This is a genomic window from Marinitoga sp. 1154 (assembly GCF_013363285.1).
GTDB lineage: Bacteria > Thermotogota > Thermotogae > Petrotogales > Petrotogaceae > Marinitoga.
This window is the reverse complement of sequence record NZ_LBFB01000014.1, coordinates 1-57,671: the sequence shown is the minus strand read 5'-3', so window position 1 is coordinate 57,671 and position 57,671 is coordinate 1. Positions and strand designations below refer to the sequence as shown.

General features: G+C 27.8%; 55 protein-coding genes and 1 tRNA gene (1 of these 56 running past the window's edge). 31 read left to right on the top strand and 25 right to left on the bottom strand.

The annotated features are described in order from the left end of the window. The 4 genes in view from XO12_RS07590 to pyrE are tightly spaced (at most 4 nt apart) and all read left to right on the top strand, a layout consistent with a single transcriptional unit that may run on beyond the window. Nucleotides 1-296, top strand: partial view of an FAD-binding oxidoreductase gene (locus tag XO12_RS07590; RefSeq protein ID WP_047266498.1) — the end only. Its footprint begins 409 nt before the window's first position; 296 of the gene's 705 nt are visible here — the last part of the coding sequence; the start codon falls outside the window, past its left edge; its stop codon occupies nucleotides 294-296. Further along, nucleotides 290-1,189, top strand: coding sequence for a dihydroorotate dehydrogenase (locus XO12_RS07585; protein WP_047266497.1), 900 nt, complete (start codon nucleotides 290-292; stop codon nucleotides 1,187-1,189). Before XO12_RS07590 ends, XO12_RS07585 begins: the two co-directional genes overlap by 7 nt. Continuing rightward, nucleotides 1,182-1,934: an orotidine-5'-phosphate decarboxylase gene (pyrF, locus tag XO12_RS07580; RefSeq protein WP_047266496.1), complete on the top strand. Its 753-nt coding sequence runs from the start codon at nucleotides 1,182-1,184 to the stop codon at nucleotides 1,932-1,934. The genes XO12_RS07585 and pyrF overlap by 8 nt, the downstream gene beginning before the upstream one ends. A 4-nt stretch (nucleotides 1,935-1,938) precedes the next feature. Further along, nucleotides 1,939-2,499 carry an orotate phosphoribosyltransferase gene (gene pyrE, locus XO12_RS07575; protein WP_047266495.1) on the top strand — a complete coding sequence of 187 codons (561 nt, stop codon included), beginning with the start codon at nucleotides 1,939-1,941 and terminating at the stop codon, nucleotides 2,497-2,499. 33 nt (nucleotides 2,500-2,532) lie between these two features. Here the strand turns inward: pyrE and groL are convergent, their stop codons facing one another. From groL to XO12_RS07525, 10 genes are all read right to left on the bottom strand, one after another. Beyond that, entirely contained in the window at nucleotides 2,533-4,152 is a 1,620-nt protein-coding gene (gene groL / locus XO12_RS07570) for a chaperonin GroEL (RefSeq protein ID WP_175420037.1), read from the bottom strand. A gap of 14 nt (nucleotides 4,153-4,166) precedes the next feature. Continuing rightward, nucleotides 4,167-4,436: a co-chaperone GroES gene (gene groES, locus XO12_RS07565; RefSeq protein ID WP_047267209.1), complete on the bottom strand. Its 270-nt coding sequence runs from the start codon at nucleotides 4,434-4,436 to the stop codon at nucleotides 4,167-4,169. A 176-nt stretch (nucleotides 4,437-4,612) separates the two neighbouring features. Continuing rightward, nucleotides 4,613-4,882, bottom strand: coding sequence for a hypothetical protein (locus XO12_RS07560; protein ID WP_047267210.1), 270 nt, complete (start codon nucleotides 4,880-4,882; stop codon nucleotides 4,613-4,615). A gap of 84 nt (nucleotides 4,883-4,966) precedes the next feature. Continuing rightward, entirely contained in the window at nucleotides 4,967-7,510 is a 2,544-nt protein-coding gene (locus tag XO12_RS07555) for an RND family transporter (RefSeq protein ID WP_175420036.1), read from the bottom strand. A gap of 175 nt (nucleotides 7,511-7,685) precedes the next feature. Continuing rightward, nucleotides 7,686-8,660, bottom strand: a complete 975-nt coding sequence (locus XO12_RS07550; RefSeq protein ID WP_047266490.1) for a LacI family DNA-binding transcriptional regulator — start codon at nucleotides 8,658-8,660, stop codon at nucleotides 7,686-7,688. Nucleotides 8,661-8,671: 11 nt separating this feature from the next. Next, nucleotides 8,672-9,976: a mannosylglucosylglycerate synthase gene (gene mggS / locus XO12_RS07545; RefSeq protein WP_047266489.1), complete on the bottom strand. Its 1,305-nt coding sequence runs from the start codon at nucleotides 9,974-9,976 to the stop codon at nucleotides 8,672-8,674. A gap of 4 nt (nucleotides 9,977-9,980) precedes the next feature. Then, nucleotides 9,981-11,075, bottom strand: coding sequence for an ABC transporter ATP-binding protein (locus XO12_RS07540; RefSeq protein WP_175420035.1), 1,095 nt, complete (start codon nucleotides 11,073-11,075; stop codon nucleotides 9,981-9,983). 20 nt (nucleotides 11,076-11,095) lie between these two features. Then, nucleotides 11,096-12,409, bottom strand: a complete 1,314-nt coding sequence (locus XO12_RS07535; protein ID WP_047266487.1) for a carbohydrate ABC transporter permease — start codon at nucleotides 12,407-12,409, stop codon at nucleotides 11,096-11,098. After that, a complete protein-coding gene (locus tag XO12_RS07530; protein ID WP_047266486.1) occupies nucleotides 12,410-13,279 on the bottom strand; it encodes a carbohydrate ABC transporter permease in 870 nt (289 codons plus the stop codon). 58 nt (nucleotides 13,280-13,337) lie between these two features. Further along, the gene (locus tag XO12_RS07525; RefSeq protein ID WP_047266485.1) at nucleotides 13,338-14,549 is read right to left on the bottom strand and encodes an ABC transporter substrate-binding protein; all 1,212 of its coding nucleotides are present in this window, start codon (nucleotides 14,547-14,549) and stop codon (nucleotides 13,338-13,340) included. A gap of 199 nt (nucleotides 14,550-14,748) precedes the next feature. Here XO12_RS07525 and XO12_RS07520 point away from each other — a divergent pair, with 199 nt between their 5' ends. Continuing rightward, on the top strand, nucleotides 14,749-15,462 hold the full coding sequence (locus tag XO12_RS07520; RefSeq protein WP_047266484.1) for a hypothetical protein: 714 nt from the start codon (nucleotides 14,749-14,751) through the stop codon (nucleotides 15,460-15,462). A gap of 387 nt (nucleotides 15,463-15,849) precedes the next feature. Here the strand turns inward: XO12_RS07520 and XO12_RS07515 are convergent, their stop codons facing one another. Then, entirely contained in the window at nucleotides 15,850-16,596 is a 747-nt protein-coding gene (locus XO12_RS07515) for a hypothetical protein (RefSeq protein ID WP_047266483.1), read from the bottom strand. A 48-nt stretch (nucleotides 16,597-16,644) separates the two neighbouring features. Here XO12_RS07515 and XO12_RS07510 point away from each other — a divergent pair, with 48 nt between their 5' ends. Together XO12_RS07510 and XO12_RS07505 are read left to right on the top strand one after the other, a co-directional pair. After that, entirely contained in the window at nucleotides 16,645-17,238 is a 594-nt protein-coding gene (locus tag XO12_RS07510) for a class I SAM-dependent methyltransferase (protein WP_047266482.1), read from the top strand. Nucleotides 17,239-17,241: 3 nt separating this feature from the next. Beyond that, nucleotides 17,242-17,922: a YjjG family noncanonical pyrimidine nucleotidase gene (locus XO12_RS07505; protein WP_175420034.1), complete on the top strand. Its 681-nt coding sequence runs from the start codon at nucleotides 17,242-17,244 to the stop codon at nucleotides 17,920-17,922. Between the two features lie 109 nt (nucleotides 17,923-18,031). On the opposite strand, the gene XO12_RS07500 is transcribed toward XO12_RS07505, so the two are convergent. From XO12_RS07500 to XO12_RS07490, 3 genes are all read right to left on the bottom strand, one after another. After that, nucleotides 18,032-20,014, bottom strand: a complete 1,983-nt coding sequence (locus tag XO12_RS07500) for a methyl-accepting chemotaxis protein (RefSeq protein ID WP_175420033.1) — start codon at nucleotides 20,012-20,014, stop codon at nucleotides 18,032-18,034. A gap of 292 nt (nucleotides 20,015-20,306) precedes the next feature. After that, nucleotides 20,307-20,939: a class II aldolase/adducin family protein gene (locus tag XO12_RS07495; protein WP_175420032.1), complete on the bottom strand. Its 633-nt coding sequence runs from the start codon at nucleotides 20,937-20,939 to the stop codon at nucleotides 20,307-20,309. 8 nt (nucleotides 20,940-20,947) lie between these two features. Then, nucleotides 20,948-22,138, bottom strand: a complete 1,191-nt coding sequence (locus tag XO12_RS07490; protein ID WP_175420031.1) for a pyridoxal phosphate-dependent aminotransferase — start codon at nucleotides 22,136-22,138, stop codon at nucleotides 20,948-20,950. A 169-nt stretch (nucleotides 22,139-22,307) separates the two neighbouring features. Here XO12_RS07490 and XO12_RS07485 point away from each other — a divergent pair, with 169 nt between their 5' ends. Genes XO12_RS07485 through XO12_RS07465 form a run of 5 tightly spaced genes read left to right on the top strand, consistent with a single transcriptional unit; the run spans nucleotide 22,308 to nucleotide 25,809 of the window. Then, entirely contained in the window at nucleotides 22,308-22,970 is a 663-nt protein-coding gene (locus tag XO12_RS07485; protein ID WP_047266477.1) for a ribonuclease HII, read from the top strand. 11 nt (nucleotides 22,971-22,981) lie between these two features. Further along, nucleotides 22,982-23,674: a MazG family protein gene (locus tag XO12_RS07480; RefSeq protein WP_175420030.1), complete on the top strand. Its 693-nt coding sequence runs from the start codon at nucleotides 22,982-22,984 to the stop codon at nucleotides 23,672-23,674. Continuing rightward, nucleotides 23,671-24,702 carry a peptidylprolyl isomerase gene (locus XO12_RS07475; protein WP_175420029.1) on the top strand — a complete coding sequence of 344 codons (1,032 nt, stop codon included), beginning with the start codon at nucleotides 23,671-23,673 and terminating at the stop codon, nucleotides 24,700-24,702. Before XO12_RS07480 ends, XO12_RS07475 begins: the two co-directional genes overlap by 4 nt. Continuing rightward, nucleotides 24,683-24,991: a metal-sulfur cluster assembly factor gene (locus XO12_RS07470; protein WP_047266475.1), complete on the top strand. Its 309-nt coding sequence runs from the start codon at nucleotides 24,683-24,685 to the stop codon at nucleotides 24,989-24,991. The genes XO12_RS07475 and XO12_RS07470 overlap by 20 nt, the downstream gene beginning before the upstream one ends. Further along, complete coding sequence (locus tag XO12_RS07465; protein WP_175420028.1) at nucleotides 24,988-25,809, top strand: HemK/PrmC family methyltransferase; 822 nt, start codon at nucleotides 24,988-24,990, stop codon at nucleotides 25,807-25,809. The genes XO12_RS07470 and XO12_RS07465 overlap by 4 nt, the downstream gene beginning before the upstream one ends. 98 nt (nucleotides 25,810-25,907) lie before the next feature. On the opposite strand, the gene ileS is transcribed toward XO12_RS07465, so the two are convergent. Genes ileS through XO12_RS07445 form a run of 4 tightly spaced genes read right to left on the bottom strand, consistent with a single transcriptional unit; the run spans nucleotide 25,908 to nucleotide 32,291 of the window. Then, nucleotides 25,908-28,655, bottom strand: a complete 2,748-nt coding sequence (gene ileS / locus XO12_RS07460; RefSeq protein ID WP_175420027.1) for an isoleucine--tRNA ligase — start codon at nucleotides 28,653-28,655, stop codon at nucleotides 25,908-25,910. A gap of 15 nt (nucleotides 28,656-28,670) precedes the next feature. After that, on the bottom strand, nucleotides 28,671-29,027 hold the full coding sequence (locus XO12_RS07455; protein ID WP_047266390.1) for a response regulator: 357 nt from the start codon (nucleotides 29,025-29,027) through the stop codon (nucleotides 28,671-28,673). Nucleotides 29,028-29,046: 19 nt separating this feature from the next. Next, nucleotides 29,047-31,800, bottom strand: coding sequence for an ATP-binding protein (locus XO12_RS07450; protein ID WP_175420026.1), 2,754 nt, complete (start codon nucleotides 31,798-31,800; stop codon nucleotides 29,047-29,049). 23 nt (nucleotides 31,801-31,823) lie between these two features. Continuing rightward, on the bottom strand, nucleotides 31,824-32,291 hold the full coding sequence (locus XO12_RS07445; protein WP_175420025.1) for a Mut7-C RNAse domain-containing protein: 468 nt from the start codon (nucleotides 32,289-32,291) through the stop codon (nucleotides 31,824-31,826). A 104-nt stretch (nucleotides 32,292-32,395) separates the two neighbouring features. Between XO12_RS07445 and XO12_RS07440 the strand changes: the two genes are divergently transcribed. From XO12_RS07440 to XO12_RS07410, 7 genes are all read left to right on the top strand, one after another. Then, the gene (locus tag XO12_RS07440; RefSeq protein ID WP_156166180.1) at nucleotides 32,396-33,244 is read left to right on the top strand and encodes a YitT family protein; all 849 of its coding nucleotides are present in this window, start codon (nucleotides 32,396-32,398) and stop codon (nucleotides 33,242-33,244) included. Nucleotides 33,245-33,312: 68 nt separating this feature from the next. Then, on the top strand, nucleotides 33,313-34,539 hold the full coding sequence (thiI, locus tag XO12_RS07435; protein WP_175420024.1) for a tRNA uracil 4-sulfurtransferase ThiI: 1,227 nt from the start codon (nucleotides 33,313-33,315) through the stop codon (nucleotides 34,537-34,539). Beyond that, entirely contained in the window at nucleotides 34,532-35,278 is a 747-nt protein-coding gene (locus tag XO12_RS07430) for a 1-acyl-sn-glycerol-3-phosphate acyltransferase (protein ID WP_175420023.1), read from the top strand. Before thiI ends, XO12_RS07430 begins: the two co-directional genes overlap by 8 nt. 32 nt (nucleotides 35,279-35,310) lie before the next feature. Next, the gene (locus XO12_RS07425) at nucleotides 35,311-35,853 is read left to right on the top strand and encodes a bifunctional nuclease family protein (protein WP_047266394.1); all 543 of its coding nucleotides are present in this window, start codon (nucleotides 35,311-35,313) and stop codon (nucleotides 35,851-35,853) included. Continuing rightward, entirely contained in the window at nucleotides 35,831-36,688 is an 858-nt protein-coding gene (locus XO12_RS07420) for a polyprenyl synthetase family protein (protein ID WP_175420022.1), read from the top strand. The genes XO12_RS07425 and XO12_RS07420 overlap by 23 nt, the downstream gene beginning before the upstream one ends. Nucleotides 36,689-36,690: 2 nt before the next feature. Further along, complete coding sequence (locus tag XO12_RS07415; RefSeq protein ID WP_175420021.1) at nucleotides 36,691-39,219, top strand: hypothetical protein; 2,529 nt, start codon at nucleotides 36,691-36,693, stop codon at nucleotides 39,217-39,219. After that, on the top strand, nucleotides 39,201-40,454 hold the full coding sequence (locus XO12_RS07410) for a hypothetical protein (RefSeq protein ID WP_047266396.1): 1,254 nt from the start codon (nucleotides 39,201-39,203) through the stop codon (nucleotides 40,452-40,454). Before XO12_RS07415 ends, XO12_RS07410 begins: the two co-directional genes overlap by 19 nt. Here XO12_RS07410 and XO12_RS07405 read toward each other — a convergent pair. Continuing rightward, a tRNA-Gly gene (locus XO12_RS07405) sits at nucleotides 40,455-40,530 on the bottom strand. A 54-nt stretch (nucleotides 40,531-40,584) separates the two neighbouring features. On the opposite strand from XO12_RS07405, the gene lgt reads away from it, so the two are divergent. The 12 genes from lgt (at nucleotide 40,585) to XO12_RS07345 (ending at nucleotide 50,517) form a co-directional block, all read left to right on the top strand. Further along, nucleotides 40,585-41,490, top strand: coding sequence for a prolipoprotein diacylglyceryl transferase (gene lgt, locus XO12_RS07400; RefSeq protein WP_047266397.1), 906 nt, complete (start codon nucleotides 40,585-40,587; stop codon nucleotides 41,488-41,490). 39 nt (nucleotides 41,491-41,529) lie between these two features. Continuing rightward, nucleotides 41,530-41,889, top strand: coding sequence for a cupin domain-containing protein (locus XO12_RS07395; RefSeq protein WP_047266398.1), 360 nt, complete (start codon nucleotides 41,530-41,532; stop codon nucleotides 41,887-41,889). Nucleotides 41,890-41,892: 3 nt separating this feature from the next. Beyond that, on the top strand, nucleotides 41,893-42,660 hold the full coding sequence (locus tag XO12_RS07390) for a TatD family hydrolase (RefSeq protein ID WP_047266399.1): 768 nt from the start codon (nucleotides 41,893-41,895) through the stop codon (nucleotides 42,658-42,660). Nucleotides 42,661-42,995: 335 nt separating this feature from the next. Further along, nucleotides 42,996-43,304 (top strand): STAS domain-containing protein, encoded by a 309-nt coding sequence (locus XO12_RS07385; RefSeq protein WP_052913263.1) that lies wholly within the window; start codon nucleotides 42,996-42,998, stop codon nucleotides 43,302-43,304. 15 nt (nucleotides 43,305-43,319) lie between these two features. After that, a complete protein-coding gene (locus tag XO12_RS07380; protein WP_047266400.1) occupies nucleotides 43,320-43,544 on the top strand; it encodes a hypothetical protein in 225 nt (74 codons plus the stop codon). A gap of 19 nt (nucleotides 43,545-43,563) precedes the next feature. Then, entirely contained in the window at nucleotides 43,564-44,190 is a 627-nt protein-coding gene (locus tag XO12_RS07375) for a hypothetical protein (RefSeq protein ID WP_047266401.1), read from the top strand. Between the two features lie 4 nt (nucleotides 44,191-44,194). Continuing rightward, nucleotides 44,195-44,983, top strand: coding sequence for an ABC transporter ATP-binding protein (locus XO12_RS07370; RefSeq protein WP_052913264.1), 789 nt, complete (start codon nucleotides 44,195-44,197; stop codon nucleotides 44,981-44,983). A gap of 145 nt (nucleotides 44,984-45,128) precedes the next feature. Beyond that, nucleotides 45,129-46,628 carry an ABC transporter substrate-binding protein gene (locus XO12_RS07365; protein ID WP_047266403.1) on the top strand — a complete coding sequence of 500 codons (1,500 nt, stop codon included), beginning with the start codon at nucleotides 45,129-45,131 and terminating at the stop codon, nucleotides 46,626-46,628. Between the two features lie 45 nt (nucleotides 46,629-46,673). Then, nucleotides 46,674-47,681: an ABC transporter permease gene (locus XO12_RS07360; protein ID WP_047266404.1), complete on the top strand. Its 1,008-nt coding sequence runs from the start codon at nucleotides 46,674-46,676 to the stop codon at nucleotides 47,679-47,681. Between the two features lie 9 nt (nucleotides 47,682-47,690). Beyond that, nucleotides 47,691-48,563, top strand: coding sequence for an ABC transporter permease (locus XO12_RS07355; RefSeq protein WP_047266405.1), 873 nt, complete (start codon nucleotides 47,691-47,693; stop codon nucleotides 48,561-48,563). A 2-nt stretch (nucleotides 48,564-48,565) separates the two neighbouring features. After that, nucleotides 48,566-49,528, top strand: a complete 963-nt coding sequence (locus tag XO12_RS07350) for an ABC transporter ATP-binding protein (RefSeq protein WP_175420042.1) — start codon at nucleotides 48,566-48,568, stop codon at nucleotides 49,526-49,528. Further along, complete coding sequence (locus XO12_RS07345) at nucleotides 49,525-50,517, top strand: ABC transporter ATP-binding protein (RefSeq protein ID WP_047266406.1); 993 nt, start codon at nucleotides 49,525-49,527, stop codon at nucleotides 50,515-50,517. Before XO12_RS07350 ends, XO12_RS07345 begins: the two co-directional genes overlap by 4 nt. 70 nt (nucleotides 50,518-50,587) lie before the next feature. On the opposite strand, the gene XO12_RS07340 is transcribed toward XO12_RS07345, so the two are convergent. From XO12_RS07340 to XO12_RS07315, 6 genes are all read right to left on the bottom strand, one after another. Continuing rightward, nucleotides 50,588-51,799 carry a U32 family peptidase gene (locus XO12_RS07340; RefSeq protein ID WP_175420020.1) on the bottom strand — a complete coding sequence of 404 codons (1,212 nt, stop codon included), beginning with the start codon at nucleotides 51,797-51,799 and terminating at the stop codon, nucleotides 50,588-50,590. A 21-nt stretch (nucleotides 51,800-51,820) separates the two neighbouring features. Further along, entirely contained in the window at nucleotides 51,821-52,246 is a 426-nt protein-coding gene (locus tag XO12_RS07335) for a peptidylprolyl isomerase (RefSeq protein WP_175420019.1), read from the bottom strand. Nucleotides 52,247-52,248: 2 nt separating this feature from the next. Then, complete coding sequence (locus tag XO12_RS07330; protein WP_175420018.1) at nucleotides 52,249-53,841, bottom strand: DEAD/DEAH box helicase; 1,593 nt, start codon at nucleotides 53,839-53,841, stop codon at nucleotides 52,249-52,251. Then, nucleotides 53,819-54,274, bottom strand: a complete 456-nt coding sequence (gene aroQ / locus XO12_RS07325; protein ID WP_047266410.1) for a type II 3-dehydroquinate dehydratase — start codon at nucleotides 54,272-54,274, stop codon at nucleotides 53,819-53,821. Before aroQ ends, XO12_RS07330 begins: the two co-directional genes overlap by 23 nt. Nucleotides 54,275-54,339: 65 nt before the next feature. Continuing rightward, on the bottom strand, nucleotides 54,340-55,794 hold the full coding sequence (locus XO12_RS07320) for a shikimate kinase (RefSeq protein WP_175420017.1): 1,455 nt from the start codon (nucleotides 55,792-55,794) through the stop codon (nucleotides 54,340-54,342). Then, nucleotides 55,742-56,812 (bottom strand): chorismate synthase, encoded by a 1,071-nt coding sequence (locus tag XO12_RS07315; RefSeq protein ID WP_052913265.1) that lies wholly within the window; start codon nucleotides 56,810-56,812, stop codon nucleotides 55,742-55,744. The genes XO12_RS07320 and XO12_RS07315 overlap by 53 nt, the downstream gene beginning before the upstream one ends. Nucleotides 56,813-57,671: the final 859 nt, after the last annotated feature.

Here is a 57,671-nt window from a genome sequence, read left to right as displayed (position 1 = left end):
TAATTGATTTAGAAGGGTTGCACATAGATGAAGAGAAAAATATAAATATGCTTGAATATGCTAAGCAGTTGAATATTACAAATAAAGATTATTTATTGATTTGTGGTGGTTTAGATATGATTAAAGCTACACAAAATGAATTTAAAAATAATAGAATATACGCATCTTTAGAAGCGAGAATGGCATGTGGAATTGGTATGTGTAAGGGCTGTCCAATAAGAACGAAAAATGGAATAAAGATGATATGTAAAGATGGGCCGATTTTTGATTTAAGTGAGGTGCAACTTGAATGGTAAAAATATGTGGTGTTAATTTCAAAAATCCAATTATTATTGCCTCTGGACCAGGAGGTAACGGAAAAGAATTATCGGAATATATAAATTTAAATAAGTTAGGAGGATTTACCGCGAAAACGGTAACGCCTGAAAAGAGAGAAGGTAACCCACCACCAAGAATTGTAAATGTTAAATCTGGAATAATAAATTCAATAGGACTTCAGAACCCTGGAATAGAAGATTTCATGAAATATGATTTGCCATTTTTAAACAAATTAAATACAAATATAATACTCAGTATTGGCGGAAATAACAAAAAGGATTATCTTGAATTAATAGAAAAATTAAATAATTCAAAGGCAGCATTTTTTGAGTTAAATTTATCCTGTCCAAATGTTGGAAAAAGTGGAATCCCATTAGGAACAGATGAAATAGCGATTTTTGATCTCTTAAAAGAAGCAAAAAAAATATCAAAAAAACCGTTGTTTGTAAAATTTGGTGTGGAAACATTTTTGGAAGAATTAGTATATTCTGCAATAAAAGGTGGAGCTGATGGTGTAACATTGATAAACTCACCAAAGGGAATGAAAATATCAATAGAAAACAAAAAACCAGTATTAAAGAGAGGGGTTGGAGGATTTAGTGGCCCAGCTATAAAACCAATAGCTCTTGCGACTATATTTAGAATAAAAAGAAAGTTTAAAAATTTGCCAATTATTGGAATGGGAGGAGTATTTGATTATAAAGATGCGATAGAATTTATTATGGCAGGTGCTAATTTGGTTGGAATAGGTTCTGGAGTAATGAGCAATCCAGAAATACCTACAAAGATAATTGATAAATTAGAAGAGTATTTTAAAGAAAAAAAATATGAGGAAATATTATCTTGCGCTCTGGAGGGATATTATGTATAAAAAATATATAGAAAGAAGAAAAAAAATAAATTCTGTATTATTTGTTGGATTGGATAGCGATGAAAAAAGGATAAAAGGAGACATTTTAGAATTTAATAAAAAAATTATTGATCAAACGCATGATTTAATATGTGGATATAAAATAAATATAGCGTTTTATGAAAAATTAGGTCCAATTGGAATGGAAATTCTGGAAAAAACAATAAATTATATAAAAAATGATCCAGAAATACCAATTATATTGGATGCTAAAAGAGGGGATATTGGGAATACAGCAAAAGCATATGCAGAATATTACTTTAAAAGATTAAAAGTTGATTCATTAACAATAAACCCGTTAATGGGAATAGATACATTAGAACCATATTTGGAATATGAAAATTCACATATTTTTTCACTTGCGTTAACTTCAAATAAAGGGGCATATGATTTTGAAATTTCAGATGAATTATATTTGAAAATAACAAAAAAAATGAATGAATTAAATAAAGAATATTTAAATAGAATAGGTATAGTTGTTGGCGCAACTAATTCAGAATATATAAAAAATATTATTTCAATATCAGAAAATATGTTATTTTTAATTCCGGGAATAGGTACTCAAGGTGGCAATATCAAAGAATTATTTGAAAATTTAAACGGATATGAGAATATAGTAATTAACATATCAAGAGCTATAATTTTTGATGAAAACCCCAAAGTTAAAACAATAGAATTTAATGAAAAAATTAATAAATGGAGGTAAAGGAATGGATATATTAAAACTTTTAAAAGAAACAAATGCTATTTTAAATGGGCATTTTTTGTTATCCTCAGGTCTTCATTCGGATATATATATACAATGTGCTCAGATATTAAAATTTCCAGAATATGCTGAAATTCTTGGTATAGAATTATCAAAAAAATTTATGGAAAAACCAGATTATATTGTTTCGCCTGCTCTTGGTGGCATTATAATAGGATATGAAGTTGCCAGAGCGTTTAATATACCTTTTTTATTCACAGAAAGAAATAAAGATGGAAAAATGGAATTAAGAAGAAATTTTTATATAGAAAAAAATAAAAAAATTATTATAATTGAAGATGTAATAACTACCGGAAAATCTACATTTGAAGTTATTGAGTCATTAAAAAAATACGAACCAAATATTATTGGAATTGGATGTATAGTCAATAGAAGTGAAAAAAATAAATTAAATGATCACACATTAGAAACATTAGTAAATGTAAAAGCTAAAACTTATAATGAGAATGAATGTCCAATGTGTAAAGAGGGTATAGAATTGTATAAGCCAGGTAGTAGAAAATAAAAGCCGCCATAAGGCGGCTTTTATTGATTAGTATTAATATGCTGGCATATCTGGCATTTCAGGTGCTTTTTCTTCTTTTGGCTCATCTACTACCAATACTTCTGTTGTTAATAACATTGAAGCGATTGAAGAAGCATTTTGTACAGCACTTCTTGTAACTTTAGCTGGATCAATAATACCTTTTTCAAACATATCAACATATTCATTATTTAATGCATCATATCCATATGAAACTTCGTCTTTTGCCAATACTCTATCAATTATTATTGCACCATCAACACCAGCATTTAATGCTATCTGTCTGATAGGAGCTTCTAATGCGTTATATACAACTTTTGCTCCGATTAATTCGTCTCCTTCTAACTCATTTAATAATGGTTCAACAGCTTTTTTTGCTCTTAATAAAGTTACTCCACCACCAGGAACTATACCTTCATCAACTGCTGCTCTTGTTGCTGATAATGCATCTTCGATTCTATGTTTCTTTTCTTTTAATTCTGTCTCTGTTGCTGCACCAACTTTAATTACAGCAACACCGCCAGCCATTTTTGCTAATCTTTCCTGTAATGTTTCTTTTTCATATTCTGATGTTGTATTTTCAATTTGTGCTTTTATTTGTTTTATCCTTTCTTTAATCTTTTCTTCGTCACCTTTTCCGCTAACTATAATTGTGTCATCTTTTCTTACTTTAACAACATCTGCTCTACCTAAGTCGTTTAAAGTCACGTTTTCTAATGTTAATCCAACTTCTTCGCTAATTACAACTCCACCTGTTAAAATAGCTATATCTTGTAACATAGCTTTTCTTCTATCTCCAAAACCTGGAGCTTTTACTGCAACTGATTCTAAAGTTCCTCTTAATTTATTTAATACTAATGTTGATAATGCTTCACCTTCTACGTCTTCTGCAATAATTACTAATGGTTTTCCAGCTTGAGCCACTTTTTCTAATACAGGAATTAATGGTTTAACTGTTGAAATCTTTTTATCTGTAATTAAAATGTATGGTTCTTTCATTATTGCTTCCATTTTTTCTGTATCTGTTACAAAGTATGGTGAAATATAACCTCTGTCAAATTGCATACCTTCTGTGAAGTCAACAAATGTTTCCATTGTTTTTGAATCTTCAACTGTAATAACACCATCTTCTCCAACTTTATCCATTGCATCAGCAATTATTTTACCAATTTCTTCATTATTAGCAGAAATTGATGCTACATGAGCGATGTCATCCTTGCTTGATAACTTTTTGCTCATTTTACCAATTTCTTCAACAGCCTTTTTAGCAGCTTTTTGAATACCATTTTTCATTAACATTGGATTAGCGCCAGCTGCAACATTTTTTAATCCTTCTTTTATCATTGCTTGTGCTAAAACTGTAGCTGTTGTTGTACCGTCACCAGCAACATCATTTGTTTTTGAAGCTACTTCTTTTACTAATTGTGCGCCTAAATTTTCAAATTTATCTTTTAATTCTATTTCTTTAGCTATTGAAACACCATCGTTTGTAATTGTAGGAGAACCCCAGCTTTTTTCTAAAACTACATTTCTTCCTTTAGGTCCTAAGGTTATTTTAACAGCATTTGCTACTTTATCAACACCTCTTTCAAGAGCTCTTCTTGCTTCTTCTGAAAACATCATCATCTTTGCCATTTCACAACACCTCCTTAGTCTTCATATTTTGCTAAAATATCATCCACATCAATTAAGATAAAATCTTCGTCATCTATCTTTATTTCTGTTCCAGAATATTTTGCAAAAATCACATGATCACCTACGTTTATTTCTACATCATCATCTATGTTTCCAACTGCAACAACTTCTGCTCTCATAGGTTTTTCTTTTGCGGTATCTGGTAATACTATTCCACCTTCTGTTTTCTTTTCTTCTATAACAGGTTTTATCAATAATCTGTTACCTAATGGTTTTACTTTCATTCATATCACCCTCCTTACTCAATTTTTATTTTTAGCAGTCAAAGTATCCGAGTGCTAATTTCCGATTAATATGATACCCTTTCTTGAAAAAATATTCAAGTCTGAATATTTTATATTATAAGTAATTAAACACAATTATTACTAATTACATGTTTTTTACTCATTTTTTCTTTGAGTTATGATTTTTTCCATATAATTTCATTATGTCTATCATCTATTATTTCGTTTATATCTTCTGGAACTGTTAAATCTGATGAATATTTTTTTATTACTTCAATTATCAAATCCTTTGGCAATGATGATATTACCCATAAATCACTCAATAATACTTTGTTATTTTTCACCGGAGATTTTATTATAGAACTTTCAACAGCTTTTAAAAATGTAGATAATCCTTCTTCTTTATAAAAACCTTTGCCGGTATCTGAACCATAATTTATTGGCATTTTATCCCTCCTTAAAATATTGTTGTCAAATATATTATATCATTGATAAATTACGTTTAAATTGAAATTTTCACATCGTTTTGATTATTTTGATTCATCATTTTTATCTATATAACTTATTATCGATGTTACTACAAAAACAGTTATAAGATAACTAAAGATAACTCCTAACAATAAGAGAAGACCAAATCCAATAAAACCTCTATATTTAGCCAGCATAAATGTTCCAAAAGCGGCTCCGGTCGTTAATGTTGTCATTGTTATAGCTTTACCAGTACTTTTTAATGCCAATCTTAAATTTTTTTCCCTTCTATATCTATGAATCAAATGTATTCCATCATCTACACCTATTCCAATAATAAGAGGTAAAGCTACTATATTAACCACATTTAATTTAATATTAAACCAACCCATTACACCAAGTATTAATATTATCGACAAAATCATTGGTAATAATGCCATCGTAGCGTATTTAAAACTTTTCATATCGAATAATAATACAATATATATAAATATAATTGTTAATAATAAAATCTTTTTTCCTTCTCTTGCAGATATTTGAATAACGCGTAAAAATATTAATGCAGTACCACTTATATTTTTTAATTCCAATTTTTCCAATTGTTTGAAATATTCCTTTTGATATTCAACGTTCCATATATCTCCGTTTGAATATGCTGTTGTTAAAATCTTACCATCATTACCAAGATAATTACTTTTTATTTCATCTGGAATATCATTAAGAGTAATTAATTTATCCGAATTTAGATTTTTTCTTAATTCAGTTATTACAGAAATTATTGTATTTTCTATGTTTACTAAATCGTTTATATTTTTATTTGATATTTTTATTAAAACACCACTTTTTATAATATCTCTCAATTGTTTTGCTAAATCTTTATATCCCATAAGATTTAAAGATATTGCTGCTTTTGCCATATTGAAATTAAGTGAGCTGAGTACTTTTTTTAATTCTGTTGTGTTTAATTCAAATTTTTGAATTGGTGCGTTCTTTGTTTCATATGCATTTCTTAGACGTTTAACCTGCAATTCTGTATCAGGCAAAAAAGGAGAAATACTATCTACTTGTGAGAAAATTTTTAAATCTTTTAGTTTGTTATATAATTCCTGTGCTTCAATTAAGTTGTTGCTGATAAATATTGTATTGTCTGGAGAAAATTCAAAATTTTTTAAAATTTTTTCATTTAATTCGATACTTTCCAGGCCTTTTGCTTCTATATTCATCATGTTTTTATCAAATTCAACATTATTTATTTTGATGAATGACAAAATTATTAAAGTTATCATTAAAAATATGTTTATATTTCTATACTTTTTTATGTCATAGTCTATAACAAAAATGGTCCCTGGATTTTTATATTTATTTCCAAATGTTTTTAATAATATTGTTAGTATAAAAATTGCTGCTAATAATGTAAAAATTATTCCTGAGGATAATACTATACCAAATTCCTTAAATCCAGGAAATGAACTTATTGAAAAAATTCCCATTCCAATTGCCGTTGTTACTGCTCCAGCTATTATACCCCTGACATTCTTTTCAAATATCCCTTTTATTGATTCTACTATAGATAAACCTTCATTTCTTAATTCTATAAATAAAGATATTATATGTATGGAATAATCAATTCCCAGACCAGCTAAAATTGCTCCCATCATTATTGTCATAATATTTAATGACCCAATAGTAATTTTTGTAAATCCCATACCCCATATAATTCCTAAAATTAGAGGAATAACAGATAATAACATATATCTTATGCTTCTAAATCCCAATAAAAAAATTGTTATTATTAATATTAATGATACAGATGTTGCTACTGCCATATCTCTTTCTGTTACAATCATTTCGTCTCTTGCAATAACCAGAGTTCCTGTTAATCCAGCTTTTACGTTAAATTTTTTAGCTTCTTTTTTAACATTTTTTTCTATGGAATTCACAAGAGTAACAACCTTTTTTATATCATTAGAACTAATTGAGGGCCGTATAATAATCAAACCAAAAGTTCCATCTTTTGTTATTAAATATTTTTCACCAAACAGCATATTAAAAAATTTTTCTCGTATTTTTTCTTCATTACTATTCTCTATTTCATTAAAGAAATCATACATTGATTTTAACAGATATTCAAATTGTTTTCTATCCTGCTCTGTTATTTTATAACCATTTTCTGGTTCTTTGAACATAACATTTAGAGCTTCAAAAAAACTCGTAAGGTCATATGATGTATATAACTTTTTTAAAAAATCCTGCTCTTCATCTGGGGATAATAAAAAAATATTTTTTGAAATGAAATCAACTGGATTTTTATAATAAATAGCATCAATATGATCCATGCCTTTTAATTTTTCCGATATATCTTCAACATAAGAAATTATATTTTCTCTTTTTCCTTCAATTCCAATTATTACGCTATCTACACTTTTGAAACTCTTTGTAGCGTCTTTGTATACTTTTACATATGGATCATTATCCGGAAGCAAATCCAGAAATCCTGGTCTTATCTGAAGTGTAACTGCCAATGCAAGAAATATTATTGTTAATATGGAAAAAAATATAAATATGCTTTTTGAGTGCTTAATAATAAAATTACCCAGAGTTTTCATGCCATCACCTCTCAATTAAAAGTATTCTGAATATATTATACCTTAAAATTGCTTAAATATTGATAATTAATAATTTTATATTGGATATTTTGATATCAAAGATTTGTATTTGCTAACATATTTACCCAATAGTTTTTGAAAAGAGTAAAAAAATAACCAGAAACGTAGTTTCTGGTTATTTGCTACTTTTTCTTTTTATGAATTCTGTAAATAACGACATTCTTATAGGATGTGTATTTTCTCCGAGCATTAATTCATATAAACGTTTAAAAGCAACATTTCCCATTTCCTGTTTATATACTTTAACAGTTGTAAGTTTATATTTTTTTGCTTTTGGTATGTCATCAAACCCTACAACAGAGATATCTTCTGGAATTTTTATATTATATTTTTTTAATTCTTCAATTACTCTAATAGCTGTAATATCGTTTGATGCAAATATAGCCTGAGGCATATCATTATTTTTTATTAATAGTTTTATAACTTCATCCATATTATTCCTTACATCATCATATTTGTAATATATAGGTTTTAATTTAGAAAGCATCATAGCTTCTGTATAACCATTATAACGATTTCTGAAACCGTACGAGTTTAAGGGGCCATGTATATGAACAATTTTTTTCATCCCTTTTTTTATCAAATAATTTACTGCATAAAAGGCTCCACTAAAACTATCAGGTAATATGCTGTCAATTTTTTCACCTGGTATATAATGATCTAATAATATTAATGGTTTTTTGAAATTTTTATATAATTCTAAAATATTTTTTGTTACATCACCACCAACAAGTATATATCCATCAAAATTTTCTTCAGGATTTTCCAGAATTATTTCTTTAACATTAATGCCATAAAATGTTGCCATTCCTTTTATTTCTTTCAATATAATTCCATAAAATTGCCCTATTTCATCTGTTGAATCCTTGATTAATTCCATTCTTTTTCCCAGGCAAATTGCAATATTAAATTGTTTTTTACTTTTAGCCAGAGCTTTAGCAGAAAATTTTGGTTTAAACTTTAATTTTTCTATGGCAGATAAAACCTTTGCTCTTGTTTCTTCATTAACATTTGCACTATTGTTAATAACTCTTGATACGGTTGCTTTAGATACACCAGCTAATTTGGCAACCTCATCTATTGTTGCCATATTTTCACCTTCTATATTGTAGATAATAGTTCTTTTATTATTTTTTCTAATGTTTTAAAGCTATAATTTTTCTTTCCAATTTCAAAATTCTTATTTATTAAATTATAATATTCATTTTTATTAAATAGAATTTTTATTGTTCTGTCAACAGCTTGATTTAAAGTGTTTTCTTCAATTTCTACTAAATTACCATTTTTCATAAATTTACTACCCAAATTTATGTATTCTAAACCAGAAGATTTTATATCTTTTAAGAATATTTCGTATTCAAATAATACAACAGGTTTTTTTGAAATTATAGCTTCTAAGAGTTGATTTCCCCACCCTTCTAGTATTGAAGGATATGTTATTATATCAGAAACACTATATAAATCCCAAAAACTTAAAATACCTTTTTCAACAGAAGAATACATATCTATTATATTAATATTTGATTTAATGGCTTTTTCGAGTAATTCATTTTTATAATTGTCATCTTCACTCATTCCAGAAAAAGCTAAATATACATTACCATCAAAACTTTCACCGTTATATAAAGTTTTACCAATATAATTTTTAGCTTTATATTTAAATTTTTCGATAAGATCAATTGCAAGTTCAATGGCTTTTCTTCTTGTAATTCTTGTTGCCTGTAAGAAAACTATACTTCCAGATGATATATTAAATTGCTTTCTTATTTTTTTATTTAATTCTATACTTACTTCAAACGGAGATTCAAAGTCCATAACATTTGGAACTATTGTTGAATCTACATTTTTTCTTAGATTTAATTCTTTTTGGGCCAGACTGTTAATAACCATATGCTTTATATTTTTTCCTACAGGGGGACAATATTCAATTAACATATTCTTTATTTCTTTTAAGGTAGTTTTTAAAAAATATTCTCTTTCCCACCAGAAGTCATGATGATGCGATATAAAAATTTTTTCGGGATGTATTTCTGCATAATTTTTTAATGCTATTGCAACAGGTAAATATGCACCCAGTGACCATATATTATTCGGCATTATAACATCATATTTGTCCAGTTTTTCATTAAAGATTTTCAAAATTTTTTCGCTATTATTTTCTATTTTAGATATTAATTCTTCTTTAGAAAAATCTTCCAATTTTTCAAAGGCGTTTTTGTTTATTAGTTTATAATCTGATGTTTCAAACCCTATTTCCTTTATAGTAATATCCACACCTTCGTTTTCATTCCCTGCTACAATATCAACTTTATGACCAAGGTTTTCCAGAACTGCTTTCCACTTTTCCATTTCAAGTGAAACACCATCCATTAATCCACCACGATAATGTAATAATGCTATATTCATTTTTTCATCTCCTTATCCTTTTTTCTGTTTCAATATCAAAAAGCATTATTCTGTCTTCATCAAAACTAATATTTATTATTTCGCTAGCTTTGTATTTTGGAAAGGCTGGAGCTATGATTTTTATTATTTGATCTCCTATTTCAAGTGCTATAATCTGATGTGATCCTTGTGGTTCCACAACTAAAATTTTTTCCGTAAAATGTGCTTTATTTTTATTTTCTTCTATTTTAAAACTTTCCGGTCTAATACCCAATATAATTTTGCTTTTATTATAATTTTTTAACAAATCTTTTATTTTTTCTGATAAGGTAAATTTAAGATTTTCATTAAAAAATATAGTTTTTCCATTTTCTATTTTTATTTCCATTTTAAAAAAATTTGTTGGTGGTGTTCCAATAAAGCCAGCTACAAAAGTATTTTCGCTATCAAAATATACGTCGTCTGGATTTCCAACCTGTTCTATATGACCATTTCTCATTACAACAATTCTATCAGCCATAGATAAAGCTTCTGATTGGTCGTGAGTTACAAAGATAGTTGTAGCTCCTGTTTTGTTATGAATAGCTTTGAGCTCTGTTCTCATTTTTACTCTTAATTTAGCATCTAGATTAGATAAAGGTTCATCCATTAGAAAGATTTTAGGCTTTACTGCTAACGCACGAGCCAATGCCACTCTTTGCCTTTGCCCACCCGATAATTGTCTTGGATATCTTTTTAAATATTCTTTTATTTTAACCATTTCAGCGACTTCATTTACAATTGAATCTATTTTTTCTTTAGATTCTTTTTTTAATTTTAAAGGAAAAGCTATATTTTCATATACTGTCATATGAGGCCATACAGCATAACTTTGAAATACCATACTGACTTCTCTTTTGCGAGGTTCCAAAAAAGTTACATCTTTATCATCTATTAAAATCATTCCTTCTGTAACTTCTTCTAAGCCTGCAATCATACGTAGTGTAGTGGTTTTACCACAACCAGAAGGTCCTAAAAATACAACAAATTCTCCATGATTGACTTCTAAATTTACATTTTTTGCACCCCAAACACTTTTTCCATATCTTTTGGATAAATTTATAAGTTTTAATGTAGCCATATTCATCTCCCCTTATATTTTTATACTCTAACTCCGCCCCACATTTGAAGTATATATTTTCTAATAATCAATGTAAAGATGATTGCTGGTAAAGCTAACGATACTCCACCTGCGGCGCTTAAATTTATTAATCCTTTTGCTCCGACAAGTGTTTGATAAACAACTACCGGAAATGTAGGATTAAATTGGGTTAAAACGATGGCCTGAGCAGTTTCCGCCCAACTGCCAATAAAAGCATACATAGCGCTTGCTGCCAATCCTGGTAAAGCCAGAGGTAAGGTTATTTTCATAAATGCTCCAAATCGTGATGTCCCAAATACCATAGCTGCTTCTTCCAATTCGACAGAAATTCCCATAAATATACTTGCTGTAATCCATATTGTCATTCCTATTTGTCCAACTGAATATACTAATGATAATCCAATAGGTTTATCATAAAATCCCATGTTTATTAAAATAATTACCATAGGCATTGCTATAGAAATTCCTGGAAACATTCTGACAAATAGTACGCTTAATTTCAATAAATTTTTTCCTTTAAAATAGTATCTTGCAAAAGCATATCCAGCCATTCCACCAATAGTTAAAGAAATTAAAACTGTAAGGAAGGCCACTTCTATACTTCTTATTAAAGCAGGAATAGCATCGCTTGTAACTCTAAAAAATGTAATATAATTATCCAATAATTTTTTTGATATTGTAAAATGTACAGTTCCTAATTTGTCAAAAATTTTTTCATTTTCTTTCAGTAATTTTTCCGTTTTATTTATTTCATTATTTTTAATTTCAATCTCATTTTTTAACTGCTTAATTAATTCATCCATTCCACCGATTTTTTCTGCCATATCAATTTTTTCCATTAATCTTCCAATTTCTACATTTAAAATGTTCAGCTTTTTATTTAAATTAATTCTTTCAGATAAAACTTTTTCTAGCTTTTCAGGATTTTTTTCTGAGAGATCTTTTAATTTTTTTAATTGTTTATCAAAATTTTCTTTTTTTATCAGGCTGTTCGTTTTTCTTCTTATAAATGTTTGTAATTTGGCAAAATCATTTGTTTCAAGTAGTGTAATATATTTCTTTTTTACCGGGCTGTATATACTTATAATATACTTATCATTTTCTGATAATTTAGGTTTTGATAATTCAAGTCGAAAATAATTAAAAAAAGAAGGAACCAGTCTTGTAGGCCAATCATACGCTTCCTGGTCTGACATAAGTGAGATTGTAAATAAAAAATATATTGGGGTTATTATAATCATTATAATTCCTGCAATAATTATATAAAATATAGTAGTTGAAAGGATCTTTTTATATGATTGTTTTGAATTCATTTAAATTCCCTCCTTCTCGAAGGCACCTGAAACTTTCAAATAAATTATTGAAACAGCAGAAACTACAACTGATACTATGACAGAATAGGCAAGAGCTACCCTGTAAAACCCCAGCACTTGCTCTTTATAAAAAACAACTTCTTCCAGAAGTACAGGAATTCTTCTGTAACCATATATCATTACTATTATTAACCATACTTGAATTGCAGATATTATTCTTAATATTAATGCGGTTTGAATACTTGATTTTAACATTGGCATAGTAATTTTTCTTAAAACAGTGAATTTTGTACCTCCAAAAATATATCCTGCTTCAATCGATTCTTTAGGAATATTTTGTAATCCAGCTAAAAGTATAACCATCATAAATGGTATAACCTGCCATGCATCAATTAAAATAATTAACATTAAAGATTGAAAATCACTTCCAGCTAAAAAAACTATTTTTTGGTTTGCATCTATAATACCAAGATGATATAAAATACTGTTTACCCATCCATATGATGCAAAACCACTTGACCACATTGCGCCTACGGCTACTGCTGGTAAAGCCATAGGAATAAGTGCTATTGATAATAAAACCTGGGAACCAAAAAATTTTTTGTTTATTATTAAAGCTAATAAAAAGGCAACTATGAATTCTAAAGTTACCGAAATCAAAACAAAAATGCTTGTATTTGTTATAGCCTGATTAAAAAATGGATCTTTAAAAATAGTAATATAATTATTTAGAGTAAATATATTATTTTCGTCAAAAAAACTATATATTATTGCAGTTAAAACAGGTCTTACCCAGAAAACAATATAAAATATGATAGTTGGAGCAATCAAAATATAGGGAATCCATTTTTTTTCTAAAGCTTTTTTCAAAAGAATCACCCCTTTATTAAAGGGGCGCTCTTAGAACGCCCCACTAAAAAATTATTAATTATTTTCTCATAGCATCAATTTTAAATTGGTATATTTCCATTAAATCCGGCTCAAATTTTTTGTCTTCTAAAATCATTTTTTTGAATAAATCATCATAAACTAATTTTACCTGTCCCCAATCTTTCCATATAGGTTCGATATAAGCTAATACGCCTTCATTTAAAACTTTAACTGCATTTTTTATTATAAGATCTTCCGGGTTATTTCCCAGATATTCAATAGCTTCGTCAACTGGCGGTATAAATCCACCCGTACCTTTACTTGCTTTTAACATTACATCAGGTCTTGTCATATATTCTAAAAATTTTAATGCTAAATCAAAATGTTTTGTACCTTTTACAATTGCAAATCCACTTGTTCCTGCAACTGAACCTCTTCCTGCTGGTCCTTTAGGAACTGGGGCTACGATAAATTGGGTTGGATTACTTTTAAATACCTCTCCTACACGAGCTGAATGAGCAACTGTCATCCAGGTTTCTTCCCTTTTCATAGGTGGTCTTGTATCATCATAAGTTTTTATTGCTGGTGAAAATGCATCTTTCATTTTGTACAATAAATACCATGCAGCCATTGAACCTGGTGTATCCAAATTTGGCCAATCAGCACCATAAGATAATGCTATTGCTCCTATTTGATATATAAGAGATTTCATTGGAACACCAGTAACTGCAAATTTCCCTTCGCCTTCTGCTCTTGCCACTAAATTTGCCCATTCTGCTAATTGTTCCCAGGTTATATTTTCTACATCTATATATTCTGGTTTATATTTTAAAGCTTTTTTGTTAATTAAAGTTAAATATACATCAGCACCAACTGGTAGAAAATACCTGTGACCATTAAATACTGTCATTGAGTCGAAACCTTTTGAGAATGTTCTATCATTCCATTTTTTAATAAAAGGTGTTAAATCATAAACGTAATCTCTATCTACAGCTTTTGGCATATTTGATGCATATAAAATTATTACATCTGTTGTAACATTATTTGTTTTTCTTTGAACATCAATTTGATCCAAAATACTTTGATCATCCATAGTTTGGAATTTTACTTTTACACCATACATATCTTCAAAAGGTTTAATAATTTCGTTAATTATAAACTCTTTCTCTGTTGGCGGAGTCCACAATCTTGAAGATACTACCAACGTTTCAACACTAAAACCTATAATCATAAGAGAAACTATCAATAATGTTACTAAAATCTTTTTCATACCTTTCCCCCCTTTATAAAATTCAGGCATTTAGCCTCTATTGTATACTACCATTTTATGAAACCGCTTTCAAATAGTATTATAACCATTTACAATCAATAACAACTTTTTATAGTTTGATATTAACAATTTATTCATGTTTTTAGAGGTGTACATAATTCTTAAAATATGTTAAAATCCTTACAAAGGAGGATTGCTTATGGACTATACAGAATATATTAAATATCAGGAAAGCATTAATAAAATATTATTGGATAAATTAATAAAAAACTGGCAAATTATAGATGGGATTAAATTGAAGGTAAATTCAGAGGGTAAATATATTAGATTTATAGGAAATACTATTTTGATATTTATAGAACAAAATGATATTAAAATTATAAAGGAAATTCAGAAAATTTTATATTCAAAGGTTGGAGAAATATTAGCTTCACCTTTGAATGCTGATACATTTCATATAACTATTCATGATTTATGTAATTCTTTTACGTATAAAAATGTTGTAAAGTGTATGAAAGAAACAGAAAAAAATATAAAAAAAATATTTATTGAAAACTTTTGCGTTTTGAAAAACGAAATTATATCTTTTAAATCTATCGGTTTATTTCATGGAGGTTCTGCTATAGGTATTCAATTTATTCCAGCGAATAAAAAAGATTATTTATTATTAATGAATATATATAATAAAATTGAAAATATTTTTCCTTTAAATAAAATTTTAATCCCACATATTACTTTAGGGTATTATAAACCTGTTGATTATTCTATTGAAGAACTTAAGAAAATAAAAAGTGCTATAGAAACAATAAAATTCAACATAAAAATAAATTTGAAAATTAAAAACTTATCATTTGAAAAATTCTACACAATGAACGATTATTCCACAATTTTTTCACTTAAAAGTTTATGTTAAGGGCATAGTATATAAATTACGATGTCTAAAAAGTCGAATTCACTCAGGCAGCGATTATCCTTAAAATTATTCATTCTCAACCGTCGCATCGATTTTTCATCCATGAAAAAGCTTCACTCAAAAAAACATCCTGTTTTTTTGACGGCTTCCATTCATAATTTTAAGGGCAATCTTCGAGCCTTCGTTTCATTTGAGACTTTTTAGACCGCCTATAATAAAACTTATTTTTTCCAATTACCTGCTGTAAGGGAGCGATAGCTCAAAGGTTGTTTTTATTAAAATCCAATTTTTTAAACCAGTAACCCACCGTAGGTGAGCGGTAGCTCAAAAGTTTTTTTAATTAAAATCTAATTTTTAATCCTATAACCCGCTGTAAGCGTGTAACATCTAAGGTGTGCTTTTGAAAAAAATATGATTAATCTTGTTATAAGGACCGGGAATATCAAGCACTTTTTCGGTCTTTTTAATAGAATTTATTATTGCTTTTTCATATGATTTAGTTTCAAAAAGATAATGAATGAAAAATGCATCAAAAATATCTCCTAAACCTGTACTATACATAGCTTTTTTGCCATTACTTTTATATTTTTTATTATTATAAAGTATGCCTTTCATGCCCAATTTTATTAAATTACATTTTTTGAATCTGCACTCTTGTTCATTTCCGATGATAAATGCATTATTAAATATAGAGATGGCTTGTTTTAATATAAAAGGTCTTGGTCCTATATCGAGAAATATATGCTGATAATTTAATTTGTTTATTTTTTCTAAAGTTTTTAAAGATAATTCTGTAGTTATAATAGCTATATCAGCTTCTTTTTTTAATTCTTTAAACTTACAATCATTTATTGATCTTTCTATGGCAACTGGTATTTCGTTTTTGCTTATAAACAATGCTGTATTTTTCTTTTTTTCCTCTAAATTTTTAAATGGGATAATACTTCTTAAATGCTTGCCTCTTCTATCATAACCTATAAAGGAATTGAATTTCACATTATGCCCTAATTTATATAATGTATATGCAATATTAAAACCTGACCCTCCTGGCATTTCGAATATTTTAACTTCATGTGCTTTTTCTCCGAATATATATATATCATAAAATAAAGCTCCATATATATCTATTTTCATTCTATCCCTCCATAGAAAAATATGTTATAATTGTCTTGAGGTGATTATATGACAAGATATGATTTCTTTGCAAAATATTATGATAAGTTGCTTGAACCATTAGAAAAGAATACCATTGATAAATTCAGGCAAAGATTTGTTCCGTTAATAAATGGGTATACTCTGGATCTTGCAGTTGGAACTGGTAATAATATAAAATATTATCCAGAAGGCTCTCATGTTGTACTTATAGATAAAAGCGAAAAGATGCTGGAAATAGCAAAGGAAAAAGCAAAAAAAAGAAAAGATTTAACTTTAGACTTTGTAAAGTCTGGTGTTGAAAACCTTCCATTTGATGATAACACATTTGATACGGTATTATCAATAGATGTTTTTTGTTCTGTAAAAAATCCATATAAATCTATGGAAAAAGTGAAAAAAATTTTAAAAACCGGTGGAAAGGGTATATTTGTAGAACATGGGTTAACAGGTAATATCTTAAAAGATTTTTTGCTTTATTTAACAAATATATTAACTTATCCAATTGTCGGTTCTTCAATGATTAGAAAACCACTTGAATATATTCAATATGCTAAATTTAATCTTTTAGAATATGGACATTTAAAAAATTCATTTTATTATTTTATTATAAGAAAGGAGTAAAATATGAAATACGAAATTGTTTATTTTGATCTAGACCATACTATATTGGATTTTGAAAAATCAGAGAAAATAGCTTTGTTTAATACGTTAAAGTATTTCTCCATTGAACCATGTGAAGAATACCTGGAAATTTACAAACCTATTAATGAAAAATGGTGGAAGTTGTTTTCTGAAAAAAAATATCCTAAAGAAATTATTGTTATTGAAAGATTTAAAGAATTTTTCCATAATATAGGTTATAATTCAACTATAGAATTCAAAAAAGCTTCAGAAATTTATTTAGAAAACTTATCAAATTTAGGATTTTTTTTACCAAGAGCAAAAGATTTGTTAGAAGAATTAAAAAGTTTCAATCAACGAATGGCTGCAATAACCAATGGTGTTGAAAAGGTACAGAAGGGTAGAAGCAAAGCATTAAATTTAGAAAAATATTTTGAGTTTATATTAACTTCGGAAAAAGTTGGAAAGCCAAAACCTGATCCATTGATTTTTTATGAAGCTGAAAAATTATCAGGCGTTTCGATAAAAAGTTCAGTATATATTGGAGATAATCCTGATTCTGATTATATTGGAGCTAAAAATGCTGGTATGGATTTTATTCTTTATGATCCTCACAACAATCATTCTGAACTAAACTGTAAAAAGGTTTCTAATTACATAGAATTACTAAAATTGCTAACATAAAAAAGAGGAGCTAAGCTTCTCTTTTTTATGTTAATTTAATTTTTTTGAATGAATGTTTATTATTATTATATTTAATTAAAAAAGAGCAGCTTTGCCGCTCTTTTTTATGTTATATTTTAAATTGTTTTATTAAACTCTCTAATTCTTCACTTAATTTTGATAATTCTTTAGCTGCTGTTGATACTTTAACAAAATCCTTTTTTTGTTCGGATATTTCATCTCTAAAATTAGTTACATCTTCAGAAACACTTAAAACAGCTTTATTTGCTGTATCAACTGCAGCAGCTATTTCTTCTGTTGAAGCCGTCTGTTCTTCTGCAGATGCTGCAGTATTATCAATCATCATAGAAATTTGTTCAATTTTTCCTGTAATACTTTCAAATTGATTAGCAATTTCAAATACCATTTCATTTGTTTCTGTTATGCTTTTGACGACATTTTCGGTTTCAAGATCAACTTCTTTTGCACTTTCTTGAATTTTGCCTAATATTATGGCAATTTCTTCTGTTGCTTTTTTAGATTCTTCAGCCAATTTTCTTATTTCATCAGCAACAACAGCAAAACCTTTTCCAGCTTCTCCAGCTCTTGCGGCTTCAATAGCAGCATTTAATGCCAATAAATTTGTTTGTTCGGTTATTGAATTGATTGTTTCAACAATTTCCTGAATATTTGCTGTTTCATTTGCTAAAGATTTTACTGTTTTGGCATTTTCCTTTGCTTTTTCATTTACATTATTTATCTTTTCTTTTACCTCTTCTATATTTTTAGTTCCATTTTTAGCTAATCCTAATACTTCAGAGGAACTTTCCATGACTTCTTGTGTGGATTTTGAAACACTTTGAGCTGCAGCAGCTATTTCTTCTACTCCGGCAGTTGTTTCTTCCAATGAAGAAGAAGCATCTTGTATTTTGGAATTAATTTCGTCTATTTCTAAATAAATGCTTTCATTTAATTTTACATTTTTCTCTATAGAACTGGATACATCTTCTGATGTTTCAATCAATAATTCTGATGATTTTTTCACCTTTTCTACTAATAATCTTAAAGAAGAAATAGTTTTATTCATTATATTTGCTAAATCTCCTAATTCATTAGAAGATTTAAGATCTACAGAAACGTTTAAATCTCCTTCTCCAACTTTTTTCATATCATCAGACATTATTAAAATAGGTTTTACAACAACGTTGTTTACAAACATTATACCTATTACAAATGCTGCTATTATTATAATACCAAATATTATTATATAAATGTATGTTTGCTTCCATACCTGATTTTGAATTACCGATTTTGGTATTGCATCGTAAACTGTCCAACCTAATTCAGTTATTTTATAGTAAAAAGCGAGCTTAGTGACATCATTATAAGTATATTCTACTACACCATTTTGGGCAGTTGCATTGGTGAAAAATTCCATAGAGCTAACGTCTACTCCCCATTTATCAGAATCTTCATGAATCAAAGTTATACCTTTTTCATTGATTATATATGGAGTTTCTTCTTCAAACAATTGATCTCCCAAAAATGCATCTACTAAATTCTTAATAGATAAATCTATACCTAAGACCCCTATTATTTCTCCAGAATCATTTTTAACTGTTTTAGATACTGTTATTAATATATCCCCGCTCGCTGCATCTGCATATGGTTCAGAAACAACAACTTCTCCAGGTTTATTCATTGCAGCTTTATACCATGGTCTTTGTGTTGGATCATAACCTGCTGGTAATTCGGCATCGGGTTTCATCAACATTGATTTATCTTTTAATCCTATGTATACCGCACTAAAATTCTTGTACTTTTTTACAATATTATCAAAATTTTTTAACATCCATGTTCGTTCATCAAATTTATTTTCATATGCGCCTTTTACATTAGCATCATCAGACAACATATTAGCCATATCAAAAATAGGTTTAAAGTAGGTTTTTAAAACTTCTGACCGATTTTTTGTAGCAGACTTTAAATATCCTGTAATATTATTGTAAGTTTTGTTATAATTTTGATATGTACTTATAACTGTAAATATAAACATAGGAAGCAACGATATCAAAATTATTATCCATATCATTTGTGTTTTTAAACTTCTCATACAACTACCCCCTTTTTTTTATAATAATAGGTTGTCTAAAAAGTCTTAAATGAAACGAAGGCTCGAAGATTGCCCTTAAAATTATGAATGTAAGCCGTCAAAAAAACAGGACGTTTTTTTGAGTGAAGCTTTTTCATGGATGAAAAATCGATGCGACGGCTGAGAATGAATAATTTTAAGGATAAGCAATCGAGCTGCCTGAGTGAATTTGACTTTTTAGACATCGTAATAATAAAATTATACCATATATTTTATTCTTTTGCAAAAAAATATTTACTTTAAATTCAAACTTTTATATATTTTTACTGTAAGATGCTATATATAAGTTTCTCATCCATTTAATATCTTCTTCAGATAGCGGATGCCCTTTTCCCATTAATTCAACATGATATGCTATATTAGCACTTTTTTCAATTATTTCAGCAGCAATTAAAGCTTCTTTTAAACTTCTGCCAATCGAAACAATTCCGTGATTTGCAAGTAAAATTCCATATACACCTAATTTGAATTTTCGAACAGCTTCAATTGCCAAATCCAGAGTTCCAGGAAGTTTGTAATTTGCTACTGGAATTTCTCCACCTATTATTTGCGCTTGGTCTTCAATATAGCATGGAACTGTTTTACGAAGTGCTGAATATATTGAAGCATATAAACTATGAGTATGTACTACGGCTTTTATTTCAGGAAAATTTTTGTATATTTCTATATGTAAGGCTTTTTCACTTGATGGTTTTAATCCTTCTATATGCTTTTCCGTTTTAAAATCTAAAACCGATATATCCTCTTCTTTAAGAATATCGTATGGGACACCAGATGGTGTGATAAATATTTTATTATCTACTTTTACACTCAAATTTCCCCATGTTCCTTTTATAAGTCCTTTTTTTTCTAAATAGTCAATTGCTTTTATTATTTCATTTTTCAAAATATCACCTACTTTTTGTTATTATAAGCTTTTACAGCTTCGGCCAATATGTGTGTTGCAAATTTTAATTTTTCACTATCCAATACATAAGCTATTCTGATTTCTTGGGTTCCGGAGCCTTCCGTAGCATAAAAGCCTGATAGTGGCGCTACCATTACTGTTGTATTATCAATACTGAAATCTGTAAGCATCCATTTAACAAATTTTTCGCTATTGTCTATAGGTAGTTTTACAGATACATAAAATGCTCCTTTTGGTTTTTCAAATATAGCTCCGTCTATTTTTAATAATTCATTATAAACAGACAATCTTCTTTTATCATATTCTTTATATACTTTTTCTATATATGATTTATCCATTTCAAGTAATCCAATTGTTCCAAGTTGTGCAATCATAGGAGGGCATAGTCTCGATTGAGCCATTTTTATTACATGATTATATAAATCTTTATTTTTTGTTGCAAAAACACCAACTCTTGCTCCACATGCGCTGTATCTTTTTGAAATGCTATCTACAACTATTGTTCTATCATATTCTCCGAATGCCATTGTAGAAATGTGTTTTGTTCCATCAAATGTAAATTCTCTATATACTTCATCTGAAATGATATATAAATCATATTTTTTAGCGAAATCCACAATTCTTTTTAACTCTTCTTTGGAATATACAGCGCCAGTTGGATTTGAAGGATTTGAAAAAATTATAGCTTTAGTTTTTGATGATACAACTTTTTCAAACTCTTCAGTTGAAGGCACAGCATAGCCTGTTTCAGGCAAAGCTCTAACGGGTACCAACTTTACGTTTATCATTTCAGCAAAACCTCTATAGTTTGCATAAAAAGGTTCAATTACAATAACTTCATCACCAGGATCAGCAATGGCAGCTAATGCAAATATAATAGCTTCACTTCCTCCATTTGTTATTATAATATCTTCAGGAGAAAAAGGAATATTGTTTTCATTATAATATTTTGAAAAAGCTTCTCTTAATTCATATAATCCAGCTGAATGTGTATAGGCAACAATTTCCGGTTTGTGTTTTTCAATATAGTTAAAAAAAGCTTTTGGTGTTTCTAAATCTGGTTGTCCTATATTGAGATGTAATACTTTTTTCCCTGATTTTTTTGCTGCTTCAGCATATGGAATTAATTTTCTGATAGGTGATGCTTGCATATTTAGAATTCTTTTTGAAAAATCCATTTTGTTCCCTCCTGTGAAATAATTTTCCTGATATTTAATTTTATCATAAATGGTAGGATTTTTTTCATATTTTTTTGTAATAATAATATGTGATAATATTTAAGATTTAGATTTTTTATGAATAAAAATTAGATTTTTTGGACGGGCTATATAAATAAGGAGTGAAAGAATGGATTTAGAATATTTAAAAAAATATGGTAAAATTATTGGAGTGGATGAAGCAGGAAGAGGACCGCTGGCAGGTCCGGTGGTGGTTGGTGCAATATTAGTTGAAAATGAAGATCAATTGAATTTGCTGAATAAAATTTCAAATGATTCTAAAAAAATGTCTGAAAAGAAAAGAGAAGAAGCGTTTAAAATAATTATAGATAATTTCAAATATTCTATAAAATTAGCCACTCCAGAGGAGATAGACTTATATAATATATTTTCTGCGACCACTCTTGGCATTAAAAGAGTTTTAAAGGATTTTGAGTTATATGATAAGCATATTATTATAGATGGAAAAAATTTTAAGCTTGATATAAAAAATTATGAATGTATAGTGAAAGGGGATTTAAAATCAAAAATAATTGGTGCAGCATCTATTTTAGCGAAGGTTTATAGAGATAGATTAATGTTTGAATTGGACAAAGAGTTTCCTGAATATAATTTTCAAAAGCATAAGGGATATCCAACAAAAGAACATATTGAAAAGATAAAAAAATATGGTATAAAAGATTTTTATAGAATTACATTTAAGCCAATAAGAACTTTGTTAATAGATAATGAAATATCTTTTGATAAAAACGAATTTAATTATATGAGATTAATGAAAATAGGAATATTGTGAAAGGGGATAGTATGAAAGATAATAAATTAGCAAAAGATTATTTTGAAAAATTACTTGAAATTATGGAAACATTGAGATCTGAGGATGGGTGTCCATGGGATAGAAAACAAACTCATGAAAGTTTAAAACCTTATGTAATAGAGGAAGCATATGAATTGATTCATGCAATTGATAGTAATGATAAAAAACATTTTGTAGAGGAATTAGGAGATGTTTTATTGCAGGTTGTTTTTCATTCTCAAATAGCAAAGGAAAATGGGAATTTTGATATAAGTGACGTTTTAAATAATTTAAATGAAAAATTAGTTAGAAGACATCCGCATGTTTTTGAAAATACTGGGGAATATTCGTATGAACAATGGGAAAAATTAAAAGCAAAAGAAAAGGGAAAGAAAAACTTTTCAAAGATAGGTGAATATAATCCAGGAATGCCACCTTTGATGAATTTAAGAAGATTAATAGAAAATTCGTTAGCTGTATATTTTGATCCTTTTGAAAAACAGGATATTTTTAAGTTAATAAAAGAAGATTTAAATAATCTGGAAAATGAAATAAGTAATGAAAAATATCATATTCAATTTTTAACCCATTTGATATATTTTTATGTTAAAAATAATTTGAATATAAATTCATTGCTTTTTATGGCATCAAAAGAATTTATACAAAATTATAAAAATAAGGGAAATAGGGAGGAGAAAAAATGAAAAAAAATATTTTGTTTTTTCTGATTTTAGTATCAGCTTTTATATCTTTTGGTATTGTAAAATATAAGGAACTTAATGCTCCAACTATAGCGATAATTAATACAGAAAATATTGATTATAATTATTTTCACTCTCAGTCAAAAACTGTTGAAATTTTAAGAAATTTAAATAATATAAACAATAATTTTTATAAAATTTTAGTTGGAACAACAGAAGGGAATATGGTTATTCAAAAATATGAAAAATCGGTACTGGATAAATTAGCTGGAGAAATCCTATTTATTCAATTTACAGAGAAGGTTAAAGGGTTAAATTTAAATAAAGATCAGCTTTTTAATGATGTAAAAAATCAAATAAATGAAATTTTTTTGTCATCAAACTTATCTGAAAATGATATATTGTTATATTTAATATCAAAGGGTTTTGAAAACAAAGAGCAATATATATATAATATTTATCATAAGAAACTTTATCAGAAAGCTATTTCGGAAATATATAAATATTTGTTAAGTAATGTAGATGTTTCAGAAAAAGAAATAGAAACAGAATATTCTAAAAATAAAAATAGATATTATACTCCACAATCTGCAGATTTAAAACTTGTGTTTTTTAAAACATCAGATGATGCATCCTTAGCGTATCAAAAAATAATTGATGGATATTATATGTTTGATGATATTTATAATAAAAAAATATCTTCAAATGAAGCAACAGAAATTAAAATAGATATTGAAAATAATAACAATGATTTAGTAAATACCATAAGGACTTCATTTCCAGGAGCTATTTTGAAGCCGATGAAATACAATGAAAATTATTTTTCATTAATAAAAATAGAAAAAAAATATCCTAAAAAACAAATGACTCTTGAAGAAGCAAAACAAAAAATTATTGAAAATATTAAAGATGAAAAGGCAAAGCAATTGTTTAATAAATTAATAACCACAGAATTTGAGAAATTTAAAAATAATTCTGAAATTATTATAAACTCTAAATTTTTTAAAGGAGATGAAAAAAGTGGTAACTAAAGAAGATGTTATGAATGCTTTAAAAAATGTATATGATATGGAGATTGGTTTTGATGTTGTTTCTTTAGGGCTTATTTATGATGTTAATATAGATGAAGAAAATAATGTACATGTATTAATGACATTAACCACACCAATGTGCCCATTGGCAGGATTTATTACAGAAGATGCAAAAAATAAGGTTGGATCTATCGAAGGAGTTAAGAGCGTTAAGGTTGAGTTAACTTTTGATCCTCCATGGGATCCATCAAAGGCATCTGATGAAGTTAGAACTATTCTGGGAATATGACATTAAAAGAGTTTATAAAAAGGTATAAAAATATATTTATTAAAAAGGGGATTAATAATCCCCTCTTTTTTGTTGCTAAAATAATTTCAAAAATTGAAAATATAAATATATCAAATATTTTGATTGAAAAAGATTTCGTTATTTCTAGAGAATTACTGAAAAAAATAAGTAAAATAATATTTGAAGATTATCCAATAGAATATATTACCAATAATGTAATTTTTTATGGATATGATTTTTATGTTGATGAGAGAGTTTTAATACCAAGGATTGAAACTGAAGATTTGGTTAAAATTGCGATAAATATAATAAAAAAAAATAATTACAAATATATTCTTGATATTGGAACTGGAAGTGGGATAATCCCTATTGTTTTAAAGAAGGAATTACCTCATATAGAAATTTATGCATGTGATATATCTGAAGATGCTTTAGACGTAGCGAAAATAAATGCTAAAAAACATAATACTAATATCATTTTTATTAAAAGTGATATTTTTGAAAGTGTGGAATATGATATAATTAATAAGGTGGATTTTATAATATCAAATCCACCTTATGTTGAAAGCGAGTTTTATTACCAAAATAAAGCTTTACATTTTGAGCCAAAAATAGCTTTAGAAGCTGGTAATGACGGCCAGGATTTTTTTTATAATTTACTAACCCTTTATCCGAATATTCTAAAATCAAAACATTTTTTATTTGAAACTACCGAATTTAATATTGATAAAACAAAATTATTATTATCTAAATTTGGAAAAGTTAAAGTTTACACGGATTCTTTTGAGATAAATAGATTTATTGAAAAATTACCATAGAGGGATTAGAAATGTCTTTTGAAAATTCTAATTTATACCCAGAATTTTCAAATACATATATATATAATATAAAACTCCCCGTAAAGGGGAGTTTTATATTATAATTGTTCTAACACATTTACACATCTAGGACATGCATCTGGATATTTTTCGTTTTTACCAACTTCTGGATGTATTTTCCAACATCTCTCACATTTTTTTCCTTCTGCCTTTACAACTTTCACTTTTGAATATTCCCCTTCAAATCCTTCATCAACAGTTCCTAATTCAAATTGAGATGTAATAAATAAATCAGCTATAAAATATGGGTCATATTCATTTAAGATTTCCTTTAATTCTGGGGATTTTGGTTCAACTATTATTTTAGCATCTAAGGGATGACCAATAAATTTTTCTCTTCTTTTTTCTTCTAAAGCTTTTGTAACGTCTTCTCTTAACTGGAATATTTTGTTCCATTTTTCTTCAAGTTTTTTGTCTATATAATTCATGTTTACTTCAGGCCATTTTTCAAGTTGTACAGTTTCATATTTTTTTGTTGGTAAATAAGAGTATATTTCTTCGGTTGTAAATGCAAGTAATGGAACCATCAATTTTGTCAATACAACTAATGCTTCATACATAACTGTTTGTGCGGATCTTCTTAATTTTGATTTTGGCAATTCCGTATATATTCTATCTTTTATAATGTCAAGATAAATTGAACTCATCTCAACTGTACAGAATTTATTAATCAAATGATGTACCCTGAAGAATTCATAATTTTCATAAGCTTCTGTAACTTTTTCAATAAGTTGGTGAATCTTCATCATAGCCCATTTATCAAGTTCTTCCATTTTTTCATATGGAACAGAATCGCTTTGTGGATCAAAATCCGATGTATTTCCTAATAAGAATCTTATAGTATTTCTATATTTTCTATATACTTCGGTTTGTTGTTTTAATATATCAAATGATACCCTTATATCTCCTCTATAATCACTTGAAGCAACCCATAATCTTAATATATCAGCGCCATATTTTTCAATTACGTCAAATGGGCTTATTACATTTCCTAATGATTTAGACATTTTCCTTCCATCTTTATCTTTAATAAATCCATGTGTTAATACTGTTTCATATGGTGCTATTCCGTTTTTAGCAACAGATAAAAATAAGGAACTCTGGAACCAACCTCTGTGTTGATCTGTGCCTTCTAAATATAAATCTACAGGATATTTATTTAAATCCTTTCGTACATTAACAACAGCATCCCACGAGGAACCTGAATCTATCCATACATCCAGAATATCTTCTTCTTTTTTAAAGTGAGTTCCACCACATTTTTTACATTTATAACCTTCTGGCAAAAAGTCTTTGACATTTCTTTCATACCAAGTATTTGTACCCTCTTTTTCAACTATTTCAATAACTTTATCCATAACAATAGGATCTATATAGGTTTCACCACAATCCTCACAGTATAATGCAGGGATAGGAATTCCCCAGGCTCTTTGCCTTGAGATACACCAATCTGGTCTGTCCTGTACCATTGCTGTTATTCTATTTTCACCCCAGTCAGGAATCCATTTGACTTTTTTAATTTCATCTAAAGCTTTTTCTCTCAAATTATTTTTATCAACAGAAATAAACCATTGCTCTGTTGCCCTAAATATAACTGGATTTTTACATCTCCAGCAATGAGGATAAGAATGCCTTATGTCTGTTTGAGCTATTAGATGTCCGGATTCCCTTAAATCATTTATTATAATTTTATTTGCTTTCCATATATGTAATCCTTTATATTTTCCTGCTTCATCTGTAAATATTCCTTTGTGATTTACAGGAGACAATACAGGTAATTTATATTTTAACCCTGTTTGATAGTCTTCTGCACCATGACCTGGGGCAGTATGAACACAACCAGTACCATCTTCAAGTGTTACGTAATCAGCTAATACTATTAGTGATTCTCTATTCATGAATGGATGTTTCGCTTTTTTGTATTCTAAATCTTTTCCTTTAAATTCCTCTAAGATTTCATAATCTTTAACACCTGCAATATTCAGTAGATTTTCCATAAGACCTTTTGCTAAAATCCATTTTTCATTTCCTACCTGTACTTTTACATAATCAAAATCTGGATGCAATGCTATTGCTACATTTGCAGGCAATGTCCATGGAGTTGTTGTCCATATAACAACATATGTATTTGGTTCATCTTCTAACTCGAATTTAACATATATAGAGTGTGATGTGTGATCATGATATTCTATTTCAGCTTCAGCTAATGCTGTTTCACAACTCGGGCACCAATATATAGGTTTTTTATTTCTAAAAACATTACCGTCTTCTACCATTTTTTTGAGGATTTCCAAAACTTTTGCTTCATATTCAGGTTTTAATGTAACATAAGGGTTTTCCCAATCTCCTCTTATACCAAGTCTTTTAAATTCTTCCTTTTGTATATTTACAAAATTTAAAGCATAATCTTCACATAATTTCCTTATTTCGAGTTTTGACATTGTTTTTGCTTTTTCACCTAAATCGGTTGTAACTTTATGTTCTATTGGCAATCCATGTGTATCCCATCCTGGAACATATGGTGCATTATATCCTTTCATAGTTTTATACTTTATTATAATATCTTTTAAAACCTTATTTAAAGCGTGCCCAATATGAATATGGCCATTCGCATATGGAGGACCATCATGCAAAATATATGTAGGAGCATTTTCTCTTTCTTTTCTAATATAGTGTTCAAGATTCATTTTTTCCCATTTTTTAAGTGTTTCCGGTTCTTTTGTTTTTAAATTCGCTTTCATTTTAAAACTCGTTTTTGGCAAATTTAATGTATCTTTATAATCCAATGTAAAGCACCTCCACTATAATTGTAAAAGTCTATTTATTGTGTCTTTGAATTCTGTTAAATCCAATGATTTTACCACATAAGCATCTGCGGCCCACGATGCCATATCGCTTTTATAATGACTATATGCTGTCATTAATACTATTTTTTTATCGGGATACTTTTTTCTTATTTCTGCAGCTAATTCTAATCCATTCATTTCAGGCATTTCTATATCAAGCGAAATAATGTCAAAATTCTGATCTTTAGATAATATTTCCAATGCTTTTTTAGCACAATTGGCATCGGTTACTTCATAACCCATATCCTCTAGTTCTTCCTTTAAAAGTAGCCTAATATTATCTTCATCATCGACAATCAATATTCTTGCCATATATAACCCCTCCCAAAAATTAATTTAACGGTAATTCAAAACGGAAAATGGTTGATTGTTCATCTGATTTTACTAAATAAAGTTTACCTTTATGTTCTTCTTCTATTATTTTTTTACAAATAGGTAATCCCAAGCCTGTTCCCTGTACTTTGGTTGTAAAAAAAGGTGAAAAAATTTTATTTTGCTCATCTTGTGGAATTGGAGAACCATTGTTTTCAATTTGAAAAAAAACAAAATCATTTTCTATACCGGTTTTAATATGTATATAATTTTTTTCATTTGTAGCTTCAATAGCATTTTTAATTAAATTTATTAATACCTGTTTAATTCGGCTTCTATCACATTTTACCTCTATTTTATCAAACATTTTTTCAAATTGCAACTCTAAATTTTTTTGGTAAAAAAAATCTTGATACATAATCAATATATCATCTATCATTTTATTTATATTTACTATTTCAAATGTAGGTATTTTACTTCCTCTGCTAAATTCTAAAATTTCTGAAACAATACTTTCTAAATGCGATAATTCGTCCATAATAATTTGTGAATATTGTTTTATTTTTTCAGGTTGGTCCAATTTTTTCATCATTCTGTTGACAAAACCGCCTATTATAGTAAGTGGATTTTTTATTTCGTGAGCAACACGTGCAGTCATTTCACCTATTGCAGCTAATTTCTCTCTTTTTGCAATTTCTCTTTCCATTTTATAATTTTCAGTTACATCATCAAATGTAACGATGACTCCTTCTATTACATCAAGATCTCTATTCCATAATGGTGCTAATTGAATATCAAATACTCTTTCGTTATTACCGTGATTAATAATATATTTTGGCATTTTCATCTCTTCACGTGTAAAAAATACACTTTCAATAGAATTTATAACATCTACGCCAAGTTTTTCTTTTAATATTTCAGTGCTTTCTCCAACGATTTGTTCTCTAGTTTTGTCAAAAAATAATTCTGCTTTTTTATTCCACTCTAATATTTTTCCTTTTCTATCTATTACTATAACTGCAAGAGCTAGATTTTGTAAAATGTTTTCATTAAATCTTCTATAAAAATCTATTAAATTTTTTTGCTCTTCAAGAGATTTTGTTTTCTCTTTTAATTCACCATAATTTTCAATAGTTTCAATAGATAATCCTATACTATCCTGAAATAATCTCAATATCTCAATATCGACTGCTGTTATTTCTTTTCCTGTAAATTTATTATCAGCAATTACTATTCCCTTTGTTTCCCATTTTCCGGTGATGGGGATTATTACAAATTCTTCATATTTTATAATTTCATGTAAATATCGTAATTCATCATTTTTTAGTTTTATCATTTGAGGAACAACATGTATTATGTGTTTTTTTGTAACGGCTCTTTCCAAAATAGTCTGACCTTTATAAACTATAAGTTTATTTTTAACAGTTTGTGTCAGTTTGTTATTAGAGGGTAATTGTATAGCTTCTTCTCTTAAATACTGAACAATATCTCCATATTTCAAAGCTCTTTTATTAGCTTCTTTCCATATTGCATTAACATCCTCATCATCAGATGGACCAACCCATATTTTCGGAACCAGAACACCTTTTAATCTATCTCTTTCCAAATATAACGCTCTGTTAAATTTCAATCCTCTAACGCTTGTAAGCCCCATTAACATTATTTTAATTGCATTATTTTTATCAAATGTGGATCTAACTGCCTGACTTATTTTATGCAATGAATTCAATTTATCAAGGTGTTCTCTCTGTACTTTAATTAAATTTTCGTGATTTTTTTTCAAAGTAATTAATTTTTCTATTTCATCCTTTAATTTATCATACAAATATATTCTACTGAGAGCCAATCCAAGTCTTCTGGTAATATTTCTTAATGATGATAAATCAAAGGTATCAAAATGTTTATACGGTCTAAACCCAAATCCTTCCTCTCTATTATAAACGCTAATTACACCATAATCTATATTATCTATTATTATTGGAGCATATAATGCGGATAACACTTCTGTTTTTAAAGGGATGTCAAAATTTTCAAATCTACTTTTTCCCACAACCAGAAAAGGATTTCTGTTTTTTTTGCATAACCCCTCAAGTGAATGAAAATCATCCAATATATTTTTTGTTATGTCACCATCAGAAAAGCCTGAAAATTCTTTTAAAATTAATTTGTTTCCTTCAGTTTTCCAGAACAATACCCCTTGTGCATGTAGCATATTTTTTATTGTATCTGAAATTTTTTTTACTAATTTGTTTTCATCTAATATGTTTTCAAATAGGTCTGTAATTTCTTCTATATATTCTAATCTATTTCTAGTCTCTTCTAAAACAAGGAATTCCATGGTTAATTTCAAAATAATACCATAACTTTCTGTTTCATCATAGAATTTTTTTATTTCACTTTCATTTAATTCTTTTGACACAGCAAACACACCTATTAAAGAATTATTCAAAACAATGGGAATTAGATATAAACTTTCTATATTTAGACATTGTAATTCTTCAAATTTTTCTATTGTAATTGTAGCAATTTTTTTGTTAAGTAAGTTTTCATATAATCCTTTATTATCTGAAAAATAAATTTTAAATTTTTCAACAACGTCACAATTTTTTGAAACTCCAAATAATTTGATTAAATTCCTTGGAGGTTCATGAATAAATATATAAATATCTGTTTTAAATTTTTGAGATAAAGTTTTTGCTGTATCATTCAATACGGCTTTTAATAAATTTGAAGGATTTTCATTTGAAAAATTTTTTAATAATTCATTTATCATTTAATCACTCTCCAAATATTACATTATTTAAGTATTTTAAATAAATCTTTTATCATATTCTCAACATGTGTTCCTCTCCAATATACTTTTTTACAATGTTTGCAGTATTTAAAATTATTTATGGTTAAATATACATAATCTGGAATAAATTCTCTGTAGTTTTCTTTTTCCACTTGAATAAGTTTAGAATTACAAATTATACATCTTGAAAACATTTTTGAAATATTTATTTTTAGCTTTAGTTTCATTACTAAAAATCTTAATTGTGATTTCCAATTCTCAGATTTTATGAATAAGATATTATATTTATTGTATAATGATTCATAAAATTTCGTGCTTTTAGTTAAAACTATATAATTACTATTTTTGGAAACTATTTTTTCCAGTTCATCATATGTAATATTATTATAATATATTGTATTAAATCCTAAAATTCTCAGTTTTTTAGCTAATTTTCCCAATGGCATATCAAGAATAAAATTTTCATTCATAAGAATATTATACTATAAAAATCTTAAATTTTTAACAATAATACCAATAAATTAAAATTATTTTGATATAATTAGGTGGATTTTATTTGAAGGAGGCAACCGAATTGAAAATAGAAATGATAAAAGAACTTTTACTTATTACAATTGGCACATTTATTAATGCAATAGGATGGACTTTGTTTTTAATACCCTGGAAAATTGTTGGTGGGGGTTTAAGTGGAGTCGGTACTATGATATACTATATTACAGGTATCCCGGTTGGCATTAGTTATTTATTAATGAATATTGTTCTTCTTTATATTGCAATGAAAATTATTGGTAAATCATTTGGATTTAAAACAACATATGGAATTTTAAGTTCATCACTATTTATTACAATTTTACAAAATTATTTCCATTCTCCAATTATATACGATCAATTTTTATCTACTGTAATTGGTGGAATATTATTGGGTAGTGGAGTAGGCATAGTATTTCTTGCTGGTGGAACCACAGGTGGAACAGAAATAATAGTTATGATTATTAACAAATTTAGAAATATCAGCCCTGGAAGAACTATGTTTTTATTTGATATAATAATTATTGGAAGCTCTATTTTTATTTTTGGTTCTTTTGAAAAAATCATTTATGGTTATGTAACTATGGCAATAGCAGGTTATGCTACTGATCTTGTATTAGAAGGAAAAAAGTCTTCTGTTCAATTGTTTATTTTTTCAGAATTTTATGGCTATATAGCAGATGAAATCACAGAAACTCTTGGAAGGGGAGTTACCGTAATCCAGGGAACAGGTTGGTATACAAAGGAAAATAAGAATATTATATTGACTATAATAAAAAGAAAAGAATTACCTATAGTATTAAAAATTATAAAAAAATATGATAAAAATGCATTTATTTCAATGTCTTCTGCTGCAGGTGTTTTTGGTCAGGGATTTGAACAATTAAGGATATAAGATTTTTTGTTAAAATGTAATAATTTTTTATATAATGAAAATTATAGTATAATAGAGGAGGAAGAAATATGTATGATTTTGTTGTTATAAAATACAGTGAAATAGGTACCAAAGGGAAAAATAGAAAGATATTTGAAAGTAAATTAATGAACAATATCGTTCTTCAGTTAAATCATAGCGTAAAAGTAAAAAAAATTTATGGCCGAATTATAGTATTCCCAAAAGATAATATAAAAATAGACAAAAAAATGCTATATTCTTTAAAAAAGGTATTCGGAATTAAATCCATTTCGCCTGCTATTGAGGTCGAAAAGGACTATAATGATATCAAAAATAAAATTATATGGTTATTAAAAGAGAATCATGTGGAAAGTGGAACATTTAAAATAGATGCAAGACGAACCGATAAGTCTTTTCCTATTAGAAGTTTTGATTTAAATAAAAAATTAGGAGAAGATATACTTAATGAGTTTAATAAGCTAACAGTTGATGTTCATAAACCTGAATATTTAATTAAAGTTGAAATAAGGCAGGAACTTTCGTTTGTATATTTTGAAAATATCGAATGTTTTGCCGGATATCCAGTTGGTGCAGGTGGAAAAGCAAGTATTATGTTATCTGGTGGAATTGATAGTCCTGTTGCTGCATGGACTATGATGAAGAGAGGATTAAAATTAAATGCTATATCATTTTATAGTCCACCAAGTAATGGGGAAAAAACAATTTTTAAATTATTAGAGTTAAGTAAAAAATTAAGTGAATTCTATCCATTTAATTTTTATCATTATATAATACCGTTTACTGAAGTACAAATGGCTATAAAAAAATTGAAAAAAGATAGTTATTCTTTGATAATGCAAAGAAGATCTATGTTGAGAATAGCTTCAAAACTTGCATGGCATACGGGAAGTGCTGCATTGATCACAGGTGAAAATTTAGGACAGGTAGCGTCGCAAACACTGGAAAATATGATTACTATATCTGAAGCTACAGATATGCTGATTTTGAGGCCGTTAATAGGATATGAAAAACTTGATATTGTTAGAAAGTCTAAAGAAATAGGCACTTATGATATTTCAATTCTTCCTTATAAAGATAGTTGTGTTGCGTTTTTACCTAAGAGTCCTGCAACCAAATCATTTGTGGATAAAATAAAGTTAATGGAAAATAAAATTGAAGATATAAAAACTTTAGAGTTGAATGCATTAAATAATAGTCTTGTTTATATTATAAAAAATGGTAGTATTATTGATAATTATGTTTTTTCAGAAAAAGAGGGATTAAATAATGAGTAAATTTGTATTATTATTAAAACAGATAATATTAACCATATGGTTTTATATAGGTTTTTTTGGATATGTTGTTATATATGGATCATTAGTCTTATTAATTTCGAAAATAGTTAAAATAATATCAGGTGAAAAAAAAGCTGATGTTTTTTTAAGAAAGGTAGTTTCGAAATTTGGTGAGAGATCCTTTAAATTAATGGGAATAAGTGTTATTGTAAAAAGTGATTATGATTTAAACAAGTTAGAAGATGAACCTTATATTATTGTGGCCAATCATCAAAGTCTGCTTGATATACCTTTGATTATTGGCTATGTGCATCCAGTAGGATTTATTGCAAAAAAAGAACTGGAGAAAGCACCTATAATTTCATCTTATATAAAAGCTTTAGGATCAGTTTTTATTGATAGGAAAAATCCATCTCAAGCTGCAAAAGCACTTAGAGAATTAAAGAAAAAATTGAATAATGGAAATAAATTAGCGCTTTTTCCAGAAGGCACGCGAACCTTAGATGGAAAAGTCAAACCATTTAAGAAAGGATCTTTAATGATACCATATCGATATGGAATTAAAATTATTCCAGTATCTATTGATGGGACATATCAAATAATAAAAAAAGGAGACTATTTTCTAACTCCACATGAGATAAAAGTGAGGATCTTTGAACCGATTAATCCAAAAAATTTTGAAAATGAAGAGTCTTTGAGAGATTATATATATCAATTGTTATCAAAAGAAGTAAATTAAATTATTTTTTTCTGTTTAAAGGAAGTGGTTTTATGTTTAAGAAAGTGGACGTTATAACTATGGGGTTGGATAAGGTTTCAAATTCTCCAGTTGTGTTTTTAAGAATAGAACATACGCACATAGGTATTCCTATCTGGATCGGAGCCTGTGAAGCGACTTATCTGGCATTGGCTATAAATAATCAGGAAACTCCAAGGCCGTTAACACATGATCTTCTATTAAATATTTTAGAAAAAGAAAATTATTTTTTAAAAAAAATTGAAATAACTGATATGAAAAATGATATCTATTATTCAACAATTTATTTAGAAAAAGATGAAGATATTATTACTTTTGATTCAAGACCATCTGATGCTATAATTTTAGCTGTAAAAAATCAAATTCCAATATATGTAAGAGATAAAGTTGTTATGGATAATGGAATAGATCTTTCTTTTATACCAATTGATGATCAATATAATGAAGATTCTGAAATCAAAAGAAAAGAATTCAAAGATTTTCTTGAAAATTTTGACATTGATACAATAAAGAAACATTTTTTCGATGAAGGGAATGAAGATAATGAAAATAAATGATTTTAAGGAATTTTTTGATAGAAAATCAAAACGATTTTTTATATTTTTAGATATAGACGATATAATAAAAAAACCTCTTGAATATTCTTTCTTTTCTGGTGGGAAAAGATTACGTCCATGGATAATTTACAATATTGGTCGATATTATAATGTGGATGAAGAAAAACTTCTAAAAATAGGTTTTATAATTGAAATTATTCATACAGCTTCATTAATCCATGATGATTTACCTGCAATAGATAATAGCGAATATCGTCGTGGAAATAAAACAAATCATAAAAAATTTAGTGAATGGCAAGCTATTTTGACAGGAGATCTTGGTTTTATTTTACCATTTAAATTATTTTCTGATTTTGATATTAATGAGTCTTATTTATTAAATAGTTTTTTTTCAGAAACACTGTTAAATCTTATTGAAGGTGAAGCATTAGATGTGGCCTTTGAGAAAAAGTTGCTTAATCCTTCAAAAGATGATATAAAAAAAATGTATGTAAAAAAAACTTCTTCTTTATTTGAATTTTCTTTTGCGTGTATTCCACTGATACTCAATAAAAATGATGATTTTAAGTTATTAAAAATTGCTGGAGAAAATTTTGGGGTATCTTTTCAAATATATGATGATATAAAGGATAAATTTGGAAATTTTGAAGAAGTTGGCAAGAACTTGAATAATGATATAAATAAAATTACCTTTTTAAATATTTTTTCTGTTATGGAAGCAAAAAAATATGCTGATAGTTTATTTAAAGAAACATTGTCTATACTTTCAGAATTAAAAATTTTCAAATTCATCGAATATTTAGAAGAAATAAAATCTATTATTGAAAGGAAATAGATATGGCAAAAAAGAAAAAAGAAAAAAAAGAAAAAATCGAGAAAAAAAGAAAAATAGACTTTAGAAAGATTTTTGGTGGATTAAAAAATATTAACTTTAAAAAGTTGATAAATAATCTGTTATATAACATTAAAAACTTCAAGCATCTTGAAAGAAAAAAAAAGATAAAAATGCTTGGAGGTTTTTTGCTTATTATTTTAATATTTATAGGTTCTTTTTTAATAATACCACGTTTTGCTACAAGGAAATTAAAAATAGAAAGAAATGCAAAATCAGCTTCCATATCAAATTTATTTTTATATGTTCCACCAGATGCTTTTCAATATAAAAAAACATTTACAATAAGACCTTTAAAAGAAAATTCTGCTGAATATCAAAATCTAAAAACTATGGGCAATTTTTATGGACCTATTTATACAATAATTCCTGATGATAATAAAGAAGAATCTTCATTAAAACCAATAAAAATAAAATATCGTATTCCCATGGATCTTTATTATGGTGATTCATTCAATAATTTTTCTATAATGTATGCATCGGATGACGATCCTCCTATTATAAAAAAATTATCTGGTTGTGAAATTTTTAAAGATGAATCATTGGGTACATATGTGGTTCAGGCTAATACATTCCATTTTTCTAAATTCGGATTGTATGTTGATCCTGCACCAAAAGAAGTTTCCTTTGGTTTAAAAACTTTAATTGAAAAACCGCCATCTCTAGAGCCTGATCTTTTATTGGTGCCAGGTGTAGATAACAATTTTTTGGGGTTCGTACCAAATACACAGTCTATAAATAATATATATGGTGAAAATGTCTGGAGTTTGTATTTTCCTAACAGAACTATATGGTATTATAAATATCCATTATTGGAAACAAAACCTAAGAGTTATATGGACGCTTTTTTTGGTTATTTTATCAGAACTGGTTCAAATAGTTATCTTGAATTTGAAGCAGAAAGATTTGCACTTGAGTTAAAAACAAAACAAAATAAACAATTTGACATAATTACACAGGGGATAGGAAGTTTGATTGTGCGTTATGCTTTAGAAAAACATCCTGAAATAAAAAATGTTAGAACTATTAGTATGTTCTCACCGCCAAATAAGGGAATAAATACAGTAAATCCCATTTATTTTAATATAATTTATAAAAAAAGTCCAGAAATTATAGAGTTGACTTATGGATTAAATAAAGAAGAATATAATTCTTTATTTTTGAATATTTCTTCTAAAATGGATCTTATTTCTGCGTATTACAAAGAACTTTTGCCAGACTCTGATTTTATAAAAAAAATAAATACTTTACCCAGAAGAAAGGATATAAAATATTATATTTATACTGGAACCATTCCTGATATAAATATTCATATAAAAAATACAAAATTAGCAACGTTTTATCCAGAATTCATAAATGGTTATGGTGATGGTCTTGTGACTATTGAAAGTGCTAAATTGGATGGAGCTAAATTTTATACATTTGAAATACCATATAACAAACTATTTTCTGATAATGATGTTCTGAAAATATTACAAAAAAATTTATCGCTTGGAATACAAAAAGTAGCTGTTCCAGAAATAAAGGATGACAGTTTTCCTGAAACCAAAAAAGCAATTGAAGAAACAAAAGTGAAAGAAAAATTAAAAAAAGAAGAAATTTCTAAAATCTTTGAAAAACCTCAAAATTATGAAAATATTAAACTGTTGAATTTTTCAGAACAATTATTATATTTGGAAAATATAATATATGGTAAAATATACAATTTGAATGGAAATATATTGATAGCATCAAATAAAGGTGTATTTGATACTGATGGAAATAATATTTTAAATAAAAATGTTCTCGGAAGTCTTGAGTATAAAAATAGATTGTATATAACGACTAATGATGGAATATATGCTATTGATAATAGTTCTTATGAATTTATAAAGATAAGAAATATTGATTTTAATATACATGATAATGTTTTTTATTTACCAGAGATAAGAAAATATATATATGTTGATTATAGTAATGGATTAGCCAAAATTTATGAAAATAATAATCTTATAGCTGATAAAGTGATATTTAATTCTTTAAAAGTTTTAAATAATAATTTTTACTTGGTATTGGGAGATAAAATATTAAAAAGGACAAAAGACAAATGGGAAACAGTTATAACCAAAAATGGAATTAAAAATATAATAAATACCGATTTTGGTTATTTTACAGATTATTATTCCCAATCATATTATATATATTTATTAACTTCTGATTATAAATTAATAGTTTATAATACAAAGAATCATAAAGTTCAAATACTTGGTAATACTGATGTTGGCAAATTCAAATTGATTGAAAATAATAATAGATTATGGGTTTTTGACAGAAATTATGTGACGTATATTGATTTGGAAAATAAAATTTTTCCTGGAAAATACCAATCAATTTCAGATTATAATATAATAGATGTAGCTACTTATAAAAAAGATTCTTTTTTACTTTTGATAAAAAAAGATAGGGGATTTGAATTATGGATAACAGATTACTAAAAAAGCTTTTTTTCATTCTGTTTTTATTTACAACATTAATAAGTTTTTCTCAAACCTTTTTAGATAAAGCTGAAGTATATTATTTTAATGGTAAAAGCGCTTTTCAAACTGGAAATTATAAAAGCGCAGAGCTTTTTTTTGAAACAGCATTAAAATTTTCTGCTGAAATAGAAATAAAGTATCCTGATATAAGATATATGTTAGGGTGGACAAAATTTTATTTAAGAAAATATGACGAAGCAAAGAAATATTTAAAGTATTATACTGACGATCCAAAGGTTTCTCTTGCATTAAAAAGTATTGAGGCTGGAAATATTCGTGAAGATTTGCATTTTAAATCTTTGAAATTAGATTCTACTGTACAATCGACAGAATCAACGTCTAATAATAATTTAAAAATAGGAGTTATTTATTACATTATTGTAGCTTTTGTTATATTGCTAATTGTGATAATAATGGGATTTTTGATTTACTTTTTTGTTTTTAGAAAATATTCATTTGTTACAAGTCAACCTATAAAAGGAAATATTGATGATATTGTTAGAATTGAAGAACCCAGTGAAGAAGAACCTTCTATTCCGGTAGAAGAAATATTGGAAGTAAAAATTGACGAATTAGAAGAGTTATGGGATGAATATGAAAAAATGAAAAAGAAAATGGATATTGAAGATGATGAAAATAATGAGAATTTTGAACAAATTAACCAAAGAGAAACTTTACAAGCAATTGAAACAAATCTCGAAGAAATAAATGTTGATGAATTGTTAGATGAAGCTTCAACTGAAGATATTAATATAGATATAGAAGATGTATTGGAAGAGGAAGAAGTTCATAAAACTGTTAAAGGTGAAATGAACGAATCTGAAAATACTAAGGACGAAACAATTTCTGAGGAGATAGAAAATGAAGAGATAAAAGAGGTTAATGATAATATTGAAATTGAAAACAATGTAGAGGATGAAAATATCGAATCATTTATTCAAAAAGAAAAAATGACAAGCCTGGATGAAATTGAAACAATTAAACCAAATATTGATGTTATCACTAAATATAATAAAATAATGTCTGAACCTGAAGGAAGCATAATTGTATCTAATATTAAAGGTTTAGGAAGTTTAGATAAAATAGACGAGGAAGTTAAAAAGAAAGGAGGATTATTTTCAAAAGGAGATTTGCACAATATTTTCAAAGAAATTTTTGCGGAGAAAAACAGAGATTCTTTAATGATAGAATGATGGAGCGGGCGACGGGACTCGAACCCGCGACCCTCAGCTTGGGAAGCTGATGCTCTACCAACTGAGCTACACCCGCATTCACAATAAAGTATTATACCATTTTTCAAAAAAAATTTCAAGGGGGTCTAGTATGCAGGATAAATTATTTAAAATTACACTACTAATTTCCATCCCTATTATGTTTATTTTATTAATATTTTTATTGCCAAAAGTGTTTTCTGGAAATTTAATTTTAAATCCAGTATTAATATCAATTGGACCTTTTCAAATTAGATGGTATGGTTTATTGATAGCTACAGGAGTATTTTTGAGCATTTTTTTAGCGAATGATACTGCAAAAAAATGGAATATTTCTGAAAATGATTTATTTAATGCTATTATAATCGGTCTTATTTTTGCTATTATCGGTGCTAGATTATATTACGTTATATTTAATTGGGATATATATTCAAAGTTACCTTTTTCAGAAATATTTAAAACATGGCATGGTGGCTTGGCGATTCATGGAGGTATTTTGGGAGCGTTACTTTCTGTATTTTTATATACTAAGATGAAAAAAAACCTTACCTTTAATTTTTTAAAAGGGCTTGATTTAATGGCTCATGTTCTTCCGTTAGGGCAGGCAATTGGTCGATGGGGCAACTTTTTCAATTATGAAGCATATGGTAGTCCTACCGACTTGCCCTGGAAAATGTATATACCATATTCATTCAGAATGCCTGGATATGAAAATTTTAAATATTTTCATCCGACGTTTTTGTATGAATCTATATGGGATCTGGTAATATTTTTATTTTTATTTTATTATGCAAGAAACAAAAAGAAATTTGATGGAGAAATAATATCGTTGTATTTAATTTTATATTCTTTAGGAAGAGCATTTATAGAGATTTTAAGAACAGATTCACTAATGTTTTTAGGAATGAAAGTTGCAGTATTAATAAGCATTTTATTTATAATATTTGGAGTATTTTTATACTTTTATTTAAAAAAACAAGCTGTATCTTCAAAAACAAGTATCAAAAAATCACATTAAAATTAGACAAGAAATATTCACTAATTAAGGAGGGAAAATATGAAAAAGGCATATATAGGAAAAGCTATGGATATTGAACCAATTACATATGACGATGGTATAAAAGTAAAAAAGGCTCATAAAAGAGTATTAATAGGAAATAAATTAGGAGCTCCAAATTTTGTGATGAGATTGTTTGCTCTGGAAAAAGATGGATATTCCCCAAGGCATTCACATAATTGGGAACATGAAGTTTTTGTTTTAAAAGGGAAATTGGAAGTATTTGATGGTGAAAAATACGTTGTTGCAGAAGAAGGGGATTTTGTATTTGTTCCGCCGAATGTAGAACATCAGTTTAAAAATATAAATGATGGTGAAAGTCAGTTTATTTGTGTAATACCAAAAAGTGGAGGAGAGTAATAAGTGAGATTAATAGATACCCATTGCCATTTGAATCTTATAGAAAATAAAGAAGATATAATAAAATCATTTAAGGAAAATAATGTGAATTTTGTTATTGAAGTTGGTATAGATATTGAAAACTCATTTAAATCTTTAGAATTAGCTGATAATCATAAAAATATATATTGTGCTGTAGGAATACATCCCAATGAATCAAAAAAATTATCAAATAAAGATTTTGATACAATTAATATATTAGCGAAAAATGAAAAAGTTGTTGCTATAGGTGAAATAGGACTGGATTATTATAGAGAATATACTACAAAAAACGAACAATATTATTCATTTGTAAATCAATTTAATCTGGCTAAAGAAAATAAATTGCCTGTGATTTTACATATCAGGGATGCATACGATGATGCATTTAATTTAATAGTAAATGAAGGAGTTAATGAAGATTTAGGTGTTGTTCATTGTTTTTCATCTGATTGGAAAACAGCAAAGAAATTTTTAGATTTAGGTTTTTATATTGGAATAGATGGCCCAATTACATTTAAAAACAATTATAAATTAGTTGAGGTTGTAAAAAATACTCCTGTTGAATATATATTGCCAGAAACAGATTCTCCTTTTTTAACTCCTGTCCCTTTTAGAGGTAAGAAAAATAATCCTATTTATACAAAATATATAATAACAAAAATAGCTGAGATAAAAAATATTAATCCTGAAGAATTATCGGAAATATTTATAGAAAATGCTAAAAAACTTTTCAAGAGAATAAAAATATAATAGCCTTGCGGCTATTATATTTTTATTTTATGATATGATATAATATAGGTTCTCTAAAAAGTCTCAAATGAAACGAAGACTCGAAGATTGTCCGTACACGCTACCGCGGGTATTGGTTTAAATATTTTTGATTTTATAAAAAATCTAAGTGTGAATGAAAGCCGTCAAAATTATATGGATGTAATGCCGGCGAAACAATACACGATGTTATTGTTTGAGTGATGGCTGAAAATGAATAATTTTAAGGATAATCGCTGTCTGAGTGAATTTGTTTAGACGTTCTAATATTTTTGTTTTATGATATAATATTATAAAAAAGAGAAATGAGGGATAATGTGAAAATATTAAAAAAACAGAGAAACAAAATTTATACTATTAGCTTAATAGGAGAATTTACTCTTTATGATGTTCATGATTTTAATAATGAAATTTCTGAATTTATTAGAAAAAAAGATATAACAACTATTATAATGGATTTTTCCGGACTCACAGCAATAGATAGTACTGGAATTGGTCAACTAATTTCTTTTCAAAAGAAGTTAAATGAAAAAGGAAAAGAATTGATATTGATTAATATGGATGAAAAAATTCAAAAACTTTTTGCCTTATTAAAGCTACAGGAAGTTTTTAATATACAAAAATAAATAGGAGGTTTGTTTATGAAAATATTAATTTTTTTTATTGCTATAATGATTTCTTTATTAGGGGTATTTTTTTCTTCAATTCCAGTTCTTCCTATTGTATTAGAAGCTTTAGCAGCAATAGTTTTTTCTATGATATTTGAAAAAGGAAAATGGTTATATTTGATTTTATTTTTTGTAGTTTTTATACTTGTTGTAATTAATTATATGCCGTCCTTTGAATTTGTTCTAACTATAAAATAATTGAATCGGAGGGGTATTAATGCTAAAAACTTTAAAATTTGTTTTTGAAAAGGAATTAAGGCAAAAATCGTTTTATTTGATTTTTATTTCGATTTTGCTCTTTCTTCCGGGAGATCTAGGAAATTTATTTGCAGTACTATTTGCATCAACTTTATTTACAAAAGAACTTGAAAATAAAAATTTTTCTCTTATGTCAACTCTTCCTGTATCAAGAGCTGATTTATATTTGTCATATTATATATTTGGAGCAAGTTTTTTATTGTTTTCAAAAAGTATTTATTATGGTATAACAAATAATTCTGATTTTTATGGTCTTTTTAGTTCGCTACTTTTTTTTGCTTTTTTTTATAGTTTGAGTATTTTATCTTCAATAAAAGGATTAGGTGGTATTTATATTCCAATTTTTGTATGGTTGATTGATTTGTTTTTAAAATCTAATAATTTAATAAAAGATTATAGTCTTGTAATACAAAAAAATGTGTTTATAAATATATTATCTACTTTTTTGTTTTTTTCTACGATGATTATTTTCCATTTTTCGGATTCTTCTAATTACACAAAAAATAAAAATAAATTATTTACCATAATAAGTTTAGTATTTATTTTAATTATAATATCGTGGATTATAATAAAATCATTGAGGTGAAATTATGATAGAAGTTATAAATCTGGAAAAATCATATGGGCCAAAACCAGCTTTAATTGATGTGAATCTTACAATAAATCCAGGAGATATATACGTGTTGGTTGGACCGAACGGTGCTGGGAAAACAACAACTTTAAAATGTATATATGGAGATTTAAAGCCTGATGATGGTGAAATTCTTATTTTCGGAAAAAAATTGAATAAATTCAGAAAGAGAAATATTTCGGTTTTATTGGAGGATAAAGTAACTTTTAAAGGATTATATCCATATGATTATGCTGAATTATGGAAAATTTTATACCCTAATTGGAATGATAAAAAATATAAAGAATTAATGATGGAATTTAAATTGCCAATAAATAAACCTGTACATGCATTTTCTTCTGGTATGAAAACGCTTTTTTATATAATTCTAATGTTTTCATCGAGGCCGAAAATTATGATTTTAGATGAACCTACACAGAATATTGATCCTGTAAAAAAGGATAAGATCCTTAAAATGCTTAAAGATTTTGTGTCAAATAAAGAAAATATCGTTATAATGTCTACTCATCATATAGAAGAAGTCGAGTTAATAGCCACCAATTTTGCAATAATCAATGCAGGAAAAACAACTTTTGAAGGTAATATAGAAAAAGCTTTATCAGAACATAAAATTGTAAAACAAAGTGAAATGACAGAAGAAATGGAAATAATTACACCGCTGGATGAAGGAATTCTTGTGAAAACTGATGAAAATATTGGTAGAAATCCTGACTTTAGAGAAGTTGTTTTAGGATATTTAAAAAAATAACCCATATTTTGGGTTATTTTTTTTATAGGTACTTGTAAATAATAAGTTTTTTATGTTATAATATGATTATCAAAAAAATACTTATTATTAAAAATTAATATTTAAGTTTCTTGTTTTTTACATTATTTTTTAAGGGAGGGATAGTATGAAGAAGTTTTTATTGGTATTACTACTTATTGTATCTCTGTTAGCTTTTTCTTCTAAGGTTTTAGTTGTTGGAACTACTGACAAGATTAGAACTCTTGATCCGGCAAAATGTTATGATTATTTTTCAAGCAACATTCTTCAAAATGTTTTATCAGGTCTTGTTGATTATGAAATTAACACATCAAATTTAATTCCATCATTAGCTCAAAAGTGGGAAGTTTCTCCTGATGGGTTAGTTTACACATTTTATCTTAGAAAAGACGCTAAATTTGATGATGGAACACCTATTGATGCATCAGTGATGAAATATTCCATTGATAGGGCTATGAAATTAAATGGAGACCCGGCATTTTTATTAACAGATATTGTTGAAAGTACAAAAGTAGTGGATAATTACACATTCCAAATAAAATTAAAATATCCATTTTCTGCTTTTGTATCTGTATTAGGATATACAGTTGCATGGCCTGTAAATCCAAAATTATATCCGGAAAATGCTTTTTATGAAGGAGCACCTTCATCATCTGGTCCATATAAAATTACAGAATGGATTAGAGATGTAAGAATTGTATTGGAAAAGAATGATAAATATTTTGGTCCAGCACCAAAAACAGATAAAGTAGTTATTACTTTTTATGAAAGTGCTGCAACACTTAGATTAGCTCTCGAAACAGGGCAAATTGATATAGCATTTAGACACCTTGATCCAAGGGATATTAATGATTTAGAAAACAATCCTAATATAAATGTTTTAAAAGGTAGTAGTCCTCAAATAAGATATTTAGTATTAAATACAAAACAAGCACCTTTTTCAAATCCTTTAGTCAGAAAAGCTATAATGTATGCAGTTGATAGACAGAGAATTGTGGATGATGTTTTTGTTGGTCTTGCTCAGCCTTTGTATTCAATGGTTCCAATGGGGATGTGGAGTCATAAGGATGTATTTCCAGAAAGGAATTTAAGAGCTGCTAAAAGATTATTACAGCAGGCTGGTTATTGGACAGATAAACCTTTAACCATAGATTTATGGTATTCTCCTACACATTATGGAACAACAGAAGCAGATGTTGCTCAGGTATTGAAAGAATCATTGGAAGAAACGGGTATTATTAAAGTAAATATTAAATATGCAGAATGGTCTACATATGTGGATTATTTCTTGAATGGAACAATGGGTTTATTTTTATTAGGTTGGTATCCAGATTATATAGATCCTGATGATTACTTGTGGCCATTTTTGAGTATAAATGGTGCAAAATCCATGGGTAGTTTTTATGAAAATCCTGTTACAGAATCAATTATGAAAGCTGCAAGAATATGTGTTGATCAAGAAGCAAGATCAGAACTTTATGCTCAAACTCAAAATCATTTAGTTGTTGATGTTCCGAATATTCCTTTATGGCAGGGAGTCGCTGTTGTTGCTTCACAAAAGAATATAAAAGGTGTATTGTTAGAACCAACACAAATTTTCAGGTATTATCTAATCGAAAAGAAATAATAAATTCCCCGCCAGATGGCGGGGTTTTTAAAAGAGGTGATAATTTTGTCCTTAAAAGATTATATATTTACACGTATTTTATTGGCTATTCCTATGATGTTTATATTATTAATCGTAATATTTTTTGTTTTAAGAATTATTCCTGGCGACCCGGTATTAGCTATTTTAGGAGGTAAAGCTCCACAGGAAGTTATAGAGCAAAAACGCCATGAATTGGGTCTTGATAAACCTATAATAATTCAATTTTTTGATTATGTTGGAAATTTATTAAAAGGAGATCTTGGGAAATCTACACTTACATCAAGACCGGTATGGAATGAAATAAAGGATAGATTTCCTGCAACCGTTGAATTAACCTTATTTGCTTTCATTGTTGCAGTCTTAATAGGTGTTTTTTGGGGAAGTACTGCAGCGGCACATCGCGATGGAATTATTGATGTTACTGCAAGAGTATATGCTGTTTTTATTTATGCTATACCTGTTTTCTGGTTTGGATTGATGATGCAATATTATTTTGGTATGGTTTTAAGGTGGCTTCCAGTTGCTGGAAGATTATCCCCTATAGTATCTTTAGATACTAAAACGGGATTTTTCCTATTAGATTCTTTGATAACTGGGAATTGGGAAGCTTTTATTGATGTATTAAAGCATTTATTAATGCCTGGTATAACATTGGGATTAGTTATTTCGAGTATATTTTTGAGAATGGTTCGAAATAATACAATACTGATGTTATCTCAGGATTTTTCTACGGCCGCAAGGGCACGAGGAATCAGCCAAAGGAGAATATTATATAAACATGCATTAAAAAATGCTATGGTTCCTATATTAACTGTTATGGGACTTCAATTGGCTATTTTATTAGCTGGTGCTGTTTTAACTGAAACAACGTTTTCGTGGCCTGGGCTTGGAAGTTATCTTGTTATGAAAATAAGATATAGAGATTTTCCGGCTATTCAGGGAACTATAGTGTTTTTTGCGTTTTTCGTCATTGTTATAAGTATTGTTGTTGATATAATAAATGCATTAATTGATCCAAGAGTCAGATATTGAGGTGATATTATGGAAGAAAAATTTTATTCTCATAAAATATCTTCTTTTTTTAAGGAGTTATTTAAAACGGGGACTGGATGGATAACGTTTGCTGGCGCTATGATTTTAATATTCTATATTTTAATGGCTATTTTCGCTCCTCAATTAGCTCCATATAATCCAATTCAAAGGGTTGGGAGAGCTTTAAGTGCCCCTGACAGCCAATTTATTTTCGGAACAGATAATCTTGGCAGAGATATATTTAGTAGAATATTATATGGCGCCAGAATAGCTTTATCCATAGCTTTTATTTCTGTTGGTTTTGCATCATTATTTGGAATACCACTGGGATTATTATCTGGATATATCGGAGGACCTTTTGATAGAGTTTTAACGCTGATAATGGATGCAATATATTCTTTTCCGGGATTGATTCTAGCAATAGCTATTGCTGCAGTATTGGGTCCTGGCATGATTAATATTGCTTTATCAATCGCTGTTGTTTATACACCGACTTATTTTAGGGTTATAAGGAATCAGGTATCCAGTATAAAAAATGAGCTATATGTCGAAGGTGCACGAGCGATAGGAGCAAAAAATTGGGAAATATTATTTAAGTATATATTGCCTAATGTATTGCCTTCAGTGGTTGTTGTTCTTTCTATGAATCTTGCCGATGCAATTATGACAGAGGCTGGATTGAGTTTCCTGGGTTTAGGAATAGCTCCGCCTACTCCTGATTGGGGGTATGATTTAAGCAATGGGCAGAGATTTGTTTTATCAAGAGCATGGTGGGGAATATTATATCCTGGTATGGCTATAATAACAATTGTTCTGGGTTTTTCATTATTTAGTGAAGGACTTAATGAACTATTAAATCCTACCATACGTGAGAGAAGGTGATGTTGTTGATATTGCAAATAAAAGATTTAAATATAAATTATGAAGTTAAACGTGGATATGTCAGTGCAGTTCAAAATGTGAATATTACGTTGTCTGAAAATGAAACATTAGGGTTAGTTGGTGAATCAGGATGTGGAAAATCCACACTGGGAAAATCATTGTTAAAAATACTACCTAAAAATGCAAAGATTTTAGGAGAAATATTATTTAAAAATAAAAATATAGCAACTTTCAATGAAAAAGAAATGAGAAAAATAAGAGGCAAGCATATTTCGATGATTTTTCAAGATCCTATGACTTCGCTAAATCCGATTATGAAGGTAAAAGATTTATTTCTGGAAACAATAAAAGCTCATTATTCTGAAATTCCCGAAAAAGAAGCTTTAGATATGTCTGCAAAAATTCTATCAGATGTTGGTATAGATCCTATAAGGATGAATGAATATTCCTTTCAATTTTCTGGTGGTATGAGACAAAGAGTTATGATTGCACTTTCTTTGGTTTTAAAACCTGAAATAGTTGTTGCAGATGAACCAACTACTTCTTTAGATGTTATTGTTCAGGCACAAATAATGGAAGTATTAAAAAAACTCAAAGATGAGCATAAAATGTCAATGATTTTAATAACACATGATCTTGGGGTTGTTGCAGAATTGGCTGATAGAATTGGTGTTATGTATGCCGGTCATCTTGTTGAATTAGCAACTGCTGAAAAAATATACTATGAGCCAAAACATCCATATACTCAAGCTTTATTAAAATCAATACCAAATACAAATATAGATGATAGAGAGTTAAAATATATACCTGGGGATCTTCCGAATCTTGTTAAACCACCCAAAGGATGTAGATTTGCATCACGTTGTCCATATGCAAAAAATATATGTCATGAACAGGTGCCTCCAGATTTTATTGTAGATGAAACAAGAGTTAAATGTTGGTTATATGAGAAGGTGAAAATATGAATGAAGTTTTAATTGAAGTAAAGAATTTAAAAAAATATTTTCCTTTGAAAAGAAGTATTTCAGAATTTTTAACAGGAAAAGAGCAAAAATTCGTAAAAGCTGTTGATGATATTTCTTTCATAATAAAGAAAGGCGAAACACTTGGATTGGTTGGAGAATCTGGTTCTGGAAAAACTACTACTGGAAGAATGGTTTTAAGATTATTGGAACCAACATCTGGAACAATAAAAATAGATGATATTGATATTACTTCACTAACTAATGAAGAATTAAGAAAATTCAGAAGAAAAATTCAGATAATCTTTCAGGACCCTATGGCGGCTTTAAACCCTTATATGAAAATAGGAGAAGCTATACGACATGCTCTTCAAATACACAAAGTAGGAAAAAATTATTCAGAACAGAAAAAAATTGTTTATGAAATTATGGAACGCGTGAATTTAAAACCCGCTGAAGAGTATTATAATAGATATCCGAGAGATTTATCCGGCGGGCAAAGGCAAAGAGTTGTTATAGCAAGAGCTCTTGTTTTAAAACCGGAATTTGTTGTAGCAGATGAAGCAATTGCTATGCTTGATGTATCAGTTCGTTCTCAGTTATTGAAATTAATGATAGATTTAAAGGAAGAATTTAATTTAACTTATTTATTTATTACTCATGATTTGGCTACAACAAAATATATATGTGATAGAATTGCCGTAATGTATCTTGGAAAAATTGTTGAAATTGGAACTTTTGAGGATATATATAGAAATCCCGCGCATCCTTATACCAAAGCCTTAATTTCAGCAGTTCCAGAACCTGATCCTAAATTAAAAAAGAAAAAGATAATTCCTAAAGGTGAGGTGCCAAATGCAGTAAACCCACCTAAAGGGTGTAGATTTCATCCGAGATGTCCTTATGCTATGGATATTTGTAAAGTTGAAGAACCAAAAACAATAAAACTTGATAATCAACATGAAGTGAACTGCCATTTATTTAATAAGTAACCCCCGTTTTGCGGGGGTTATTATAATTTACATTTCATTACAAAATTTTAGAATGCAGAATGAACTAATTTTATATTTTCTTTCTTAATATATCCATTTCTTCTAAATCAAGGTCAACCTTCACAATTATATTTGGATTTGCTGTTTCTATTATCTTTTCTTCCTGCCCTTTTCTCATTTTTATCATTTCTGGCATTATAATTTTTATAGGATCACCTGTAGGCTTTATAATTTCAACTTCTTCGCCTGTGGAAATTTTACTTCTTATTTCCAGAATGCTTTTTCCATCGCGACTTTTTCCAATTGATTTTGCAACAATTTCATGAGTTTTATTGTATGATGATGAATCATAATTCTGTCCATCTACACCTGGATTTCCAAAGTAAAATCCTTTTGTATATTTTCTATTACTTACAGAATTGAGATATTCCATCCATTCTGGTTTATATTTATAATTTCCAGAATAGTATAAATCAATTGCTTCTCTATAAACCTTTGTTACTATGGCGCCATAATATATGCCTTTCATTCTACCTTCAATCTTTAAACTATCAATACCTGTGTCTAAAATCTGGTCTATAAATTCTATAGTACAAAGATCTCTGGAATTCATTATAAAGGTTCCTCTTTCATCTTCAAAAATTGGATAATATTCACCTGGACGTGTTTCTTCAACTAAATTATACTTCCATCTACATGGTTGAGCGCATGCACCACGATTCGCATCTCTTCCTGTTAAATAGTTACTCAACAAACATCTTCCGGAAATAGACATACACATAGCGCCGTGGATAAATACTTCTAATTCCACATCGGGAACTTTATCTCTAATTTCTCTAATTTCTTTTAATGATAATTCTCTTGCTAAAATAATTCTTTTTGCTCCCATTTCTTTCCAGACTTTTACACTCATCCAATTTGTATTGCTTGCTTGAGTACTTACGTTGATTTCTAAATTTGTATTATCTCTTACAATTTTAAAAACGCCTAAATCAGCAACAATAACAGCATCAACTCCAACTGACTCAAGAAATTTTGCATAATCAGCAACTTTTTCTATTTCATTGTTATGAGCGATTATATTTAGGGTAACATATATTTTTTTTCCAAGTGAATGTGCATAATTTGCAGCTTCAATAATTTCATCATTTGAAAAATTCCCTGCCAATGCTCTTAAATTGAAAAATTTTCCGCCAAGGTATGCAGCATCTGCACCGTAGCGGAAAACCATTTTTAATTTTTCCATATTACCAGCAGGGGAAAGTAATTCGACCTTTTTCATTATCTTTCCTCCCGTTTGTTTTTAATTAATTTCAATTAATTCAATTTCAAATGTTAAATCTTTTCCAGCAAGTGGATGGTTTGTATCCATTTTTACTATTTCATCAGTAACTTCAAGGATTTTTGCTAAAAATACATTTCCTGTAGAGTCACCTAATTGTACAGTTTGTCCCAATGCTTCATCAATATTTGGTGGGAAGCTCTGTTTTGGTAATTCAAATACTTTTTCTTCAGAATAATCACCATATGCTTCTTTTGATGGGATAGTTACAGTCTTTTTTTCACCGATTTCCATACCTATGATTGCTTCTTCAAAACCGGGTATTACCTGTCCTGTTCCCAGTGTGAATTCTAAAGGTTCTCTTCCATTTGATGTATCAAAAACGCTTCCGTCATTTAATGTTCCTGTGTAATGTACTTTTACAGTATTACCTTTTTCCGCTTTCATAATTATTCCGCCTTTCTCTTTTTTTCTTTTGCTTTTGAAATAATAGGTTTTCTACCTCTCTTTTTCTTTTTAAATGCCTGTAATATGATCTCTGCTTCTTCAAAAGGTACAGTCATAAATGAAAATTTGTCAAGTATTCTTACATCTTTTAAATATATATTTTGTATATTTGTATATTCTTTTATCATATTTTTTAGTTTTTCTATAGTTAAATCGTCGTCTCTTCCAAGGGCTACAAATAATCGTGTTTTTCCTTTTTTATCAATAGATGATACTTCTTTTATTTCTCTATAATTTCTTTCATCCAATTCATCCTGAAATGCATATTTTAATACTGCAGCTAAAACCTCTTCAGGATTATTATTTTCAAGCATTTCTTTGGATAAAGACAGGTAATTACTATATGCATTATGCTCTAAGATACTGTTTATTTCACTTTTAATTCTAAGTTTTTTTGTTTCAATTACATCTTTTATTTTTGGTATTGGTTTCTTTTTAATGTTGCTTTTTGAAATACGTTTAATAAATAATAATTTTCTGTATTCTTCTGGAGTTACAAATGTAATAGCTGTTCCCTCTTTTCCAGCTCTTCCAGTTCTTCCTATTCTGTGAACATATGATTCTGGATTTTGAGGTAATGAGTAGTTTATAACATGGGTTAAATCATTTATATCTATACCTCTTGCGGCAACATCTGTTGCAACCAAAATATTTGCTCTTTTAGATTTAAATTTTTTTAATATGCGCTCTCTTTGATATTGAGAGAGATCACCGTGTAATGCTTCGGCGTTATATCCTCTGTCAATAAGTCTATTTGATACTGTATCTACATCTACCTTTGTTCTACAAAAAACCAGTCCGTAAAAATTTGGTTCAATATCAATTATTCTGCATAATGCTTCAAATTTATCCTGTTCAGAAACTTCAAAGTATATTTGTTCTGTTAATTCGGTGGTTAATTGCTCGGGTTTTACAGATATTATTTTATAATTTTTCATATGTCTTTTAGCTAATGAGATAATTCTTGATGGCATTGTAGCAGAGAAAAGTAATATTTGCCTATTTTCAGGAGCTTTTGATAAAATTTCTTCAACATCATCTATGAATCCCATATCTAACATTTCATCAGCTTCATCAAGAATAAAATACCTCACATGACTTAAATCCAGGGTTTTTCTTTTAATATGATCCAAAACCCTTCCAGGAGTTCCAACTACAATATCAATGCCTTTTCTCAACCTATTAATTTGATTTTCTATAGATTGACCACCATAAATAGGAAATACAGTTAGTTTATTATTTCCTTTTAATGAATTAATTTCTTCAGCGACCTGAACTGCCAATTCTCTTGTTGGAGTTAATATTATAGTTTTTACTTTTTTAGATGGTTTTAATTTTTCTATTAAAGGCAGTCCAAATGCAGCGGTTTTTCCAGTTCCGGTTTGTGCCTGGCCAATAATATCAACATCCTGTTTCAATAATAATGGTATTACTTTTTCCTGGATTGGGGTAGGTTCTTCAAAACCTTTCTTTTTTAATGCTTTTAATGTTCCTTCAGATAATCCTAATTCTCTAAACTTTTCTAATTTTACCATTTTCAACCTCTTTCCACAATAAATTTTTCAGGTATTCCAATGCAAGGACATACCCATCGAGTCCTAACCCTGCTATTTGTCCATCACATACAGGGGCTATTACACTGTATTTTCTAAATTCTTCTCTTTTATATATATTAGAAATATGCAATTCAATTTTTGGTATGTTTAAAATTTCCAGAGCATCCCTAATTGCATAACTATAATGTGTATAAGCTCCTGCGTTGATAATTAACCCTTTGAAATCCTCTTTTTGAAGACGGTTGATTATATCTCCTTCAACATTTGATTGAAAAATTTCGATATTTATTCCATTTTTTTTTGACCAGAGATTTATTTTATCAATTAAATCTTCATAAGTGAATCTACCATATATATTGTTCGGGCGTTTCCCTAACATATTAAGGTTAGGACCATTAACTATTAATATCATATCATAAATCCCCCTTAAAATTTTTTATAATTTTTATTCTTAACTCAAACTTTCCAGTATTGTTACTACAAATAATTTAAAATATCTATTTTTTTTAATTCTACATTTCCCACAGTATTAATTATTGGAATTGTAATTTGATTTTTGAATATTATTTTTTTATCATGTAAAATAAATTTTTTTAATTTATTTATATTAATATTCATATTATAAATATTTTCCGGGATAATTTCTTCAAGAAAATCCAGGATTAGTTTTTTATCCTTTATATTAGGTCCAAATAATTCAATTTCTTTCTTTATTCCCCATCCTACAGCCAAACCATGTGATATACCTGTAATACTTTCAAACGAATGACCAAATGTGTGTCCTAAATTCAAAATTTTTCTTATGTTATTATCAAAAGGATCTTTTGATACAATTGACAATTTTGTTTTTACAGAAAATTTTATTATATCCATGATTATATTTAAGTTCCTTTTTTTTATTTTTTTTATATTATCTAAAAATAAAGATATATTTCCATCTATAATCGCTAATTTGAATGCTTCGATTATTCCCTCATAATAATTTTCGTTTTTTTGAGATATAACAGTTAGTGGATCTATAATTACTTTATCGGGGACTTTAAATGTACCTATAATATTTTTTATATCTTCAAAATTTATAGCATTTTTTCCACCAAGAGCAGCATCTACTTGGGATAAAAGCGTTGTTGGATAAAATATTGTTTTTATTCCTCTTTTGAATGTACTGCCTATAAATCCTATTAAATCTGTAACTGTTCCTCCGCCAACTCCGTATATAGCATCTTTTTTGTTTATATTATTTTTAATTAAATACAGGTATATTTTTTTTACATTTTCAATGTTCTTGATTTTTTCGCCATTTTCCAAAATATACGGATTAATAAAATTATTTCCATATATTTTATTCACAATTTCACTTGTAAAAATGTTTTTTTTATCTTTTAAATCTTCAATTCCCTTAACTTTAAAAATTATTTTTTGAAAATCATTAACTATTTCTGAAGATTTTTTTTCGCAGATTTCATACAATATTTTTGCTGTAGATTCATAAATATCGAAATTTTTTAAATCAATTTTTTTAAAATTTTCATATAATTCTTTTCTTTTATTCCATATATCATATAATTTATATTTTCCATTTTTTAATAATGGTCTATTTTCTGTATCTATTCTTTTTAATAATATTTCAATTGGCACATACAAAAAAAGAGTTTTATGTTTTTTCAATATTTCTCTGTTTTCTTTTTTTAAGATTATGCCGCCACCTGTAGAAATAATGGCATCTTCATTTTCAGTTTTTTTCAATATTTTAGTTTCCACATCTCTGAAATATTCTTCACCTTTTTGAAGAAATATATGATGGATTTTTTTTCTTTCAAGTTTTTCTATCTCTGTATCTATATCTATAAACTTTTTATCTAAAATATCGCTTAAAATCTTACCAAGGGTCGTTTTTCCAGATCCCATCATTCCAATTAAATAAATTGGCATTATTATACCTCCTGATTATATCATTTACATTATCATTGCCGAATCTATCTAAAATACTTTCCATTAATATTAGAGATAAAGCATTCTCGAATATTACAATACTTGCTGGGACAACAGTAACATCAGATCTAATATAAGGAGCCTTTGTCTCCTGTATATATTCCAGATCTATGGAATTTAATGGTTCTCTGAGTGTGGGTATTGGTTTTAAAAATACTGTTATTTCAATGTTTTCACCATTGGTAAACCCAGCCTCTATTCCACCGGCGTTATTGCTTTTTCTTCTTATTTTGTTGTTTTCGATATAAAACTCATCGTGATATTCTTTTCCAGATAGAGAGAAATCCGTATTTCCTATAATTACTCCTTTCACTGAAGGAATAGCCATAAACAGTTTTCCAATTTTTGAATCCAACCTTTCAAATATTGATGAATATCCTCCAATTCCAGGTTTGACATTTTTAGCAATCACTTTTATCAAACCGCCGAGAGTATTACCAGATTTTTTCATTTTGTCTATGTATTTTTTTATATTATTGGAAATTTTTCCATCTTCAGTTTTCAATTCTCCTATTCTTTCTATATAAGCTGAAATTTTTATATTCAAATTATCCAGAAATTGTCTGGCAATATTACCTATTGCAGTTAAAACTACTGTCCATCTTGCACTGGTTCTTTCAGTATATATATTTAAATCCGGAAGTTTATATTTCATATATGCACTATAATCACCATGTCCGGGTCTTGGTACTTTTCGAATATTTTTTTCAGTATTTCTTCCTTTATTTTTTATTAATATTGTTAATGGAGCGCCAGTTGTATATCCTTTCCATATCCCTGATATTATATTAACTTCATCCCTTTCAATTTTCATTCTTTCTCCACGTCCATATCCATTTTGACGTTTTTTTAAATCAGTATTTATCTTATCCATATCTATTTTTAATCCTGCTGGTATTCCAATAAGAGTTCCTATCATAAATTCTCCGTGGGAATCTCCAGAAATTATAAAATTCAATATCATCGCTCCTTTAAAGATATTTATTTTATTAAATTATATCACATATTACATTAAATAGATAAAACAAACTTTTTTCTGAAGAGAATTTAATTGTATTAATTAAGATGTCTAAAAAATCAAATTCACTCAGGCAGCGATTATCCTTAAAATTATTCATTCTCAGCCGTCGCATCGATTTTTCATCCATGAAAAAGCTTCACTCAAAAAAACATCCTGTTTTTTTGACGTCTTCCATTCACTCTTAGATTTTTTATGATAAAAAATCTAAGGGAAAAAGATTTATAATTATATAATAAAAATTATTTTTTCCAATTACCCTCTGTAAGCGAGCGATAGCTCAAAAGTTTTTTTATTAAAATCTAATTTTTTAATCCAATAACCCACCGTAGGTGTGTTAAGGGCAATCTTCGAGCCTTCGTTTCATTTGAGACTTTTTAGACAGCTTATATATTAATATTAAAAAAAAAGGTTCTGAATGAACTTAAATAATTGTATTTGTTTTTAATGACAAATAAATTGAAAAAATAGAACTATGAAAAATTTTTCAAAAATGATATAGTATATTGGAATAAAGAGCGAATTCAATTTAGAGAGAGGTAGCCCAGAAAACAAAGTAAAAAATAAACCAGAGGAAAGAAAAGGGGACAAAAAAGTAGAAAATAAAGATGAAAAATGAAATAAAGACAAAAACAATCAATGAGAAATACAAATGAGAGTATATACTTAAAATAAGTATTGTGTAAAAATATGTATATATCAAAGAAAGAAATACAAATAATGGAAAAAACTAAAAAGAACTAAAAAACTTAGACGCTTTAATTTTAATAAATTTGGCAGACTTAAAAATATAAATAAA

Excerpts from the sequence above, each read along its gene's own strand:
- XO12_RS07585 (WP_047266497.1), top strand. The coding sequence starts at position 290 with ATGGTAAAAATATGTGGTGTTAATTTCAAAAATCCAATTATTATTGCC.
- pyrF (WP_047266496.1), top strand. The coding sequence starts at position 1,182 with ATGTATAAAAAATATATAGAAAGAAGAAAAAAAATAAATTCTGTATTA.
- pyrE (WP_047266495.1), top strand. The coding sequence starts at position 1,939 with ATGGATATATTAAAACTTTTAAAAGAAACAAATGCTATTTTAAATGGG.
- groL (WP_175420037.1), bottom strand. The coding sequence starts at position 4,152 with ATGGCAAAGATGATGATGTTTTCAGAAGAAGCAAGAAGAGCTCTTGAA.
- groES (WP_047267209.1), bottom strand. The coding sequence starts at position 4,436 with ATGAAAGTAAAACCATTAGGTAACAGATTATTGATAAAACCTGTTATA.
- XO12_RS07560 (WP_047267210.1), bottom strand. The coding sequence starts at position 4,882 with ATGCCAATAAATTATGGTTCAGATACCGGCAAAGGTTTTTATAAAGAA.
- XO12_RS07555 (WP_175420036.1), bottom strand. The coding sequence starts at position 7,510 with ATGAAAACTCTGGGTAATTTTATTATTAAGCACTCAAAAAGCATATTT.
- XO12_RS07550 (WP_047266490.1), bottom strand. The coding sequence starts at position 8,660 with ATGGCAACAATAGATGAGGTTGCCAAATTAGCTGGTGTATCTAAAGCA.
- mggS (WP_047266489.1), bottom strand. The coding sequence starts at position 9,976 with ATGAATATAGCATTATTACATTATCGTGGTGGATTAATGGATGGTGTT.
- XO12_RS07540 (WP_175420035.1), bottom strand. The coding sequence starts at position 11,075 with ATGGCTACATTAAAACTTATAAATTTATCCAAAAGATATGGAAAAAGT.
- XO12_RS07535 (WP_047266487.1), bottom strand. The coding sequence starts at position 12,409 with ATGAATTCAAAACAATCATATAAAAAGATCCTTTCAACTACTATATTT.
- XO12_RS07525 (WP_047266485.1), bottom strand. The coding sequence starts at position 14,549 with ATGAAAAAGATTTTAGTAACATTATTGATAGTTTCTCTTATGATTATA.
- XO12_RS07520 (WP_047266484.1), top strand. The coding sequence starts at position 14,749 with ATGGACTATACAGAATATATTAAATATCAGGAAAGCATTAATAAAATA.
- XO12_RS07515 (WP_047266483.1), bottom strand. The coding sequence starts at position 16,596 with ATGAAAATAGATATATATGGAGCTTTATTTTATGATATATATATATTC.
- XO12_RS07510 (WP_047266482.1), top strand. The coding sequence starts at position 16,645 with ATGACAAGATATGATTTCTTTGCAAAATATTATGATAAGTTGCTTGAA.
- XO12_RS07505 (WP_175420034.1), top strand. The coding sequence starts at position 17,242 with ATGAAATACGAAATTGTTTATTTTGATCTAGACCATACTATATTGGAT.
- XO12_RS07500 (WP_175420033.1), bottom strand. The coding sequence starts at position 20,014 with ATGAGAAGTTTAAAAACACAAATGATATGGATAATAATTTTGATATCG.
- XO12_RS07490 (WP_175420031.1), bottom strand. The coding sequence starts at position 22,138 with ATGGATTTTTCAAAAAGAATTCTAAATATGCAAGCATCACCTATCAGA.
- XO12_RS07485 (WP_047266477.1), top strand. The coding sequence starts at position 22,308 with ATGGATTTAGAATATTTAAAAAAATATGGTAAAATTATTGGAGTGGAT.
- XO12_RS07480 (WP_175420030.1), top strand. The coding sequence starts at position 22,982 with ATGAAAGATAATAAATTAGCAAAAGATTATTTTGAAAAATTACTTGAA.
- XO12_RS07475 (WP_175420029.1), top strand. The coding sequence starts at position 23,671 with ATGAAAAAAAATATTTTGTTTTTTCTGATTTTAGTATCAGCTTTTATA.
- XO12_RS07470 (WP_047266475.1), top strand. The coding sequence starts at position 24,683 with ATGAAAAAAGTGGTAACTAAAGAAGATGTTATGAATGCTTTAAAAAAT.
- XO12_RS07465 (WP_175420028.1), top strand. The coding sequence starts at position 24,988 with ATGACATTAAAAGAGTTTATAAAAAGGTATAAAAATATATTTATTAAA.
- XO12_RS07455 (WP_047266390.1), bottom strand. The coding sequence starts at position 29,027 with ATGGCAAGAATATTGATTGTCGATGATGAAGATAATATTAGGCTACTT.
- XO12_RS07450 (WP_175420026.1), bottom strand. The coding sequence starts at position 31,800 with ATGATAAATGAATTATTAAAAAATTTTTCAAATGAAAATCCTTCAAAT.
- XO12_RS07445 (WP_175420025.1), bottom strand. The coding sequence starts at position 32,291 with ATGAATGAAAATTTTATTCTTGATATGCCATTGGGAAAATTAGCTAAA.
- thiI (WP_175420024.1), top strand. The coding sequence starts at position 33,313 with ATGTATGATTTTGTTGTTATAAAATACAGTGAAATAGGTACCAAAGGG.
- XO12_RS07430 (WP_175420023.1), top strand. The coding sequence starts at position 34,532 with ATGAGTAAATTTGTATTATTATTAAAACAGATAATATTAACCATATGG.
- XO12_RS07425 (WP_047266394.1), top strand. The coding sequence starts at position 35,311 with ATGTTTAAGAAAGTGGACGTTATAACTATGGGGTTGGATAAGGTTTCA.
- XO12_RS07420 (WP_175420022.1), top strand. The coding sequence starts at position 35,831 with ATGAAGATAATGAAAATAAATGATTTTAAGGAATTTTTTGATAGAAAA.
- XO12_RS07415 (WP_175420021.1), top strand. The coding sequence starts at position 36,691 with ATGGCAAAAAAGAAAAAAGAAAAAAAAGAAAAAATCGAGAAAAAAAGA.
- XO12_RS07410 (WP_047266396.1), top strand. The coding sequence starts at position 39,201 with ATGGATAACAGATTACTAAAAAAGCTTTTTTTCATTCTGTTTTTATTT.
- lgt (WP_047266397.1), top strand. The coding sequence starts at position 40,585 with ATGCAGGATAAATTATTTAAAATTACACTACTAATTTCCATCCCTATT.
- XO12_RS07395 (WP_047266398.1), top strand. The coding sequence starts at position 41,530 with ATGAAAAAGGCATATATAGGAAAAGCTATGGATATTGAACCAATTACA.
- XO12_RS07380 (WP_047266400.1), top strand. The coding sequence starts at position 43,320 with ATGAAAATATTAATTTTTTTTATTGCTATAATGATTTCTTTATTAGGG.
- XO12_RS07375 (WP_047266401.1), top strand. The coding sequence starts at position 43,564 with ATGCTAAAAACTTTAAAATTTGTTTTTGAAAAGGAATTAAGGCAAAAA.
- XO12_RS07370 (WP_052913264.1), top strand. The coding sequence starts at position 44,195 with ATGATAGAAGTTATAAATCTGGAAAAATCATATGGGCCAAAACCAGCT.
- XO12_RS07365 (WP_047266403.1), top strand. The coding sequence starts at position 45,129 with ATGAAGAAGTTTTTATTGGTATTACTACTTATTGTATCTCTGTTAGCT.
- XO12_RS07355 (WP_047266405.1), top strand. The coding sequence starts at position 47,691 with ATGGAAGAAAAATTTTATTCTCATAAAATATCTTCTTTTTTTAAGGAG.
- XO12_RS07345 (WP_047266406.1), top strand. The coding sequence starts at position 49,525 with ATGAATGAAGTTTTAATTGAAGTAAAGAATTTAAAAAAATATTTTCCT.
- XO12_RS07340 (WP_175420020.1), bottom strand. The coding sequence starts at position 51,799 with ATGAAAAAGGTCGAATTACTTTCCCCTGCTGGTAATATGGAAAAATTA.
- XO12_RS07335 (WP_175420019.1), bottom strand. The coding sequence starts at position 52,246 with ATGAAAGCGGAAAAAGGTAATACTGTAAAAGTACATTACACAGGAACA.
- XO12_RS07330 (WP_175420018.1), bottom strand. The coding sequence starts at position 53,841 with ATGGTAAAATTAGAAAAGTTTAGAGAATTAGGATTATCTGAAGGAACA.
- aroQ (WP_047266410.1), bottom strand. The coding sequence starts at position 54,274 with ATGATATTAATAGTTAATGGTCCTAACCTTAATATGTTAGGGAAACGC.
- XO12_RS07320 (WP_175420017.1), bottom strand. The coding sequence starts at position 55,794 with ATGCCAATTTATTTAATTGGAATGATGGGATCTGGAAAAACGACCCTT.